Raw genomic sequence first — 57,671 nt, 5'->3', positions numbered from 1 at the left:
GCTGCCGTAATGTTGCAACCTCGTAACTTGATTGTTGTAAATGAAAATTCGCATGTTCAGATAATAGAACGTCACCAGAGTTTAACGGATAACCCTGTTTTAACGAATAGTGTGACAGAAATTTTCGCGAACAAACGTGCGATTGTTGACTATTATAAAATTCAAAATGATAGACAAACTGCGTCATTAATAGATAACACTTTTATTAATCAAAAGCAGGAAAGTTTAGCCAAAGTGCATACCTTTTCTTTCGGTGGAAAATTAATTAGAAACAACCTTGAGTTCTACCAAAACGGAGAGCGTATAGATTCCACCATGAAAGGTATTACCATTATTGGTGATAAGCAACACGTAGATCACAACACATTAGTACATCATATTGAACCAAATTGTGAAAGCCACCAAGATTACAAAGGTATTTTTGACGATAGTTCAACAGGAGTGTTTAATGGTAAAGTTGTTGTTGAAAAATTAGCGCAGAAAACCAATGCATTTCAAGCAAATAATAACATTTTAATTAGCGATAAAGCCAGCATAAACACCAAACCTCAACTTGAAATTTTTGCAGATGATGTAAAGTGTTCTCATGGTTGTACTATTGGTCAGTTAGATGAAAGTGCAATGTTTTATTTACGTTCTAGAGGAATTCCTGAAAAAGAAGCACGCGCTTTATTAATGTTTGCCTTTAGTAATAACGTTTTAGATTCTGTGAAAATCCCTGAGATTAAAAATAGAATTACAAAGATTATTGCGAATAAGTTGGGTGTAAATATTGGGTTTGATTTATAATTCTCAAGAATTCAAATCGCTATCGGAAATGAATCTCAGAGTTTTGATTTAAAAACTTTTAAGGTATAAAAACGGACAATTATAATAATCTAAAGCCAATCGTTTTAATAAATTATATGAAGAAACTATTATTACTTCCCATAATTTTTTTAGCTACATTATCATCTCAATCTCAAGAGTTAACTTATGGATTTGTTACAGGAGTTAATTTATACGACATTGAAACACAAGGTGGAAGTTTTGTAAATAATGAATCTGCTATTAGTTATAATTTTGGTGGTTTTTTAGATTATCAATTAAATGATAGCTTCGGACTTAAGGGTAATTTGATTTATAGCGCTGCGAATGAAATGTCTTATGTTACAAGAGCAGGGTATGTTTATTCTGAACCTTTTGATATAAAAGTAAAGTCACTTCAATTTATTCCACATCTTAAGTTTGATTTTAATAAGGAATACAATAAAGGCTTTTACCTGTTTATTGGGCCTAGGATATCATTTGTTTTAGGGTCTAAAGATGAAGATGGTAATAAAATTGAAAACTTCTATAAAGCAACAAATTTTGGTGCACAACTAGGATTTGGTTTTCATTTTTTAAAGCATTTTGCTTTAGAGATTGTAGGTGATTACGGGCTATCTGATACTTTAGATAATAATACAGAAACCCAAACTGGTGGTGGCTATATTAATTTAAATATTAATATTGAGTCCATACTAAATAATTGAAGTTGTTGCCATTGAATTAGACCTTAAATTCGCATGAAAGTAGGAATAATTAGAGTTTTAATGATGGCAAGGAATCTGCATTAAATAAATTTTTAATCTCTAAAGTCTTTACCAAATAGATATGTTAGACGTACAAAAAATAAGAAAAGACTTTCCAATACTTCAACGTGAAGTCAACGGGAAACCACTCATATATTTCGATAATGCTGCAACATCGCAAACACCTCAGCAAGTCATTGATGCTATTGTAGATTATTACAGTAATTACAATGCTAATATTCACAGAGGTGTACATAGCTTGAGCCAAGAAGCAACAGATGCTTATGAACAAGCACGACTAAAAATCCAGAAGCATTTTAATGCCAAGCAAAGTCATGAAATAATTTTCACTTCTGGTACAACACATAGTATTAACTTAGTTGCTAATGGTTTTTCTTCACTCTTAAAAAAAGGAGATGAAATTATTGTTTCAGCTTTAGAGCATCATAGTAATATTGTGCCATGGCAAATGCTTTGTGAACGTACAGGAGCTAGTTTGAAAGTCATTCCCATGAATGAAAATGGAGACTTAATACTTTCAGAATACGAGGCACTTTTAAATAAAAATACAAAACTGGTTTTTGTAAATCATATTTCAAATGCTTTGGGAACTATAAACCCAATTGAATATATTATAGAAAAAGCACATGCCATTGGTGCAGCTGTTTTGGTTGATGGAGCACAATCTTGCCCGCATTTAAAACCAGACGTTCAAGCTTTAGATGTGGATTTCTATGTGTGTTCTGCCCACAAAATTTGCGGACCAACAGGTGTTGGAATGCTTTACGGAAAAGAAGAATGGCTGAATAAATTGCCACCTTACCAAGGAGGAGGAGAAATGATTGCAGAAGTGTCGTTTGAAAAAACGACTTATGCTGGCCTACCACATAAATTTGAAGCAGGTACACCAAACATCTGTGGAGGCATTGCCTTCGGAGCGGCTTTAGACTATATGAATGCTATTGGTTTCGAAAATATCGCTGAATACGAAAATGAATTGTTAGAATACGGAACAGCAGAATTACAAAAAATTGAAGGTTTAAAAATTTACGGCACAGCAAAAGAGAAAACCTCTGTTATTTCATTTAACGTTGGATCTATTCACCCGTATGATATTGGGACTATATTAGACAAAATGGGCATCGCTGTACGAACAGGTCATCATTGCGCACAACCTATTATGGACTTTTACAAGATTCCAGGAACCATTAGAGCGTCTTTTATGTTTTATAATACAAAAGAAGAAATTGATGCTTTTATTACGGCTTTAAAGAAAGCAATTATGATGCTCTCGTAGACTTTGGCATTAAAAGTGTATTTACCTATTTAAAAACTATAAATGATGAAATTTATACTCAGTTTAGTCGCGCTTTTATTCACTGTAAGCTCATGTAAATCAAATACAGAAGTTGTTGAAAACAGCAAAACCATGCAAGAACATCTTTCAGGAACGTATTATATAACGCAATTAGAAGGTAATGATATTGCTTTAAACAAACTCGAAATAACTTTTGATGAAAATTCAAATAAAGTTAATGGAACAGCTGGCTGCAATAGTTTCTTCGGGAATTATTCAACAGAAAATAATACTATTACATTTGGAGATATTGGAGCGACCAAAAAATTATGTTCTAAAAACATTATGGCCATTGAAGCGTATTTTTTAAAATCTTTGAGTTTAGTAGATTCGTTTTTCGTAGATGCTAATGGTGGGATTTCACTTCTAGCAAACGATAAGATTTTAATTACAGCGACTCGTACTGCTCAGACAACTAAAAAAAGTGATGAGATTAACGATAATTATATAACGGCTGTTAAATATCAAACTTCCACAAGAGGTTTTTTTAATTTCATTCTTATTTCGAAAAATAAAATCGCTATTTCTGAAGATCGAAGTCTTCAAAATATTAAAAATTATAACATTGACGCCACTCAGTGGAATGAGCTTAAAAGTTTAATCGATGCTACAGATTTAGAAGGCCTATTTAAACTAACACCACCGTCTCAAAACCATCAGCACGATGGAGCTGCACACGCCACTTTAGCGTTACAAATAGGTGATATAGAATATATGACACCGACATTTGACCATGGCAATCCTCCAAAGGCCATTGAAGCTTTAGTTAATAAAGTGTTATCCATTAAAGAAAACACGGTAAAACAGTAGCGATTTTGTAATTTTGCACAAAAGGATGAGACTATGACTATTGAAGACGTACAAAACGAAATTATTGATGAGTTCGCTATGTTTGAAGATTGGGAGGAACGCTACCAATACATGATAGATTTAGGTAAGGACTTACCAATAATAGACGAAAAATATAAGACCGAGGATAATATTATAAAAGGTTGCCAAAGTAAAGTTTGGGTTCATGCCATTATGGAAGATGACAAAGTGAACTTTACTGCAGATAGCGATGCCATTATAACTAAAGGTATTATAGCGATATTGATTAGAGTATTTTCTAATCAGCATCCTAAAGCCATTCTTGAAGCTAACACAGATTTTATTGATAAAATCGGACTAAAAGAACACTTATCACCAACTAGAGCAAACGGCTTGGTTAGTATGATAAAGCAATTAAAAATGTATGCCATAGCATACCAAACACAATTAAACTAGTTTATCTTTTTTGTTTAAAAGTTAAAAACGAACTCAGAGCAATTAAAATTATAAACGCACAAATTTAAAGACATGAGCAAACCAACTATAGATACAGCAGCATTAGGAGAAAAAATCTTAAGAGTTATAAAAACTATTTACGATCCAGAAATCCCTGTAGACATCTACGAATTAGGATTAATCTATGATGTTTTTGTAAACGAAGATTTTGAAGTTAAAATCTTAATGACCTTAACGACGCCAAATTGTCCGGTAGCTGAAACGTTACCTTTAGAGGTTGAAGAAAAAGTAAAATCTATTAATGAAGTTAAAGATGCTGAAGTAGAGATCACTTTCGATCCACCTTGGTCACAAGAACTTATGAGCGAAGAAGCTAAGTTAGAGCTTGGGATGCTTTAATTAAAATGAATACATGCCAAGACGCAGTCCAAACTCTTTAAAAGACGATAAAAAAACCAGTATAAAATCGTCATTTAATGCTTTAGTTTATATCCCTAGATTTTTTAAAGAAATTTGGAGAGTTAACAAAAGTCTTTTCATATTATCTGCATTCTGTAGACTCATTGGGGCTTTACTTCCTGTTATCATTTTATGGATAGGGAAACTAATTATAGATGAAATTATACTACAGATTTCATTAGATATACCCGATTATACTTCGCTGTGGACCTATGTTGCAGTTGAGTTTGCATTAATTATCCTTTCTGATTTAGTAAGTAGAGCCATTTCCTTAACTGATGGCTTGCTTGGCGATGAATATAGTATTGCGACATCAATAACTATAATTAAGAAAACCAATCAGATTAATATTAGTTTATTAGAAGATTCTGAATTTTACGATAAACTAGAACGCGCCAGAACACAAACTAATGGCCGTGTTGGCTTAATGTCTAATGTTCTTGGGCAAGCACAAAGTGCCATTTCTATTGCAACACTTGTTGCTGGTTTAATCTACTTTGAGCCTTATTTAATTATTCTGTTGGTACTAAGTATTATTCCTTCATTTATAAACGAAGTACGTTTTAGCCAACAACAATATTCTTTAGCAAGAAGCTGGACTTCAGAACGCCGCGAGTTAGATTATTTAAGATTTATAGGTGCAAACGATAAAACAGCGAAAGAAATTAAACTTTTTGGCTTAACCGATTTTGTGGTAAATCGTTTTAAAAACCTATCCGAAGAATATTACCAACTCAATAAATCATTAGCGATAAAGCGTTCTGCTTTAGGTTTTTTATTTAATGTTTTAGGCTCATTAAGTTATTACGGAGCTTATGTATTTATTATTTACCGCGTACTTTCAGGTGCTATTACATTGGGTGAATTAACCTTTTTATCCGGTTCCTTTAATCGCTTAATGCGAAACCTTCAAGATTTCTTTTCAAAATTCACACGTATTTCTGAAAGTGCTTTATACCTAAAAGATTATTTCGATTTTATAGATATTTCAATTGTTTCAAAAGTAAAAGAAGACATTCCGCTACCGAAGAAAATCACTAAAGGTTTTGAGTTTAAAGATGTTCATTTTGCCTATCCAAATTCCGAAGTCGACATTTTAAAAGGCATTACCTTTAATCTGAAAGCCGGTGAAAAACTAGCATTTGTAGGACAGAATGGAGCCGGAAAAACCACTTTAATAAAATTACTATTACGTTTTTACGAGCCTACTTCTGGCGAAATACTATTAGATGGCATAAATATTAACCGTTTCAATATTGCGGAATACCAAGAATACTTCGGAGTCATTTTTCAGGATTTCTTTAGATATGAATTTACCGTTAAAGAAAATATAGCGATTGGAAATATCGATGAGCTACATAATCAAAACAAAATTGAAAATGCCGCGGAATTAAGTTTAGCAAACGAAGTGGTGTCTGAATTAAAACACGGCTACAACCAGCAATTAGGAAAACGTTTTGCTAACGGACAAGAATTATCTGGTGGGCAATGGCAAAAAGTAGCTTTGGCAAGAGCCTACATGAAAAATGCTGAAGTGATGATTTTAGATGAACCAACATCAGCCCTAGATGCCAGAGCAGAAAGCGAAGTATTTGAACGATTTATAGGTCTAACCGAAGGCAAGACCAGTATTATTATTTCGCACCGATTTAGTACGGTTCGCCAAGCAGACAGAATTCTAGTGTTAGAACATGGAAGCGCCTTAGAAATTGGCACACATGACGAACTTATGAAAAACCAAGCCTTGTATTCTGAATTGTTTACACTACAAGCTGAAGGCTATCAGTAAATCATTTACCTTTGTATTATGGCAGAAGAAATTATTAATAGAATTGCAAACAGCAAACTAAAAGTTATAGATTTAGAAGACTATTACCCAAAGGGAGAACGTGTTCTTTTTGATATAAAAAATTGGTTAATGGAAGGCTTAGTACTTCGAGAAAAAGACTTCAGAGCTTTTGTAGCAGAGCACAATTGGTCGCAATACCAAGAGTGCTATGTGGCTTTACATTGTTCTACCGATGCTATAGTGCCAGATTGGGCTTATATGCTAATTTCTATAGAACTTCAACCCTATGCTAAACTTTCTGTAATAGGTTCATTAAGTGATTTAGAGTCTATTTTATATGCTGAAATTATTTCAAATTTAGATATTTCAATATACGAAGGTTTACCTGTAATTATTAAAGGATGTTCTCATAAGCCTGTACCTTCAAATGCCTTAACATTACTATCGCAAAAATTAAAACCTATAGCAAGATCTATTATGTTTGGTGAGGCTTGTTCTTCTGTTCCGCTCTTTAAAAGAAAATAATAACACAAAAGTGTGACTTTTTAGTGATTATAGGGTCTAAAAAGTGATTTCGTAACTATAAACAGAAATCATTTAATACTTATATTTGCAACTTAAAAATTTAACACAATTGATTATGAACAAAAAACTATTATTAATAGCTATTTTAATGCTATCTGTTACTTTTGGTTTTTCTCAAACTAAGGAAGAATTACAGGCTCAAAAAGCTGAAAAACAAGCAGAAGCCAACAAGTTTCAAGGTGAAGCGAATGCTATACAAAAACAAATTGATGCTTTACCAGGCTGGAGAAAAGGTGCTTTTGGTACTATTGGAGGAAGTTTATCTAACTTCAACGATTGGTATTCTCAAGGTGCACCAAACAATTCCTCAGGAAACTTAGGAGTTACTTTTAATGGTTTCGCAAATAAAATTGAAGACAAATATTTTTGGAGAAACTCATTAACTATGAACCTTAACTGGGTGAAGTTAGATAATAAAGACACTGAATTAGATAGTGAGAAATTTGAACCTACAACGGATGTATTCAATATTTCTTCACTTTATGGTCGTAATTTAAATGATAAATGGGCTATTTCAGGTTTAGCAGAGTACAGAACAACACTTTTAGACAACTTTAATGATCCTGGATTTTTAGATGTTGGTGTTGGTGCTACATGGACTCCACTTGAAAATCTTATCGTTGTAATTCACCCTTTAAACTACAACTTTGTGTTTGCTGATAATGATGCTGCTTTTGAATCTTCTGCGGGTGCTAAAATTGTTGCAGACTATACAAGACAAATCGGAGCAATTTCTTTTAAGTCTAATTTCTCAACATTCCAAAGCTATGAAGATAGTGATTTATCTAACTTTACTTGGACCAACTCATTTAGCTATACTTTATGGAAAATGATTGGTGTTGGTTTTGATTTTGCTTTAAGAAGTAACAAGCAAGAAGCTGCCAATTACCAAGAAGTTGATTTAGCTGATGCGGATAACAAATTACAATCATACTATACCGTTGGTTTAAGCTACGCTTTCTAACAACAACATTTTAAAAAAAAGAAACCTGTCTAGATTAAATTTAGACAGGTTTTTTTATACAATTATATTACTCTAATTAAACTTTTTCTTTTTCTCTTTTTTCTTGAAGAGTCGCTTAATAAACCCGTCGCGTTTTGTGGGCTCACAATCTAGATCGCTAAGAACTTGTTCTGAAGGTTTTTCAAATTGTGCTCTGGTTATTGATTTGTAATCACTGTCTTTATTCAATTTCTGATAGAACTTCGCAAAAATAGGTAAGGCTGAATTAGCTCCTTGTCCCATACCTGTAGATTTAAATCCGATGCTGTGATTATCATTACCAACCCAAGTTATAGTTACTAAATTAGGTGTTAAGCCAACAAACCAACCGTCTTTGTTATTTTGTGTAGTTCCTGTTTTACCTGCAATATCATTCTTTAATCCGTAGGTACTTCGCAATCGTGATGCCGTGCCTTTATTAACCGTAGATTTCATCATCTCTAGAAGTACTTGTCTTGTATAATCGCTATAGGCTTGTTCATTAGAAATTTCAGGCTTAAATGTTGCGATGACATTTCCAGATTTATCTTCTATTTTAGTAATATAATAGGGGGTTACAGCTTTGCTTTTATTTAGATAACTCGCATAAGCACCTGTTAAATCCTTCAAACTAATTTCTGCAACTCCCAAAGCTAATGAAGGCTCATTGGGTAGTTTTTTTAAAATTCCTAACTTTTCAACTTGCTCTAAAACTTTCGGAATACCTACCGTTTCCAAAACCTTAACAGAAATAGTATTTACAGAATTACTTAACGCATTTTCTAAAGTGTAGTTAGTATAAGGATCTTCTTCATCACTTCCAGAATTCGTAGGTGTCCAATCGTCATAATTGGTATACGTTACTTTATTTAAAGAAAAATAGGTGCATGGGTTTAAATCATTATTTATAGCAGCAGTATATACAAAGGGTTTAAAGGTAGATCCGACTTGGCGTTCACTTTGTGAAATATGATCGTATTTAAAATATCTGTAATCAATACCACCAACATAAGCTCTTACCGCTCCGGTGGTCGGCTCTACAGACAACATTCCTGTGTTTAAAAATTTAAGATAATGTTTTAAGCTATCTATAGTAGATATATTTTTAATGGTGTCGCCTTTCCAACTAAATACATCTGTAGGTCGCTTAATATTTAAAGAATCTTTAATTTGCTGTTCCGTTAATCCTTGGTCTTTATATCTTTTTACTTGGTCTAATTTAGAAACTGCGTTTTCTAATAGTTTAGAGTTGGTTTCCCAAGGGGAATTATTGCCATACGATGTTTCAAAATCGGCTTGAAGTTTACTCATGTGCTCCTTCATGGCGGCTTCCGCTAATTCCTGCATTTTGTAATCTAACGTAGTATGTACAATAAGTCCATCTTTATAAAGATCATAGTCTTCGCCTTCAGGATTTTTTAAAGTATCTAAAATAGACTCTAGTTGTTTCTTTACTTCAGCTCTAAAATAAGGAGCTAAACCTAAATCGTGATTAAAAGAGCGGTACTCTAATTCTAAATCTTGACTTGAATAATACGCTAACGAATCCTCTGAAAGGTAACCATAATTTTTCATCTGATTTAAAACCACATTTCTTCGATTTTTACTACGATCTAAATGCACTCTTGGGTTGTAATAGGTATTGGCTTTTAATGTACCGACTAAAGTTGCCGCTTCAATAATGGAAATATCTTGTACTGATTTATTGAAAAATTTAATGGACGCGCTTTCTATACCATAGGTATTATCTGAAAATGGGACGGTATTGAGATATAAGGTTAAAATTTCGTCTTTAGAATACACGTCCTCAATACGCTGCGCTACAATAGACTCTTTAAATTTATTAATTAGCATACTGAAAAACGCATAATTTTGCCTTCCATATAGATTTTTCGCCAATTGAAGGGTTATCGTACTTCCACCACCTGCAGATTTATCTTGAAGGATTAAATTCTTAACAAATACGCGCATTAAACTTATGTTGTCTATACCATCGTGCTCATAGAAACGAGAATCTTCTGTGGCTACTAACGCTTCAATAAGATGTTTAGGTAAATCTTTAAACGCTACAGGCTGCCTGTCATAGATATAATACTTTCCTATTAATTTTTCGTCTTTGTCTAAAAGCTGTGTCGCTTGCTCTTGCTTAATAGAACTGATATCTTCTATCGTTGGGACTTTTCCGAATAAGCCTACATATATACTAATATATAGACCAAATAGAAATAACAAAATGGCTGCTATGAGAATAACGAGCCATTTTATCCATTTATTTTTTAATATCTTTTTAATCGAAGTTGTAAAGCGTGATTGGGAAGCTTTCATATAAAAGAACTTTTTATTCTATATCTTCAACGTCGGGATATAGGAAATGATTGTATGGAAAACGCGTCACATGAATTTCTCGCACTTCTTTATAAACGCGCTTTCTAAATTCTTCCATATTCTCTTTATTTAGAGCAGAGATAAACAAAGCGTTATCACCAACTCTATTCATCCAAGTTTTTTTCCATTCTTCAATAGTATAATTGGCTTCTGTACGAACTTCTATTAAATCTTCTTCGTCAAACGGTTCGGCTTCATAAGCATCAATCTTATTAAATACCATTATCGTTGGTTTGTCCTTGCTTTCTATTTCGTCTAAAATCTGATTTACAGATTCAATATGTTCTTCAAAATTAGTATGTGAAATATCTACAATATGAAGTAATAAATCGGCCTCTCTTACTTCATCTAAAGTACTCTTAAACGATTCTACTAATTGTGTAGGGAGTTTTCTAATAAACCCAACCGTATCACTTACTAAAAAAGGTAAATTACCAATCACTACTTTTCTAACCGTAGTATCGAGTGTTGCAAATAATTTGTTTTCTGCAAATACGTCACTCTTACTAATAACATTCATTAATGTAGATTTCCCTACATTGGTATAACCTACTAGAGCTACGCGTACCATTTTTCCACGATTACCGCGTTGCACAGCTTGCTGCTTGTCTATCGTTTTTATCTTGGCTTTTAATAACGCAATCTTATCTCTTACAATACGTCTATCCGTTTCAATCTCGGTTTCACCAGGCCCACGCATTCCAATACCACCCTTTTGACGTTCGAGGTGTGTCCACATTCCTTTTAATCGGGGTAATAAATATTCACATTGCGCTAATTCTACTTGCGTTCTGGCATAACTTGTTTGTGCACGTTGCGCAAAAATATCTAAGATAAGATTCGTTCTATCGAGAATCTTACAGTTTAGAATCTTACTAATATTTCGTTCTTGAGCCGGAGTTAATTCGTCATCAAAGATTACAGTACCAATATCATTTTCTTGTACAAAGCTAGCAACCTCTTCCATTTTCCCTGTACCAATAAAAGTTTTAGGATTAGGTAGCGCCATTTTTTGAGTATATCTTTTTATGACTTCACCACCTGCTGTATAGGTTAAAAACTCTAATTCATCCAAGTACTCTTGTGACTTCTCTTCATCTTGATTTTGGGTAACAACACCAATGAGTACTACTTTTTCTAAATCTATATTTTTCTTTTCTATCATAATATATTAAAGTACAAAGTTAAGCAAATGGATTAGTCCTATTAATATTTTAAAAACCTATATTTAATCCTATGAATAATAATATTGACCCTTATACAATTGCATTTTATAATATCGAAAATTTATTCGACATAAAAAAAGACCCTTTAACAAATGATAGAGATTTTTTACCAACATCTCAAAAACGCTGGACTTTAAAACGCTATCAAAATAAATTATTGAAATTAGGAACTGTGATTCCTAAAATAGGTAATGAAGATAATCAATCAGCACCAGTAATAATTGGTTTAGCCGAAGTTGAAAACCAAAACGTCCTCTCAGATTTAGTAAATAGTAAAAACCTTATTGATGAAAACTATAAATACATTCATTTTGATTCTTTAGATGAAAGAGGCATAGATGTAGCCCTATTATATAAACCTGATATTTTTAAAGTAACGCATTCTGAAACCTTTTCGGTATATCTTCAAAATGAAAAAGGAGAGCAAGATTATACTAGAGATATTCTTTTGGTACAAGGAGAACTAAATAATGAATCTATTAACGTAATTGTTAATCACTGGTCATCTCGTAGAGAAGGTGTACGAGAAACTGAATTTAAACGCATAGCATCGGCAGATGTTGTGAATTCTGTAATTAAGAAACTTAAACAGGAAAACTTAAACGCTAAAATTATAGTAATGGGTGACTTTAATGATAATCCTAATTGCAATAGTTTGTTGTTACTTGAAGAAGAAAGTGGTCTCTTTAATCCATTTAAAACCGTTTGGTCTCGAGATAACGGAAGTCTAAGTCATAATTTTCAATGGAACTTGTTTGACCAAATTTTAGTCTCTACTAACTTTTTTGATACTAGCAACTCTAACTTAGTATACAGCGATGCTAAAGTTTTTAATAGCAAATTTCTTACTCAATTTGATGGAAAATACAAAGGTCAGCCATTTAGAACCTTTGTAGGCAAAAAATATAAGGGAGGTTACAGCGATCATTTCCCTGTTTTTATCGAATTGAAGCCTTCATAAAAAATAGCCAACCCATTTATCGATTAATACGGTAGTTAATCTATTTTAGCAATGTTAACAACATGTTAATAGTCATTTTTTATATATTCGGGTTCGGATAGAAAAATCGTCTAACCAACGGTATCTATACGATTTGCAACTCTTTTTTTTTGCCAAACAAACAAATATCTTTGTAATCAGATGATTACAAAGGCAATGAACCATTTAACAAACCGATTAATAATGAAAAAAATTACTCTATTTTTAATCATGCTAAGTTTCTTCCTGACGGCTAGTGCACAATATGATTTCCCCGCACTTACAGGCACCACAAATGTGGAAAACTTATCACCAATTACTTTTAATCTGAATAACGCAGCCAATGTAGCTGGCGTACCAGCTTCATCTTCGGGAACGTATTATTCGTTTCTGTTAACTGCAGATTGGACTGCAGGCGGTGGAGGACCTTGGTCTTCCGAAGCAGGTCTCGTAATTACAACAGCTTCAGGGTCTATTACAATGATTGAGCCACCAACCACTTATGGCGCAGCCGGGCAAGATACCGAGATTACATTTTCAGGTCTTCTTCCTGGTTCATATGACCCTACTTCAAATGGTTTTTTAGACATTGAAATAAGTCAGAGTTATCCAAATTCTGATGCTAACTGGTCTAATATTGTTCTTACAATATATGAAAGCCCAACTTGTTTTGAGCCATCAGAAATGGCTACGACGACGTTAACAACTACGACTGTAGATTTAATCTGGAATGCAGGAGACGCAGAAACAGCATGGAATTTAGAATATAATACTACTGATTTTACACCTGGAAATGGTGAAGCATCAGGAACAGAGACAGCTACTGGTACACCTGCAACTTCAATTACAGGTTTAACAGAATCTACATCATATTTTGTTTATTACCAATCTGATTGTGGTACGGCTGATGGTGTTAGCGAATGGGTAGGACCATTTACTTTTTTTACTGGTTATTGTGAATCTTTACCGACAGCCCTAGAGGGTAGTGGTATCTCACAAATAGTATTAGGAGAAGAGACCTTAATCTCAGGAGGAGATCTTAATAATGAAGATTTTACAGCAACAACTGTTGATTTAGCCTCTAGTATAAATACTAATATGCAAATTACATTTGTTACTGGTTATGCATACTATGCTTATGTTTGGATTGATTTTAATGAAGATTTAGTATATGATGCGACTGAACTCGTTTTTTCAGGACAAGCACCAGTAGGAAACCCTACAACATTAGATGCATCATTTGTAATGCCAGATGTACCATTAGGAGTTTATAATATGAGAATGACTAGTTCTTATGGCGCTCAAGCACCTCCTAACCCGTGTTATTCAGGAATCTGGGGTGTTACCGCAGATATGAGTATTAACGTAACACCTGCTCCAAGTTGTATTCCACCTACTGCATTAGCAGCAAATGGAATTGGTGCAAATAGCGCAGAACTTAGTTGGTCTCAAGTAGGAACAGTACCACAATGGAATATTGAAATTGTAACAAATGGCACTGAACCAACAGGATTAGCAACCGATACTGGTATTTCTAACCCCTATAATGCTACAGGATTAACTGGATTAACAAGTTATGACTACTACGTTCAAGCCGATTGTGGTGCAGGTGACCTAAGTGCATGGACTGGACCTTTTACGTTTACTACATTGTGTGACGTAATAACCCCAGATTATATTCAAAATTTCGCAGATGTTACTTTTACCGTAATCCCAGAATGTTGGAATGAGGCTGATAATGGTAATCCAACCACTGGACCTACAGATTTAGGAGCGAGCTCTTGGACTTCTGATGGATTTCTTAATAACGGTACCACAGGCGCATATAAGTTAAATCTTTACACTCCATTTTTTGGTGATCCTTTAAATGAATGGATATTATCACCGCAATTTGATTTAACTGGTGGTCCTTTTCAAGTAGAATTTGATTTTGGAATTATGGATTTCGCTAGTTCTACACAACCAGGTGTTTTAGGTTCTGATGATGTTGTACAATTTTTAATGTCTACTGATAATGGCCTAACATGGACGGCTTTAATTACTTATGATAATACATCTGCACTACCAATTACGGGCGTACACCCTGTAATAGACTTAACACCATATGGGGGTCAAATAGTACAGTTTGCATTCTACGGTACTAGCGGAACTGTTTCTGATAGTGAAGACAATGATATATTTGTAGATAACTTTAGAGTAAGAGGTATTCCAACCTGTCCTGAACCTACAGATTTATTAGGTACAAACCTAAGTCTAACTTCTACTGAATTAGCTTGGACAGAAAATGGAACTGCTACAACATGGAATATACAATATGGTGAAGCTGGTTTTGCTTTAGGTGACGGTACACTTATAAACGATGTTGCTTCAAACCCTTATATCTTAGAAGGTTTAACATCAGATACTAGTTATGAGTATTATGTACAAGCCATATGTGGTCCTGGTGATATAAGCTCATTTAATGGTCCATTCGAATTCTTTACAGGTTATTGTGCCTCTTTTCCAACATCTAATGATGGTGATGGTGTTAATAATGTTACAATTGGCGTTACAGATTTCCCTAGTGCCGGTGATGTAACTTACGAAAATAATACATCTCCTGCTGTTAATGTTTTTAGAGGACTTGATACTAATATTGAAATTGAGTTTGGACATAGCGCAACATACAATACTATTATGTGGGTTGATTTTAACGATGATTTAGTATTTGATGCTACTGAGATTGTATACCAAGGTGTATCATCTGGTGGTGGCAACCCTCATACACAAGATGCCTCATTTCTTATGCCTGTTACGGCTCCATTAGGTGAGCATAGAATGCGCATAGTCTCAACAGACTTTGCTCAAGCAACTCCAAACCCTTGTTACAATGGCAGTTGGGGTGTTACCTTAGATTTTACGCTTAATGTACAAGAATTAAATTGTACACTAGCAGAAGCAGAATATACAGTAGTCACAGATTGTACCACCGACTCATTTTCTATTGAAGTTAATATTACCGATGTAGGTGATGCAACATCTTTAGAAATTGCGAATAGTTTTAATACCGACACAACTCAGGCGTTTGATGCTGGTATCTATCCAATAGGTCCATTTGATTTTGGTACTGAGGTAAAAATATTTATTACTAACGAACAAGATAACAATTGTACAATTAGCAGTAATAATTATGTGGTTGTAGGTTGTCCTCCAGTCAATGATAATCCATGTAACGCTACAGTAGCAGTTGTTAATGACGACATACTCTGCGCAGTTAGAACCTCAGGGACAATATTAGCGGCAACTACGTCTGATATTCCAGACCCTTCATGTGGTGGATCTGCTGACGATGATGTTTGGTTCCAATTTGAAGCACAAAGTGAATCTCAATTAATTGCTTTAGCAAATATTGCAGGAAGTGATACTAACCTAGGACATGCGCTTTATGAAGGAACTTGTGACAGCTTAGTTGAAATAGCTTGCGCTGAAACTGGCTTTTTTAACGCTGAATTATCTACTGCTACACCGCAACTTACGATAGGAAACACATACTATATTAGAGTATTCTCTTTTGGTACTTCAAACGAAGACACCACATTTGATTTATGTATTACACCTTACGTTGCGCCTGTTAATTTAACGTGTGACTTAGCAGACAATTATTGTAGTGGTAGTGATGCAAGTGATATATTATATACTTACAACACTATAAATGAACTTCCTGGTGATGGCCAAATTGAATGTCTATTTACAACACCTAATCCTACTTACAGTGTTTTAGAAGTTGGAACCTCTGGTGATCTTTTCATTCAAATGGTTCAAAATACTGCTTTTGACGAAAATGACAATCCGATTGGAGATGAGCTAGATGTCGATTTTGTTCTTTGGGGCCCATTTGCACCAGGTGATAGTTTATGTGATTTATCATCAGAAGTAGATTGTAGTTATTCTGCAGCTCCGGTAGAAGATGTAACACTTACAGGTGCTGTTCAGGGTGAAATATACCTTTTACTAATTACTAATTATGCAGAAGGCGCTGGTGTTATTCAAGTGAGACAAACAAATGTTGGTCAACCTGGCTCTGGTAGTACAATAGCAGATATTAATGCCTCTATTGTTAGTAACGAAGTTCCTATTGATCCTACTAATGATCCAGATGAAACGGATGAAGTATCAGTTTGTGGTTTCGAATCTATAACTCTAGAAACGTACTCACCATTTGCAGATGATTTTGTATGGACAAAAGATGGAACTGTAATACCAGGTGAAAACTTAACCTCTCTTGTTGTTACTGAATCAGGTAGCTACCAAGTACAGGCGTTCGACTCACAGTGTAATGCTAATGCATTATCTCAAGTTGTTATTGCAAATCTTTATAAGGATCCAGAATCATTAGCTCCACAAACCATTACAGCATGTGATGGACCAGAAGCAGATGGATCAGAACAATTTGATTTAGACGCCCTATCAACATCTCTCGCTTTAGATGGCTTTACAATAACTTACTATACAAGTACTGCTAATGCTAACCAATTGATTGACGCTGTAGCATCACCATATACCTCAGTTGGAGAAACACTAATTATGAGAATAGAAGATACTGCTGCATATAACAATGGATTTATTGGATGTAGAGAATTATCTCAAGTAGAATTAATTGTAAATGCAAGACCAGTTATTAATCAGCCTGACGATTTTGTTGTCTGTGATGATTTAGATGGTGTTGTAGATGGTGAAACCGTATTTGATTTAGTCTCAATAAATGGTGATGTTACTGCAGATCCAAACATGATTATTTCATATCACACATCACTTGATGATGCAGAGGCAGGAACAGCTGCATTACCTAATTCATACGCTAGTGGAGGTAAAACAATCTATGTAAGAGCACAAGATCCTGTTACAGGTTGTTACGAAACAACATCATTTGCTTTAGAAATTAATTTAGTACCGTTGGCTGAATTTGATCTTCAGTATGATTATATCGTTTGTCCTCCTCCATCAACAGCAACTAAGACGATAGGTATCATACCTACTAACTTTACAGAAGCTGATGTAACTGTTACTTGGACTCTAGATGGTGTTGACTTTAATGGTAGTGGTTTAACATTAACTAATGTTGTGGTTGCAGGTGAATACGCGGCTACAATAACATTTAATGCGAGCGGTTGTTCTAATACAATTACTCAAACGGTTGAAGAAGCTGAAACATGTATTTTCCCAGAAGGTATTTCGCCAGGTGTTTCAATAGGTCAGAATGACAGTTTTGATTTAAGTAGCTTTAATGTTACTAAACTTGAAATATTTAATAGAAACGGAACCCTAGTATATTCAAAAAACAATTATAGAAATGAATGGGTTGGTCAAACTAACGATGGCAATGAGTTACCAGTAGGTACTTATTTCTATACCGTTGTATACGAAGGTGGTGCAAAAACAAAAAGTGCTTGGGTATACATAAACAGATAAATCAATTAACAGAATTAACTTAACTAACAGAATCAACTTATTATAATGAAAAAACTCTCTATTATAGCGGTTTTGCTTTTAGCATTTCAGATGCATGGGCAACAAGACCCTCAGTACACGCAGTACATGTATAATATGAATGTCATTAATCCTGCGTATGCAGGCTCAAAAGAAAATCTTTCTTTTGGACTATTATACAGAAATCAATGGACTAAGATTGATGGTGGACCAGAAACAGGAACGTTCTTTGGGCACACACCTATAGGTAATAACCTAGGTATAGGTCTATCTGTAATTTCTGACCGAATTGGTCCGGTTAAAGAAACAAATGCTTACGTAGATGTTTCTTATACGCTACAATTAGGTGGTGAACACCGTTTAGCATTCGGGGTAAAAGCTGGAGCTACATTTCACGACATTGGTTTAAATTCTGATGTAAGTGTTGTAGATAATACAGATCCATTTTTCGCACAAGATATTAGTAGTACAACACCTAATATTGGAGCAGGTTTCTTTTATTATACGGACAAGTACTATGTATCCTTATCAGTACCAAATTTATTATCATCGGTTCATTTAGATGCTGATGGTTATAAAATAGGATCAGAAACACAGCACTATTTCTTAACTGGTGGTTATGTGTTTGATCTTTCACCTAATACAGAACTTAAACCTTCTGTAATGGTAAAGTCTGCATTTGATGCACCAACATCGTTTGATGTTAACGTCAATGCAAGATTCTATAAGAAATTTGAAATTGGTGCGTCTTATAGATTAGACGACTCATTTTCAGGTTTAGTTAATTTTGCTGTTACACCTTCTTTGAGAATAGGTTATGCTTACGACGCTATATCGTCAGATATTAAAGCGTACGCACCAGCATCTCACGAGGTCATGCTATTGTTTGATCTTAATTTTTCGAAACGTGTTTCTCGTTCACCTAGATACTTTTAATCAGTTAAGCTAAAACAATTATGAAAAACTATAGAATATTATTATTAATTACTTTGATGAGCGGCTTTTACTTAACTGCTCAGAATAAAGATACTAAAAAAGCAGATAAGCAATTTGCTCAATACGAATTTGTAAAGGCCATAGAAAGCTATAATAAGCTCGTAGATAAAGGTGAAGCTGATGCTTATGTTTACGCACAACTTGCTGAAAGTTATTATAACATCTTTAATACTGAAGCTGCTGAACGCTGGTACGCTAAAGCATTGGAGACATCAGATAAACCAGAGATGGTATATAAGTATTCACAAATGCTAAAAGCAAATGGAAAGTACGAAGCTTCTAATGTACAAATGGAAAAGTTTGCATCTATGCGTCCTTCTGATCATCGTGCTGCTGCATTTAGAAAAAACCCTAATTACCTTCCTAAAATATTAGAACAAGGTAAAAAGTTTAATGTTCAGAATGCTGACTTTAACTCTGAGCAGTCAGATTTCGGTGGGATTATGAACGATGGTAAATTATACATTACATCGGGTCGTAACGATAGTCGTAAAACTTATGGATGGAACGATCAACCATTTTTAGATATTTATACAATTACTAAAAATACAGATGACACCTTCCAAGAAGCTGAGTTAGTGAATAACAAAATTAATACGAAATACCACGAAGGTTTAGTATCATTTTCACCAGATGGTAAAACCATGTATTTTTCTAGAGAAAGCTTTTATGAAAAAGATTTTCAAAAAGATTCTTTAAGTAACAGAAAATTTAGTCAACTTTATTTATTTAAAGCTACTAAATTAGGTACGGATTGGGATACTGTTGAAACGTTATCTGTTAATAGCGAAAACTACTCAGTTAAAAATCCAGCGGTAAGTGCAGATGGTAAAACTCTATATTTTGCTTCAGATATGCCAGGAGGTTTTGGTGGTTTTGATATTTACAAAGCACCAATAAATAACGACGGTACTTTAGGTGAAGCAGTAAATTTAGGTCAAAAAGTAAATACAGAAGGACAAGAAATGTTCCCTTATGTTAGTAGTAATAATACACTTTACTTTTCATCTACAGGTCATTTAGGTCTTGGTGGATTAGACGTTTTTTACACAAAAGAAATTGATGGAAAAATGGCACCTATCCGTAACCTAGGAATTCCTATCAACAGTAACGGAGATGATTTTGCATTCACTATTGACGAAGATAAGGATGAAGGATTTGTATCTTCTAACAGAGACGGCGGAAAAGGTAGTGATGATGTATATTCATTTAAAAAACTACAACCACTATGTGACGTATTAATCACTACAACAGTATTAGACGATAAAACTCGCGAACCTCTAAGTGGAGCATCTGTTTCTTTATTTGATGCTGAAGGAAATAAAGTAGTTTCAAAAACAACTAACGCAGAAGGTGTTGTAGAATTCATTGTAGAATGTGAAGAAGACACCGAGTTAGAAGTTGTAATGGACGGTTTTGACAGTAAAAAAGTACAAGTAAAAGGTACTAACGAAGAAGAAAATAATGTTCAGATTTCTTTAGATCCTATTGAGAAGTTAATTGCAGCTGAAACAATTGATTTAGCCCCAATTTTCTTCGAGTTTGATCAGTCTAACATCACAGCTCAAGCTGCTTTTGAATTAGATAAATTAGTTCAAATTATGACTAAGTATCCTGAAATGGTTATTAAAGCAACATCACATACAGATAATAGAGGTCCAGATTCTTATAATAACGCACTTTCTGAGCGTAGAGCAAAAACTACCGTTCAGTATGTAATATCTAAGGGAATCGATGAAGCTCGTATTTCTGGCGAAGGTAAAGGAGAAACAGAACCTAAAGTAAATTGCACAACAGGTTGTACTAAAGAACAACATGCAGAAAACAGACGTTCTGAGTTTATTATTGTTAGCGGAGCACTTGCTGCAGAATAAATACTATTATTATTGAATAAAAAAAAGCTCTGAATTATTTCAGAGCTTTTTTTATTAACGCAATTTATAACCTTTAGCTGCCCACCACGGATGCATTTCAATGATTAATCGACCTGCCTTAACCATTGGATCAGAATTAGCTAAACTATCCGCCATTTTTTGTGTTGGCACATTATAAATAGTAATGCCTCTTATATCACCATCATCACCAAAGGGTCCTGAAATATCTGCATAACCTAAATCGTACATTTTGCCCAAATGAGCCAAATGCTCTTCTTGAAGAATAACAACTTCTTCTTCATTTTGATTTCGGATTGGTCCATCTTTAAGAAAGGCCATAAAATATTGTTGCATTAATACAGTATCTTTTGTTTTCTCATTTACATAATCAAAAACTTTAAAGCCTCTTGTTGTTAATTCTTCTTTCAGAGCCGCGATAGATTGTTTTTCTAATTTAGGAGCTTCAGGTTCTTCAGTAACTTTGTCCATAGGTTCTACAACAATTGGTTCTTCCGTAATGATTTCTGATTTAACTTCCTCTTTACATGAGACAATGCCAAAAATAAAAACTAATAAGACTAGTACTCGTTTTAATGTTTCCATAGTTTATAAGGGGTTTTAATTAATAAAGAATTATAATATTTTAGATCTCCAGTGACTTCTTTACCAAGCCAATGTGGTTTTTTATACGATTCATTTTCAGCATTTAATTCAACTTCAGCCACAATTAAACCTTCATTATCACCATAAAACTCATCAATTTCAAAAACATGATTATTAGACTTTACTTCATATCGCGTTTTATTAATGATTCCAGGTTCGCATAGTTGCAATAAGGCTTCAGCTTCAGGTTTTGAAATTTCTTTTTCCCACTCAAAACGCGACAAACCATTCGCTGTAGACTTACCTTTAACCGTTAGATATCCTTTGTCATTTTTTAATCTTACTCTAACTGTTCGCGCTTTATCACTATTTAAAAAACCCTGTTTTATAACGTAGGAAGTATGTGCTTCTGTTTTAAAAGCATCAGAATTTACCAAAAATTTTCGTTCTATTTCAATCATTACAAGTCTTAATAATTACAATTTAAAAGGCATTTAATGCCTAAATTTACAGTATGATTAACGATTTACCAATAAGAAAGATAATTCATGTAGATATGGATGCATTTTATGCCTCTGTAGCGCAGATGGATAATCCCGAACTTAAAGGTAAACCTATTGCTGTTGGAGGTGGTGGAACACGAGGTGTTGTTAGTGCTGCGAGTTATGAAGCTCGTAAATTTGGAGTAAAAAGTGCGATGTCTGGTCGGTTGGCTATAAAACTATGCCCCGAACTTATTTTTGTAAAAACAGACTTTGAACGTTACACTGAAATTTCTAAGCGTATTAGAAAGATTTTTTTAGAATACACAGATTTGGTAGAGCCTTTATCGCTAGATGAAGCTTATTTAGACGTCACAGAAAATAAAATAGGATTCCCTAGTGCATCATTAATTGCAGAAGAGATACGACAACGGATTTTTAATGAAGTAGGCTTAACGGCTTCCGCAGGTATCTCTATTAATAAATTTATTGCTAAAGTAGCTAGCGACTATAATAAACCCAACGGACAGAAAACAGTAAATCCAGAAGATGTCTTTCAATTTTTAGAAGATTTAGACATTCGCAAATTTTATGGTGTAGGCAAAGTCACAGCCGAAAAAATGTATCAAAAAGGCATTTTTACGGGTAAAGATTTAAAAGCAAAATCCTTAGAGTATTTAGATAAAAACTTTGGTAAATCTGGACGCTACTACTATGATGTTGTACGCGGTATTCATTTCAGTGAAGTTAAACCCAACCGGATTAGAAAATCATTAGCAGCAGAACGTACGTTTAGCAAAAATCTATCATCAGAAATTTTTATGCTCGAAAAATTAGAGCATATATCAGAAGAGGTTTCAAAACGACTTACTAAAAGTAAAGTCTCGGGTAAAACCATAACTTTAAAAATAAAATATAGCGACTTTACGTTGCAAACACGAAGTAAAACGTTACCCTATTATATAAGTGATCAATCGATTATACTCGAAACCGCTAAAGATTTACTTTATCAAAATAAGTTGAATAATTCTGTTCGGCTTTTAGGCATCTCTTTATCTAATCTAAATACCGAAAAGCCTAAAAAACCCAAGTCATCAGATCAAGAAAAAAAAACCGTTAGTGTTCAGTTAAAATTTAGCTTTTAACTTTTATATGATTTTATACAACCGAAATTAAGATTAAACCATACATTTTTCAACATAAAAAATGCAGTATCGTTTAACAACAATACTGCATTTCTTTTATCTTAATTATTAAGGCTAGTCTCTAAAAACTACAACTTTCAATTTCTGAAACTCGTAATGTATTTACCATTCCTTTATCTTGTATTGGCATTGCTGCTAAACTAATTAACATATCACCAACTTCTAAATATCCTTTTTTACAAGCAATTGCGTTTACATCTTCAATCGTTTCATCTGTACTTACAAATTTGTCATAATAGAACGCTGTAACACCCCAAAGTAAACTTAGTTGCGTTAAAATACGTCTGTTTGATGTAAATACTAAAATATGAGCAGATGGTCTCCATGCCGAAATCTGAAAGGCTGTATAACCACTATTTGTTAATGTAGAAATTGCTTTTGCATTTATCTCATTTGCCATATTAGCCGCGTGATAACAAATTGCTTTAGTAATATAACGCTTTGTACGAATATGCGGTGGAGATTGTGGCACTTCAATAAGTGGTGAATCTTCTACACTTCGTATGATATTTGACATTTGACGAATAACCTGAACCGGATACTGTCCAACAGATGTTTCGCCAGATAACATTACAGCATCTGCACCATCCATAACAGAATTGGCAACATCATTAACCTCTGCACGTGTTGGTGTTAAGCTTGTAATCATGGTTTCCATCATTTGGGTCGCAATAATTACAGGAATTCTAGCACGTTTAGCTCTTAGCACTAACTGCTTTTGAATTAACGGCACTTCTTCCGCAGGAATTTCAACACCTAAATCACCACGAGCTACCATTAAACCATCACAATACGCAACAATTTTATCGATATTCTCAACAGCTTCTGGCTTTTCAATCTTAGCTATAATTGGAATTTTATGATCACTATGTTGAGAAATCAACTGTTCTAATTCCATTAAATCTTCTGCATGACGCACAAATGATAAAGCAATCCAATCCACTTTTTGCCCAATGGCGAAAATAGCATCTTCAATATCTTTTTCTGTTAAAGCAGGTTGCGAAATATTTGTATTTGGAAGGTTAACTCCTTTTTTAGATTTTAAAGGACCTCCTTGTATAACTCTTGCTTTTACTTCAGAAATTTTATCTGTAGAAACAACTTCAAAAATTAATTTTCCATCATCTAATAAAATACGTTCACCTGGTTTTGCATCTTGTGGAAACTTATCATACGTCATGTAGACGCGTTCTTTAGTTCCTTCAAAACGTTCGCCTGTAGCAAAAATAATTTCGTCGCCAGGATTTACAAATACTTCACCTTTCATGGTTCCGACACGTAATTTAGGACCTTGAAGATCTCCTAAAATTGAAGCATTGTACCCAAACTCTTCATTGAGTTCTCTAATCATTTTTATACGTTCTTCAACGTCTTTATAATCTGCATGAGAGAAGTTAATTCTAAATACGTTACACCCTTCATCTAGCATTGCTTTCAATACTTCTTTGGTGCTCGTTGCAGGACCTAATGTGGCTACTATTTTTGTTTTCTTGTTTGACATCAATTCAAAAAATTAGATGGTCTTTCGACCTTATTTTTAACGGATCTACCGTATAACTTGTTATAATTTGCGGAATGGCTTTTAACTTATTTAGAATAAGATTTTCGTCTACATTCTGTATTTCGTCTGAAATTTTAATGAAATAGTCTACCTTCTTAAATTCAGGAATTAGGTGAAACGTTTTAAGTACTTTTTCAGTATCGCTAAACAATGTTCCTGTGCTGTGCAAACTATCTTCCTCCTTCTTACAGACGTTAGAAATTAAATTCCACATCACGTATTCTGTCTCATTATCCCATTCAAAAATACTGTATGAGGACTCTAAATATTTAAAATCTATATCTGCATCCTTACGTTCTAACTTAAGCTCTAAATGCTTGTTCAGCAAATAGGCCAATCGATAATCTTCTACCCTACAATGAATCGCAATTAGTTTATAGGAATCATCGTAGAAATCATCTACCTGAAGTTTGTGTAAAGCCATACAATTATAACTTTGAAGTGTAAATATAGTATAATAATAACTTAAGTTTATTAAGAAAATGCTAAGATTAGCTCTTAAAATCTACGAAAACGTTATAGTTCTATTGATTTAATTTTGTTGAGAGATTAAATACTATTGAAGCTTGGTTATTTGATTTTGTAAAGCAAAAAATGCGCGTTTAGAGGCTTTTTCTTCTGCTTTTTTCTTAGATGTTGCTCGTGCCTTAGAAACCACTTTATTATTTATGGTAAGTTTTACAGAAAAATGCTTTAACTCATCCTTACCTGTATCTTCATACACATCGTAATCGAAAGTATTTTTCTCTTTTTGGCACCACTCTATTAGTAAACTTTTATAGCTAATAACTTTTCCTTCTAAAGATTCAATATCTACATGTGGATTAATAACTCGCTTATAAATGAATTTTTCGCAAAAGCGATAGCCTTTATCTAAGTAAATAGCCCCAACTAAAGCTTCAAAAAGATTACCATGAATATTATTTCCAAAATTAGATGTTGGTATTTTACTTTCAACAAGATTGATAAGTCCTAACTCTTCACCCAACTTATTAAGATGTTCTCTACTAACAACCTTAGAACGCATTTTTGTGAGATAGCCTTCATCTCCATGTGGTACTTTTTCAAATAGATATGCAGCAATTACAGATCCTAGTATGGCATCCCCAACAAATTCTAAGCGCTCATAATTAATGGTATTACCTTTATCGTCCTTTAAATTCATAGAACGATGGGTAAAAGCAGTGATGTAGAGTGCTTTAGTCTTAGGTTTAAACCCAAGGATCTCCTTAATTTTTAAAAAAAAATTCCCGTCTTCTTGAGAGCGGGAATTTAATATGTTACGAATGAAACTCATTCAGGATTAATCTAGTTTTTTAAATAATACACAGGCGTTGTGTCCGCCAAATCCGAAGGTATTACTCATCGCGACTTTAATATCTCGTTTCTGAGCTTTATTGAGCGTTAAGTTTAATTCTGGATCGATGTTTTCGTCAACCGTTTCATGATTGATTGTTGGTGGTACAATACCATGTTGCATAGCTAATATAGAGGCAATAGACTCAATAGCACCAGCAGCACCCAACAAGTGACCTGTCATCGATTTTGTTGAATTAATATTAATATTTTTAGCATGACTGCCAAATACTTCAGATATAGCTTTTAACTCGGCAACATCACCTAAAGGTGTTGAAGTTCCGTGTGTATTAATATGATCTACATCTTCAGGATTTAAACCAGCATTTTCTAAACAATTTTTCATTACCGCAACAACACCAATTCCGTCAGGATGTGGAGCTGTCATATGATAAGCATCTGAAGATAAACCTCCACCTACAACTTCTGCGTAGATTTTAGCTCCTCTTGCTTTTGCATGCTCGTACTCTTCTAAGATAATCGCACCAGCACCTTCACCTAATACAAAACCGTCTCGGTTAGCATCAAATGGTCTAGAAGCTGTTTGTGGATCATCATTTCGCGTACTCATGGCATGCATAGCATTAAACCCTCCCATACCAGCGATAGTAACTGCAGCTTCACTTCCTCCTGTAATAATCACGTCACAAGTACCTAAACGAATTGTGTTTAAGGCATCGATCATTGAATTTGCAGAAGATGCACATGCAGAGACTGTAGTATAGTTAGGCCCCATAAAACCATATTTTATAGATATGTTTCCTGGTGCTATATCAGCAATCATTTTTGGAATGAAGAATGGGTTAAATCGAGGTGTTCCGTCACCAGCAGCAAAGTTTAACACTTCGTCTTGAAATGTTTCTAAACCACCAATACCAGCTCCCCAAATGACTCCGACTCTTAATTTGTTTACAGCGTCTAAATCTAGTTTTGAGTCTGCAATTGCTTCATCCGAAGCGACCATTGCATACTGTGAAAACTTATCCATTCGCTTTGCTAACTTTCTATCAATAAAGTCAGTAACCTCAAAGTTTTTTATTTCACAAGCGAACTTTGTCTTGAACTTTTCAGGGTCAAAATGTGTCACAGGAGCAGCACCACTCTTTCCACTTATAAGAGCTTCCCAATATTCGTCTTTGGTATTTCCTATTGGCGTAAGTGCACCTAAACCCGTTACTACGACTCGCTTTAATTCCATAAAATTTGAGTTATTATTTTGCTCCTTCTATATAAGAAACCGCTTGACCAACTGTAGCAATGTTCTCAGCTTGATCGTCTGGTATTTGAATATCGAATTCTTTTTCGAATTCCATTATTAATTCTACAGTATCTAATGAATCCGCTCCTAAATCGTTTGTGAAGCTTGCTTCAGTTACAACTTCGTTTTCATCAACACCTAATTTATCTACGATAATCGCTTTTACTCGTGATGCAATGTCTGACATAATTTTTTAATTTTAAGTTTTAATTAGACGGCAAAAATAAAAAACTTTATTTGAATATTCATCTTTACCGATAAAATGTGTTTTTAATTTAGTAAAAATAAACAGAAGTATTTTAAGTTATACCTTAATTGTTAATTATTATTCTTTTTTTTGTTTGAATAATTTGAAGAAATATACCTGTAAATGAAACGTGTTGTAATTTTTGCGTCCGGAAGTGGCTCTAATGCTGAAAATTTAATTAAGTTTTTTCACAACAGCGATAATGCGTCTGTTATCCAAGTACTAACTAACAATCCTCATGCCAAAGTTTTGGATCGCTGTAAAAAACTAAATATTAGCGCCTTATCCTTCAATAGGATTGCGTTTTCTAAGTCTGAAGATGTCTTAAACATCCTAAAAACGTCTCAACCAGATCTTATTGTATTGGCTGGTTTTCTCTGGAAATTTCCAGAGTTCATACTTAAAGCATATCCTAATAAAGTGATAAATATACACCCTGCATTACTCCCAAAATATGGAGGAAAAGGCATGTATGGTATGAATGTTCATAACGCTGTTGTAGAAAATAAAGAGACCGAAACTGGCATTACAATACATTATGTAAACGAAAATTATGACGAAGGAGCCATTATTTTTCAGGCAAAATGCACTGTTTTGTCTTCCGATTCAGCAGAAGATGTCGCTGAAAAGATTCATTTATTGGAAATGGAGCACTTTCCTAAGGTGGTTGAGAAAATATTAAATCAATAATTCAGATGTCGTACTAAGCGAGTTGAAGCATCCTTTCTAGATGCTTCATTTCATTCAGAATAACATAAAGAGACTCCCGTTTTCACGGGTGGTAAAAATGAGTAAAAAGAAAAAAAAATACTATACTGTTTGGCAAGGCCATAAAAAAGGAGTCTATAATACTTGGAATGCCTGTAAGGCCCAAATTAAAGATTACCAAGGCGCACAATACAAATCATTCGCTACGCGTGATGAAGCCGAAAAAGCATTAGAAGGGAATTACTTTGATTATATAGGAAAGAATAAATCGTTTTCGAGTGGACTTTCCGAAGCTGAGCTAAAAAAAATAGGACAACCTAATTACAATTCCATATCAGTAGATGCCGCATCAAGCGGAAATCCTGGTATTATGGAATATAGAGGTGTAGATACAAAGACAAAAAAACAACTCTTTATTCAAGGCCCTTTTGAACAAGGCACTAATAATATTGGTGAGTTTTTAGCTTTAGTTCATGGCTTAGCTTTTTTAAAACAACACAATAGCGAGCGTATTATGTATACGGATTCTAGAACGGCTATGAGTTGGGTACGTAAAAAAACCTGTAATTCGAAGTTAAAACGTAGCGCCAAAAACAAACCGGTTTACGACTTGGTAGATCGTGCTGTAGAATGGCTAAAGACTAATGAATATTCTACAACTATAGTGAAATGGGAAACTAAGGCTTGGGGAGAAATTCCTGCGGATTTCGGTAGGAAATAAATCTATTTTGTATTGCATTAATTGATGTTTCACAAGGAATAAATTTTACGTAAATTTGCACTTTAATCCAAACTACTTTTATGAGTAAATTAGTAATTGTTGGCACTGTAGCCTTTGACGCCATTGAAACACCTTTTGGTAAAACCGATAAAATCCTTGGTGGTGCAGCAACATACATAGGTTTATCTGCTTCAAATTTTAATGTAGATTCTGCAGCAGTTTCTGTTGTTGGTGGAGATTTTCCTCAAGAATATTTAGATCTATTAAAAAACAAAAATGTAAATATTGAAGGTATCGAAATTGTAAAAGAAGGCAAAACCTTCTTTTGGAGTGGCAAGTATCATAACGATATGAACTCTCGTGACACGTTAGCAACTGAGTTAAATGTCTTAGAGCATTTTAATCCTATTGTTCCAGAAAACTATAAAGACTCAGAAGTTGTGATGTTGGGTAATTTACACCCACTTGTACAGCAAGGTGTATTAGACCAAATGTCTAAGAAGCCGAAGTTAGCCATTTTAGACACTATGAATTTCTGGATGGACATCGCTTTAGATGATTTACTTTCTGTGATTAAAAACGTCGATGTTATTACCATTAATGATGAAGAAGCAAGACAATTAACTGGAGAATATTCTTTAGTAGTTGCAGCAAGAAAAATTCATGAAATGGGTCCGAAATATGTAGTTATTAAAAAAGGAGAACACGGAGCATTATTGTTTCATGATGATAATGTATTCTATGCTCCTGCTTTACCTTTAGAAGAAGTATTTGACCCAACAGGTGCTGGTGATACATTTGCTGGTGGTTTTGCTGGTTATTTAGCTAAAACAGGTGATTTCTCTTTTGAGAATATGAAAACAGCAGTCATCTACGGCTCAACTCTAGCCTCCTTTTGTGTCGAAAAATTTGGCACCGAGCGCATGCAAAATTTAACAGATAAAGAAATTTACAAACGTCTAGACCAATTTAAGAGTCTGACTCAATTTGATATAGAATTAACATAAACTAACGCGCTCAGAAATTGAGCGCGTTTTTTATTTCACATAAAATAAATAGCGGAAAAAATTAATCATGAGCGATGCGTTAAAACATGAGTGCGGAATTGCACTTATTAGACTTTTAAAACCATTAGAATACTATAAAGAAAAGTATGGAAGTGCTTTTTATGGTGTTAACAAAATGTATTTAATGATGGAAAAACAGCACAACCGTGGACAAGACGGAGCTGGTTTTGCAAGTATTAAATTAGACGTAAAACCAGGTGAACGTTACATCAGTCGTGTGCGATCTATTGCTCAGCAACCGATACAGGATATTTTTGCTCAAATTAACGAACGTATTAACCACGAGCTCACTACTCACCCGGAATACCAAGACGATGTTGATTTACAGAAAAAACACATTCCGTACATTGGCGAAGTATTATTGGGGCATGTGAGGTATGGTACATTTGGTAAAAATAGTGTAGAAAGTGTTCATCCGTTTTTAAGACAAAACAATTGGATGCATAGAAACCTTATTGTTGCTGGTAACTTTAACATGACTAATGTTAATGAACTTTTCGATAATCTTATTGAAATCGGCCAGCATCCAAAAGAGAAAGCAGACACCATTACAGTAATGGAAAAAATAGGTCATTTTTTAGATGATGCTGTTTCAAAAATTTACAAAGACCTTAAAAAAGAAGGCTACAATAAAAATGAATGTTCCCCCTTAATTGCTGAACGTTTAAAAGTTGGTAAAATATTAAAGCATGCAGCCAAAAATTGGGATGGTGGTTATGCTATGGCAGGTTTATTAGGCCATGGTGACTCTTTTGTATTAAGAGATCCGTCTGGAATTAGACCAGCTTACTATTATAAAGATGATGAGATTGTTGTCGTAGCATCAGAACGTCCTGTAATTCAAACCGTTTTTAATGTTCCTTTTGAAGCGGTGAAGGAATTGGATCCAGGCCATGCTATTATCACCAAAAAATCTGGTGAAACAAAAATTAAGAAGATATTAGAGCCTTTAGAACGTAAAGCTTGTTCTTTTGAACGTGTTTATTTTTCTCGTGGTAGTGATGCTGAAATTTACCAAGAACGTAAAATGCTTGGTCGTTTATTAATGCCTAAAGTACTTGAAGCGATTAATAATGACACCAAAAATAGTGTGTTTTCATATATTCCTAATACGGCGGAAACTTCATTTTATGGTATGATTGAAACCGTTGAAGATCACCTCAACGAAAAGAAAACAAAATCTATACTTGATGGGAATGGAAAACTATCTTCGGATCGTGTTACCGAAATTTTATCTGAACGGCCAAGAATTGAAAAAATAGCCATTAAAGATGTGAAGCTAAGAACCTTTATTACCGAAGATAGTAGTAGAGATGATTTGGTTGCACACGTCTATGATGTTACATATGGTGTTATAAAGCCTACAGATAACTTAGTGATCATTGATGATAGTATTGTAAGAGGTACAACGCTTAAAAAGAGTATCATTAAAATGATGGACCGATTAAACCCTAAGAAAATTGTTGTGGTTTCTTCTGCTCCTCAAATTCGTTATATTGATTGTTATGGTATAGACATGGCAAACCTTGAAACACTAATCGCTTTTAAAGCTGCTTTAGAGCTATTAAAAGACAATAACCAATACCATATTGTCGAAGAGATTTATAAGAAATGTGTAGCGCAAGTCCAAATGAAGGACAAGAATATTGTAAATTATGTAAAAGAGATCTATGCTAATTTTACAGATGAACAAATTTCTGATAAGATTTCGGAATTATTAGGTGGTGAAGATATAAAAGCAGAAGTTAAAATTATTTTCCAACCTGTTGAAAACCTGCACAAAGCATGTCCTAAGAATTTAGGAGATTGGTATTTTACAGGAGATTATCCTACACCAGGTGGAAATAGAGTTGTAAATAGAGCTTTTATTAATTTTTACGAAGGAAATAAAGAACGCGCATACTAAAACCGAGCACAAAAGGCCTTTTATCCGATAAAATATGTATTTTATCGGATAAAAACGCACTTAATCCGATTGTTGATTCGTTTTAACAAATTAAATATACATTGCTATCACCATAACATAAGTAGGTTAAGTTCATGGTAGATTTGGGGCAAAAAAAGGTGAACTTCGTTCACCTTTTTTTATGCCCTTTACTGAAATAACACTTTAAGACCTATATTTATACATAATGTGTATTTATACAGTTATTTTCTTATAAACACTGCACTTTCCACGCTTAGACTAATATATAGGTCGTTTATCCAAAAAATGCAATACTTACAATATTGTCCGCTTATATTTGACTCACCATAACATAAGTAGGTTAAGTTTATGGTAGATTTGGGGCAAAAAGGATGAACAACTGTTCATCCTTTTTCATTTTTAATAATCTCATAATCAGCAACTTTTATAACGATCTCTCCTTTTTATTAAAAAAAAGCAGACCAACCGAAGTCAGCCTACTTTTTATCCCTTTCTACGGTTTACTTTCTATTTCGTTTTTTCTTCTCTCGTCTTACCTTCCAAGGAGCATTCTTTTGCCAATCACCAGCCATAATACAACCATAAGGCATCACTTCGTCAATAACTTTACCTAAACCGTATTCTTCCATTTGATTTCTTACGTTTTGTGCATTTTTATAAGCAGATGGCAACTCGGTAATATCAATTTCCTTTGAGAAAAATCGGATATCTAATCCAGGCGTTTCCTCTTTAAAGATTTGCATTGTAGTTCCCGTTTTACTTTTTCTATGTTGTGTTCTACTCACGTTTCTACCTGCACCATGTGGTGCAAAACCTAAATTGGTATTTGTGGTATTACCTTCAACAATAAGTACAGGTTCAGACATATTCAACGGAATCAATCGTGGTCCTGTAATATCTGGCATAAACTTCGCATCTAGTGGTGTTGCGCCTTTGGCGTGGTAAAATAAATCACCATCTTTAAAGACAAAATTATGCTCGTTCCAGTAGCGGTTTTCAATAGCTATTTCTAAAGATTCTGCAACTGAATTATGCAACACTTCGTGATTTGTTTTTGTCCAGTCTCTTATAATTTGAAGCGCCTCCCAATACGATTGTCCTTCTTCCGTTTTAAAAGGAATCCACGCATTTTGTTTCTTAGTATCTGGCGACAATTCTTTTCTAAAACGTTCAGCGATTTTCATACCTTTTGTGTACAAACGTGCTCCAGGACCTCTAGATCCATGATGTGTTACCATCATAGTATTTCCTGTTTTTTTAGAGGTTCCAACAAACAAGAAATGATTACCATCACCTTGTGTTCCTAAATGCGATCTTGCAATAGAAAGCATGTTACCATCATTTAAAAAATAGTTAGATTCAAAAGATTCTAATAGTTCCTTCGGAAATCGAAACTGCGAATCTCTATCGCGTCCACCAGGACCAAAATGTGTGCTCGCATGTGCTGCATCTAAAATAGCTTTTGGATCTGCTTGTCCGAAATCGGTTAGCATCACCGAACAACAAATATCTGCACTATGTAGTCCTGGATGAATGGCATTTTTGGCGACTGCTACGCCCCCAACAGGGATTGTTCCGTCTGGACCAGCAGGACAAGCATCTGGCATAATGGCTCCACCAACTAATGTTGGTGTTTTCATTAAGGTTTGCATTGAATTAATAACTTTATCAACGTTGTCTTTTTCTTCTTCGTTTTCTGCTTTGATGTTTATAGAAAAATCAATTGACGTTTTATGTAATCCTATGGGATCTGGTGATTTAAATTGCTCTAAATACGTTTCCATTTCTTCTCCTTCTAATTTGTTGTCATTAATATAAGCAATGGCTTCTTTCATCCATTTCCCTTGTGTAAAACCTAAGGCTTTTAAATCGTGACCTGTTATTCTAGTTTTCATGTTTTCTTTCTTTTGTGAGATTCTTAGCTTTGCACTTCGACTGCGCTCAGTGTGACACCCTGAATGACATTTAAATCACACTACAAATATTATAGTGTGTTGCGCAATATTTTTGCGTACTTGAATTCTATTTATCCTGCAAGGTCTTTTTTTTGACCTTGTAGGTTTGGCTACTTATAATACCTACAAGGTTTTTGAAACCTTGCAGGATTATAAAACTTACTTATTCACAGAGAAAATATCTTTTAATTGTTCAATAACATTGCCGTTACCAGCAACTGTGATTTCGCCAATTTTATCAGCAATTTTCTCAACATATTCCATCTCTTTTAATTTAAACAACATGCTGTTGTCTTCCATTAATTTAGCGGTGTTTAACAAACTACGAGTAGAAGCTGTTTCTTCTCGCCTTGTCACTACATTGGCTTGTGCTTTTTTATGCGCCATTAAAACTTGGTTCATGATCTCTTTCATATCACCTGGTAAAATGACGTCTCTAACACCCGCATGCAATACATTGACACCTAACTTGGTGGCTTGTGTTTTTACGTTTTTCAAAACCGCTTCGGCAATCGTTTCCTTTTGCTCTAACAATTCGTCTAAAGTATAAGCGCCAACAAACGCTCTTAATGCCAATTGCAAAATAGTGTACAATTGCTTTTCGTAATCTTTGTTTTGCATTAACGCCGTTTCAATATCTGTAACCTTGTATTGTGCATAAAAGTTAATACGAACGGTCGCTTTGTCTTTGGTTAATAATTCTTGACCAGCAACTTCTAATTGCAATTGACGCATATCGGCTTTTGCGATTTTAATGGTTTGCTCGTTTTTCCAGAAATGGTAAGTACCATGTTCAAGGATTTTAACAAACGTATCATTAACAATCATAATAGCTTTCTCAAAAGCGGCAACTTCAAAAGTTCTAATGTATTGACGCAATTGCATGTTGCTATACAAGGCTTTACTGATGTCTTCTGTAATTTCGATTTTACTTAAATCGGCAGTTACAAATTTGTAGTCAATTAAGCTGTTCCAAAATGTATAACGACCAGCAGTTAAGATGCGTTTAAAGTTTTTGTTTTCGTAAACCAAAACAATCTCATTATCCTTTACATCAATTAGAGTTAACATTGCTGCTAAAACCTCATCTTTAAGCAAGATTTCTAATGCTTTTGGCGCACTGAAAGCTTGTGACAAATCGCATCTTAAGACTTGCTCGCTAAATTTTATCCAATGTTTTCCTTCCGTAATAACACGCGTGTAATTACCATTTTTAAACACCAAACCTACTGTACCTGCATGAATTCTTTCTCTATTCATTTGTTCTGCTTTATTGTTATTTAATTATCAAATGGTGCATCCATTTAATCACCTGAACCAGACGACTAACTTATAGTTATGGATGGTTCATGATTTCTAATTTTTTGTCCTTTAGTTTTCTTTTTTTTTACTTCAGAACGGTTATACATTTATAATAGAATTCCGTTTTCCAGAATGACTATTCAATTAAAACAAAGCGAAAGAAAACCATCTTTCTAACTACGGAAATACAATAGATTTTAAGTGTTTTAAGACTTGTTTTGCAGATGATTTATCAAAACAGAAACGACTATTGCCGAAACGTTTATTGAAAAATGAATCTTTAAAAGAATACCTAAAGCGACCTATAATACATTTTATATGTCAAGGTGTTTTCTAGACTGCGCTAACAACAAGTTGCTATTGCGAGTTTTAGTTCACTTTGTTTTTGCCATTTAAAGTGTGACGCACTTGGTGGTCCTTTTTGTGAGTTAACCAGCTCTGGGATATGGACTATGAGTCCATTTCAAAACAACATCCAAAGTGTTGAGCGTTTACCAGTTCCGCCACAAGACCGTTTGATCTTGGTAGGATTCGAACCTACATATTGAATCTACTGCTTAACCGGACTTAGCTACTTCCCGTTAGAGAAGACAGGATTCGAACCTGTGTACATAGATGGTGGTTATTATTTGGCTAATAACCGAAGCCTTCAAGTCAAGTTGCATATAAAAACCTCATACTAAACAGTAAGGATTTATACAATAGTGCTATACAGAAACACTTAACAAGACTTGCTTGATGTGGAAGCAGTAGGACTCGAACCTACACGTTCATTATGAAATCAGATTTTAACTCAACAATTTTTATTTTTATAAATAAGATTCGTTGAATGCGTAAAAACGCATTTCAGTCAGGCGAGCCAACCAATTGCTCTATGCTTCCGTTTTTTGTTATGTTAAAGAACTTTTATTAAGCTCTGCTAGACTCCTTTTTCTAGCAGAGCGCTACCTTTAAAAATCTGATTCCAAAAAGACTTCTAATTAATTACTCTGCAAATATTCTGAGCTATTGCGCAATCTTTTTGCGTAGTTAAATTATTTTTTGTTTTTCTTCTTTTTTTTCTTCTTGCTCTTAGTTTTTTTAGTCTTTTCAGGTTTCATTTTATTCTTGATTCTTTTCATTTCAGAATCTATAAAGCTGATGTAACTGTTATTGTAACCTAATCGCTTTGCGAGCTTTAAAGCCTTTAATGCTTTCTTATATTTCTGAAGACATTCAAAAACGCAGCCTTGAAATAGTTGGATTTCACTTTTATAGACTCCTTTTACAGTCAATGCGAAATCAATTAATTTCTGAGCTTCGTCGTAATCTTCATTCCATATTAAAACTAAAATGTAGTGCGCATACACTTTGTGAAAATCCAGTTTGCTTGCCAAAGCCTCTGCATAATAGTGCTTGGCTTTTTCGTAATCGCCAAATTGTTCGGCTTGTAAACGTCCCATTAAATACAAAGCATAAGCATTGTTAGATTCATAGGATAAGGCGTAGTTTAGATTTTCTACAGTTTCTTCTAGTTCGTATGGATAAGCATCTATGGCTTTAAGCACGTAGTTGTTTAACAAATTCGTGTCCATGGTTTTCATTGTCCTGAACTTGATTCAGGATCTCTTTTTTAAATATTTATAGTTTCATTTGAACTGTAGATGAGATTCTTCGTTGTGCTCAGAATGACATAAAGTTCGTTTTATAATTACTGTTTGTGGAAATATGCTTAGCAGAATCGCTAATAGTGGAAAACAAAAAATCCGAAACAGTATTTAACTGGCTTCGGATTTTTCATTTATAAATTTGAAAAGTTTATCTAACGATAATCACGAAGCATCACAAAAGGCAGAATTCCTTTTGGATCGTTTTGATATGTTATAAATAAACTCATAGTTTCTAATTATTAATTTGATTTTGGTTGCAATTTAGCTCACTTCGACTTCGCTCAGTGGCCAGAATATTAATTTATTGCGTTGCAAATATTTAGCTTTTTTTTCGACTTTACAAAATTTATTTTTCAAATCACTTAAAATTGAGCTCCATAATACGAAGTATTATATTTTTTTGAGAAATGCAAATAATTTTTGAACTAAGGTTAATTTTTTATTGCTTTGTAAACTTTTAAACTCTAAAACATTGATATTTTCCTCGTCATTTTCGGGTTCTTTTTTAAGCTTAAGCGTTTTAATTTTTTCCTCAATACTATTACAATTTTTCAAGCTTTTTAATAGTGAATTTGCTAAATGTTTGGTTTTTGAATTTAGATTATTGGATGATATGTTTTGATATTGATTATAATCATAACCATCAAAAGAGTAGTAGATATAGTAAAACTCCCCAAAGCCTTCAAAGTCATTGTCAAATTCAAAATCCTGAATTATGTTTAGAACATATTTTTTATAGTTTTTAGTATCTTCCGAGTTAACTATCTTGTAACAATTATATTCTAATTTAAAAATTAAAAGTTCTTCTTCTGAAAAATTTTTTAAGCTCAAATTTTTTAGGATTTTCAAAGAATTTTCGAGTCTATAATTAATATTTATGACATCAAATAATAATGAATCTGCTTTGATTTCAGTTTTCATATATTCAGAATTATATAACCAATTTTCAAATTCTGAAATGGTTATTTCTTCTTTTAATACATCGTATATTTTAAGTTTTAAAGTTTCCATTGATTTAGTATTTGAGACAAATATTTGATTGATATGCGCAATGTTTTTGCGTAGTGAATATTTTCTTTTAAATTTAAGAATTGAAACCCTACAGGAACTTTAGCTCAAATTAATAAAATGGCAGTAAACAAAAACGCATTAATACGCTATAAAACCATTGATAAATGTCTTCAAAACCAGTTTAGACAATGGACGCTTAATGACTTAATTGAAGCGGTTTCGGATGCTTTATACGAATACGAAGGCAAAGCTGTTGATGTCAGCAAAAGAACTGTTCAGTTAGATTTACAAATGATGCGAAGCGACAAGCTGGGTTATAATGCACCCATTGTGGTTTATGATCGTAAGTTTTATAAATATGAGGATGCTGATTATAGCATTATTAATATTCCTGTAACCGATAAGGATATAACAGTGATGAATGAGGCGATTCAGTTACTGAGACAGTTTAAAGATTTTTCGTTATTTAAAGAAATGGATGGTGTTTTACAACGTTTGGAAGATTCGGTAAATTCATCACAGAAAGACAAACGTGCTATTATTCATTTAGATAAAAACGAACAGCTAAAAGGGCTTGAATTTATCGATGTTTTATACGATGCTATTCAAACTAAAAAGGTGATTGAAGTAACTTATCAATCTTTTAAAGCACGAAAAGCAAGTGTGATGATTGTACATCCACAATTACTAAAAGAATTTAATAACAGGTGGTTTTTATTAGCAAGTCAAAAAGGAAAATTTATCACTTTGGCTTTAGACAGAATGACTGAAATTGTATCGCTTGATGATGAAATTTATGAAGATTTCAAAATTGATGGTGACGTCTATTATAGAGATGTTGTTGGTGTTACCGTATCAAATTCTAGAGCTGAACGGATTCAATTTAAAATAGATCATAAAAACGCTCCTTATGTCATTACAAAACCTTTTCATCCGTCGCAGCGTATTATTGAAGAAAAAGAGGACGGTGTGATTTTCAATATTTTTGTGCAAATTAATTTTGAATTGGAACGTCTTATTTTAGGCTTTGGTGATACTATTGAAGTTTTAAAACCACTAAAATTGAGGAACAGAATGCTTAAAAAACTAAAAACTTCATTAAGAAATTATGAAGAGATTGAAAATTGAATTTCGGCATCTTTTTTTAACTCCAAATTATGCTCAATAAATATTGATTCAGATTTATAATCCGCTTCAATCAACCACGAACTTCCATTAAAATAAGACGTTTCCACAACAGCTTTTAAATCTGAGTCGTCTACAATTTGAATCTGATTAGCATACACAATTCCGTAGGGTTCTATGACATTAAATTCGCCAAAAAATGAAGCGATTAATGGTTGCTTAGGATTTTTATATAAATTTTGAGGTGTGTCTTTAGCTATGATTTCAGCCTCGCTAAGCACTATCATTTCGTCTGCAAAGCCAAGCACATCATTTCTGTCGTGAGTCGCAACAATACACGCTATATGTTTTGATTTTAAGTAATTAAAAACATTACGTCGCAAGCCTTGTTTTTGAAAATTATCAATATGACTAAACGGTTCGTCTAGTAATAAGATTTCGGGTTCTTTTGCTAATGCTCTAGCAATCGCTACACGTTGTTTTTGTCCGCCACTTAAGAATTTCACCTTGGTATTTGCAAAGGCTTCAAGTTCTACCACTTTTATTAATTCCTCAGTGCGTTTTTGTTTTTCTTCAGGGTAAAAGCGTGATAAGTGTTTACCTATATTTTCTTCAACTGTAATCACCGGCATTAAGTCGAATTCTTGGGTCACGTATTTCATAAAATCGTAACCCACAACCAAATTATATTTTGGACCAAGAATCTCTTCATCTTTCCAAAAAATCAGACCCTGTTTTAAATCGTACTCGCCGTATATAAGTTTTAATAGCGTGCTTTTACCAGAGCCACTTTCGCCAATAATAGCAAGGTTTTCTCCGGCTTCAACATTAAAATCAATAGCTTTTAAAACCTTAGTTTTAGAATACCCGAAAGTGACATTTTTTACTTGAAGCATATTACAAAAATACTACATCGTTAAAGAATTGTCATAAAAAAAACCGCTTGATTTCTCAAACGGCTTCAAACCATTTATAGTCTAAAATTATTTTTTTATAAACTTTCGTTTTATAATTTTCCCTTCAGATTCTAATCTTAAAAAGTAAATTCCACTAGTTAGATTTGAAACGTTAATAGTATTTGAATCTAGTTTTTGGCTAAGAATACGTTTCCCATTAATATCAAAAACTGTTGCGATTTTATTAATAACGTTTGCAGAAGTTTTGATTGTAAGTTCTGCTTCCACCGGATTAGGGTAAATAGAAACATCTACTAAAGTTTCATCTATAACGCTCAAGGCAGAACCTTCAACAATAGTATGTGCTGTATTTATAGCCGGATTTGAAATAAAATCTACAGTACCAGACGGCCAGTAAATAGTGATGCTATTAATACTTGTTGAATTACCAATTCCGAAATGTGTGTTTAACGAACTCATATACTCAAAACCTTCTCCACTCCTCACATCTCTTATTTGTGTGCCGTTAGATGTTTGTATTTCTACTCTAGCACCAATACCATTGATATTACTTATTGTTCCTACGGTATTTATCTTTATCCAGTTATTGGCATTTGTATTGTTTAAATAAATATTTCCATTCCGAAAAACATCTAAAAAGCCATCATTATTTACATCTCCGATAGCACCACTTGGGGGCATATTAGAGGAGTGATTAGTAAATGTGAAATCCCCGTTATTAAATAATATGTCTCCATTACTTAAAATATCTACGTAACCATCATTGTCAAAATCCGCCGGCGCATTTTCTATTCCCATTGTTGCCGATAGAACCCCAGAGCCAGCAGTTACATCTGTAAAAGTGCCATCTCCATTATTCTGCATCAACTTAGAATACCCGTCAGAAGTACTACTCGCCCCAACATAAACATCCATATCTCCATCGTTATCAAAATCTGCCCAAGCAGAAGACCATGTTTGTACTAAGTCTCCTAAATTAGAAGAATTATCGTGACCTACACTTGGATAATTTGTGTCGTACCAACCATTACTATCTGCAATATTTACAAAGACACCATTACCGTCATTTCTCCATAGTTCATTGATACTAATTGAAGACCCCCCTCTACACTTTGCAATAAATAAATCCATATCTCTATCATTATCAAAATCGATCCAAACAGTACCATAATTACCACCACCTGGCACTAAACCTATTCCATTTGGTAATACGGCACTTTGACCTTGATGGAATGTTAAATTTCCAGATCCGTCATTAATATAATAGACATTGGGATCTACATCATGACAAACAAAGGCATCTAAGTGACCATCGTTATTAATATCCACAAAATTAGAACGTTGAGAGAACACATACTCTGATCCTGATATTGGACTATAGCCTGTACCTGTATTATTGGCTTGTAAAAAAGTAACACGCGCACCACCTCCGTATAAAAGGTCATTATAGCCATTACGATCAAAATCACCTGCAGCCAAACTCCAATTTGGTCCACTAGTAACACCTGGCGTTGGTATATTTGTCATATTAAAACCACCAGAAGCCACTTGATAATGTATATTTAAACTATTAGTACTTACAGAAACAACATCGTCTAAAAAATCCCCATTTAAATCTACAAGTGCAATATCATATACACCTATTGTATTTATCGGGTTGGTAGTGAATGATACTGGATCTCCCGTATTATTTGTTCCAGTCGTAAAACTTACGGTTTCCCAATAACTATAACCATCAGCAACACAATTTGCTCTAATATAAATCCTATAAGCTGTTCCTGGCGAAAGGTTGGTAAAGCTATAATTAGTAATTGCCGATGTCGTACCAGATGTTGGCACTCCATCTGTAGCTAATTGAATTACTACTTCCCATGACGTTTCTGACCCACCAGCAGTCCAACTAGCCATAGCACTAACCGTATTGATATTGCTTAGAGAAATCGATGAAACATTTGGACAAGGCAACAATGCAGAAGAACTTATCGTAGGAGAATCAATACAAAAGCCCCATCCGAAAGAATCATTATCGTCATATAACATGCGGTACTTAAACCCTGTTAATTGCGTGTTTGAAAACCCAGAAATATCTAATAATTCGCTAGAATAGTTTGTAGAACTAGCATTGCAAAAATTGCCTTGAGTTGATGAATTAGGCAAAATTTCGGCCCCCCAATTAACCCACTGACTAGTACTATTATCCCAGTATTGTAAAAATAAAGATTGATCATTTTGATATATATTATAAACATATGCAAACTCCACTTTTATTTCAATTTCATTGGCATTAAAAGCGTTAGTTAAGTCTATAATAGGAGATTCAGCAGCAATGGTATTATCAGAAGCTCCTCCTGCTTCATCATCATTAAATGAAAATGATGCGCTCGTTGTTGTTGGATCTGCATCTAAATATGCTGCATCATAAGTGCCAGACAGCACCCACTGATTGTTAGGCCAATTCGCAAATTTGTTTAATTCCTGGCCATAACTGTGAGCGCAAAACAACGTTAGAACCAATGTAATAAGTAGTGTTTTTTTCATATCAATTTTATTAATTACAGTTTATGTTTAATGTGTTTATCCATTCTTCTATTAATTGAACACCTTCTTTATGCACAATTGTACGCGACAACAGTGGCATTCTGTTTGAAACTTCAGTAGAATTCACCCTAAAGTACAGGACAGAATTTCTAGCGTTTCCAGGCTCTACAATGTGACCAAGACCAAATCCTAGATCGGTTTCTGCATCTACACATACTCCCATATTTGTTGCGTCTTCTGTAGACAAATAATCTAGTCGCATTGGTCTATATGAGCAATGTGTACTTTCTGAATGGCAATGCGCACAATTTATTTCTAAATAACCTCTTACTCGTTGATTCAATGACGCATTAGAATCATTATAATCTGGGAGTTTTGCTATTGTTTCAGGAAGTGTATTTTCTAAATATCCTAAACTAACCCATTTTTCTAATTGATTAGACGCTCCATCATTGTAAATATAAGGTAAATTTAAATTTCTAACCTTAGGCCCAATAGGTTGCGCAATTTCGTTCACTTTATGGCAGGTGTGACACTCGGGACCTGATGGAATTCTATATTCTACAGATTTAGTTATGCCCTCTTGTTGCCATTGTAAATCTATATAACTTCCATTCATATCTAAAGCAGCTTCAGACTGCTCAGTATTCCATGCATAATTTGCAAAAACCCAACCTTCTTGTTTTTTAATTATAAGTCGTGTTTCTATAATTTGCGTTGTGTTTTCTGGTAGTACATTATCGTAGTAAAAATTCTTTATCAAAATTGTTCCAACAGGAAAATCTAAAAGTTCATTTTCATTTACAAACAACGCTTTATTATTATTTGGCATCCAAATAAAACGCTTCTTCTTTGCGTAATCACTAAACAAAGTGGAGTTTAAGGTATAAGGTATAACACCATTAGTCGGCTCTAAATTTTTTAAATCACCATCAAAAAATTGATAGTCGGACAGCGCTTGAAACGGCATATTCTCTAAATCATAAAGCACATTAGAGCTCGTTGTAATGGTAATTGATACTGTTTCTGTTTTGCAATCACCCGAGACACTACAAATAGTATATTCAAAATTATCTAAACCTACTTCATTTGGGTTTGCCGTATATTTTAAATGGTCATCACTCGGGTTATTGGGAGTATTATTACTATCAATTACAACCACATTACCTTTGGTGGGGTGGCTTAATGATAATTCCCCATTTGAAGGAATGTTGGAATCGTTTAGGAATATAAAAATTTCAATTTCTGAATTTTGTGCTATGGTTAAAGTATCAGGATGTGTTTCAATAGCCAAAGGGATTAAGCCATCATCATTGCCACATGAAAACAGAAATAAAGTTAGGAGAAAAAATAAAAAGTATTTTTTTTTCATTTGCAATAATTACACACTAATAACAAGACAGTTAAAGATTTAAAAGTCCTACAAAAAATATCAAATATTTAATATGTTCAAGTTCTTTTACTCCCTAAATTACAGTATGACACCTGAAGGCAACTCAACTAACTAGGTTAATAGGTTCTAATTACTAGCCCTTTACTTTTTCCTCTGTTTTAGTTGGTAATACTTCAAATCCCATATTATATAAGGTAAACCCAAAAATATCTGTATACTCTTCAATCGTTTTGCTTACAGGTGTCCCCGCTCCATGGCCAGCATCTGTTTCAATTCTAATAAGTGTTGGGTTAGTACCAGTTTGCTTACGTTGCAATTCTGCAGCAAATTTAAAACTATGTGCTGGTACCACGCGATCATCATGATCTCCTGTAGTAACTAATGTTGCTGGATATTTTACTCCTTCTTTTACATTATGAACAGGAGAATAGCCTTTTAAATACTCAAACATTTCCTTATTATCTTCAGCAGTTCCATAATCGTAAGCCCAACCAGCTCCAGCTGTAAACGTATGGTAACGTAACATGTCTAAAACACCAACAGCAGGCAAAGCCACTTTCATTAAATCTGGACGTTGTGTCATTGTTGCTCCAACTAACAAACCTCCATTAGAGCCACCTCTTACGGCTAAGAAATCTGATGAGGTATACTTTTCTGATATAAGGTATTCTGCTGCCGCAATAAAATCATCAAAAACGTTTTGTTTTTTAAGCTGTGTCCCTGCATCGTGCCATGCTTTTCCATATTCACCACCACCTCTAAGGTTTGGTACTGCATAGACACCTCCTTGCTCCATCCAAACCGCATTTGCGATACTAAAACTTGGAGTTAAGCTGATATTAAATCCACCGTAGCCATAAAGAATCGTTGGATTTTTACCATTGAGCTTTATACCTTTTTTGTGCGTAATAATCATGGGTACTTTTGTACCATCCTTAGACTTGTAAAACACCTGTTTGCTTTCGTAGTCTTCTGGATTGAAATCAATACTCGGCTTTCTATATAATTCTGAAGTCCCGTTTTCTATATTGTATTTATAAATACTTCCTGGCGTTACATAATTAGCGAATGAATAATATAGCTCTGTTTCGTCCTTCTTTGCACCAAAACCAGCAACCGTACCTATTCCTGGTAATTCAACCTCTCTTATTAGTTTTCCGTTATAATCGTACTGCGATACTTTTGAAACCGCATCTACCATATAGTTGGCAAAAAAGTAACCTCCAGCAGTTGAAGGGCTTAAAACATTTTCTGTTTCAGGAATAAAATCCACCCAATTTTCTGGAGTTGGATTTGAAGCATCTACGGTTATAATTTTTTGATTTGGAGCATCCAAATTGGTCATAATGTAAAGCTTTGAACCTACATTTTCGATAATGTGAGAATCACTATTTGTGTGATCTAAAATAGTTACAAGTTTACTATTTGGTTGTGATAAATCTTTGATAAACAACTTATTTCCAGAAGTTGAAACACTTGCGACAATAACTAAGTACTTATCATCTTCCGTAACACCACCACCAATATATCGGTGCTTTTCTTCAGGGGTACTACCAAAGACTAATCTATCTTCGGATTGTTTTGTTCCTAATTTGTGATAATACACTTTATGCTGATCCGTTTTAGCAGATAACTCGCTTCCTTTTGGCTTATCGTAACTAGAGTAATAGAAACCTTCATTTTTATACCAAGACATACCGCTGAATTTTATATCAACCAATGTGTCTTCAATAATCTCATTAGTTTCAGCATTTAATACCAAAACTTTTCGCCAGTCACTTCCACCTTCAGAAATCGCATAAGCTAATGTCTTTCCGTTTTTAGAAAAGCTCATACCTCCTAACGAAATTGTTCCGTCTTCTTTAAACGTATTTGGATCTAAGAAAACCTCAGCTGTTTTAGGATCCCCTCCTGTTTTGTATCTATAAATTACGGATTGGTTTTGCAAACCATCATTTTTAGAGAAATACGTATAATCTCCTTCTACAAATGGTGCACCGATTTTTTCGTAGTTCCAAAGTTTTGTAAGACGTTCTTTTAATTCTTCGCGATAAGGAATCTGCTCTAAATAACCAAAAGTAACGTCGTTTTGATTCTTAACCCAAGCTTCAGTTTCTTTACTTCTATCGTCCTCTAACCATCGGTAGGGATCTGCTACAGACTCACCAAAATAAGTATCTACAGTATCTATTTTATTCGTTTCAGGGTAATCTATCGTAGTCATTTTCACAGTTTCGCTTTCATTTTTACAAGACCCAAAAATTGTTAGCACTAAAGCAGAAAGAAGTATTTTTTTCATAACTAGATTTTTTTTAATAAGGACTCCACTTCAAATGTAAGGTTTTAGTTGCTTGTTAATAACAAACCACTAAGAGTAAATTTGGAATGACAATATATGCAGAATTTCAACTAATTACACAAATAATCGGTTGAAATCCTTGAATGTACGCTATTTTAAAATAATCTAATCTGCTTTAAAAGAAACTATACTAAAGCATTTTTAATAAGATATTCTGCTATCTGAACGGTGTTTGTCGCCGCTCCTTTTCTAAGATTATCACTAACCACCCACAAATTTAAAGTGTTAGGTTGAGAGCCATCTCGTCTAATACGACCAACAAAAACATCATCCTTACCATTAGCATACATAGGCATAGGATATACGTTAACATCTAAATTGTCTTGTATTGTAATGCCATCTGTATCGTTAAGTAATTGTCTTACCTCACTAACATCAAAATCATTATGAAACTCTACATTGATTGCTTCACTATGACCACCAGCGGTAGGAATTCTAACTGCAGTTGCTGTTACTGCAATCGATTTATCATTAAGAATCTTTTGAGTTTCATTTACCAATTTCATCTCCTCTTTGGTATAACCATTCTCCTCAAAAACATCACAATGTGGAATTGCATTTTTATGAATTGGATACGGATATGCCATTTCACCTTTTATACCTGCAATTTCATTTTCCATTTGCTCAACAGCTTTTACACCTGTACCAGATACAGATTGATATGTTGAAACAACAATACGTTTAATTTTATACTTCTTATGAAGTGGTGCTAATGCCATTACCATTTGAATCGTAGAACAGTTAGGATTAGCTATAATTTTATCTGTTTTTTCTAACTCACCAGCATTAATTTCTGGAACTACCAATTTTTTTGATAAGTCCATTCTCCATGCTGAAGAATTATCAATGACTGTTGTACCAACTTCTGCGAATTTTGGTGCCCATTCTAAAGACGTGTTACCACCTGCTGAAAATAACGCAATATCTGGACGTTTTTCGATAGCAGTAGGAATACTAATCACTTCAATATCCTTACCCTTAAATTTTAATTTACTACCTACAGAACGTTCTGAAGCTACTAGTAATAACTCATCTAAAGGAAAATTACGTTCCTCTAATACTTTAAGCATTACGTTACCAACCATGCCTGTTGCACCTACAATTGCTACTTTCATAAAACATATTTTTAGAACTCTCAAAATTATAATATTTCTTTAAGTAAAGCCTTCAATTAGTCTTAAAATTCTAATAAAAATAAAGGGTATAAATTATTGATTTTGTAATTACAAAAAGAAACCCAGACTGTTACAGTCTGGGTTTAGTTAAAAATAGTAGTGTAGCGATGACGCTATACGTGATTTATTTTTTTAATGAATCTCTGATTTCGATTAATAACTCAACTTCAGATGGTCCTGCAGGCGCAGCTGGTGCAGGCTCTTCTTTCTTTTTCATATTATTAACACCTTTTACCACAAGGAACATTACAAATGCTACAATGATAAAATCTATTACATTAGTTAAAAATGTACCGTATTCTAAGAAAACATCACCAACCATTTCGCCAGCATCATTTAACGTTCCCTCTTTTAACTGGTATCTCAACGCTTTAAAGTCTGAGTCGAAAATCATCCCAATTAATGGAGATACAATACCTCCTGTAAATGCGGTAACTACTTCTTTAAAAGCGGCACCCATTACAAAACCAACAGCAATGTCTATAAGGTTGCCCTTCATTGCAAATTCTTTAAATTCTTTTAACATAGTCTCGTGTTTTTAATAGTTAGTTATTAAGTTAATCAGACACAAGGTAATTAAAAAAGTCACATTTTAAAAAAACCAATAGCTTATGAACGCTTAAAAACGCGATTAACACGTTGCGATATTGCGGTTAGAATTTCGTAAGAAATTGTATGTGCAGATTCAGCTAAGTTACTTGCTGTATAAGTAGAATCGAAAACAATAACCTCATCTCCTTCTTTACAATTGATATCTGTAACGTTTACCATTATCATATCCATACAGACATTACCAATTATTGGTGCCTTTTCCCCATTGATCATTACATAACCATTTCCATTTCCATAAATACGGTTAATACCATCAGCATGCCCAATTGGTATGGTTGCTGTTCTTTCCAATCCTTTAGAAATGTAAGCTCTGTTGTAACCTACGGTTTCTCCTTTTTCAATCTCGTGAATTTGAGAAATCACAGATTTTAAACTTGCTATAGGTTTGAGGTTTTTATCTTCCTCATCAGAATTTCCAAATCCATAAAGTCCAATACCACTGCGCACCATATTAAAATGCGCTTCAGGATAGTTGAGAATACCAGAAGTGTTACACATATGTAACCAAGGTCTATCACCTATGCCTTCTTCAAAATTTTCTGCGATTGTTTTAAACCGTTCAATTTGAAGATTGGAAAACTCTAATTCGTTGGGATCTTCACTAGCCACTAAATGTGAAAACAGAGATTTCACTTTAACTGATGACGTGTTTTTAAGCGAAGTAACAATGGTTTCAATATCGTTATTTTTAAAACCGAGTCTATTTAATCCTGTATTAAATTTTATATGAACCGGATAATTTTTTTGAGATTGCGCTTCAGCAGTTTTAATAAATTCACTTAAAACATGCGCACTATAAATGCTAGGCTCTAAACATCTATCGATAAGTATATTTGCATTTACAGACTGTGGATGAAGTACAATAATGGGAGTTGTAATTCCTGCATCTCTTAAAACTACTCCTTCTTGCGTGTAAGCAACAGCAAAATAATCTACGTTTAATTTCTGAAGATGTTTTGCAATTTCTACAGAATCGCTACCATAAGCGAAGGCTTTCACTACGGCTAAAAATTTTGTTTCCGGCTGAAGTTTCGACTTTAAATAATTGAAATTATGCGTTAGCGCACTTAAATCAATTTCGAGAATAGTTTCTAGAGCGTTAGACATTACGATTTTCGTCTTTAGAATCTATTTCCTCTGCATCATTCACATTCATTTGTCTTACTTTATCTCTTTGCATACTTTTATAATAAGCAGCTCTACTTAAAGGTTCGTATTCGTCAACTTCTCCAAGTAAAACCAAATCATTACTCAATGCTTTTCTATAACTGTATTGTGCTAAATTTCCGGTTTTTGTACAAACGGCATGCACTTTAGTAACATACTCTGCTGTCGCCATAAGATTTGGCATAGGCCCAAAAGGATTGCCTTTAAAGTCCATATCTAATCCTGCAACAATAACACGCACACCTTTGTTGGCCAAATCATTACAAACGCGAACAATCTCATCATCAAAAAATTGGGCTTCATCAATACCAACAACATCACAGCCATCTGCTAAAATTGGGATATTGGCAGCTGCAGGCACTGGCGTAGAACGGATTTCATTCGCATCATGAGAAACAACCATCTCTTCATCGTAACGAACATCTACAGCAGGCTTAAAAATTTCAACTCTTTGTTTTGCAAATTGGGCACGTTTTAATCGGCGAATTAATTCTTCCGTTTTACCGGAAAACATAGATCCGCAGATGACTTCAATCCACCCAAATTGTTCTTTCTGATTTACTGTATTTTCGAGAAACATTTTGTAATTTTAGCACTAAATCAAAGTTGATCTTCGATTTTATAAAGGTGAGACAAATTTATTAAAAAATCAAAAGCAAAACTTACGAAAAGAGCATAAAGAAATTATATTCTTATTTTATAAGACATTCAAAATAATTTCGAAAACTCAAAAGCCTTAAAGTGCTTCAATATAAAAATTTAGAACTATGAAAAAGAAATTAGAATCAGAATTAGTTAGTATTGCCCATAGGATTCTAAAATTAACAGGCAGAGAAGACATTAATAAACTTCATGAAGAAGTCGCTGTACTCTATGAAAAACTAACTGTTTTAAAATTTGCGCAAGAAAATTTTGAAGACAGAATTCCTAAAATTGGTCACGACTCATCGTTTTTTGACATGCTAGATACTGCATTCAATAATAAATATAGTGACAACATAGAGATTGAAGATAAAACTTACGTTCATTTAGATGAAACTGAAGATGATGGTATAATGGAACCTGTAATGTCTAAAATTAAAGACTTAGTATCACATATGCCTGATGAAGACGTTGAAGAAAAACATGTAATAGAAAAAACAACTACATTAGAAAAAGTCTTACCTAAAGAAACTAACGTAGAACAATCTTCTATTGATTTTGAAGATATCACCTCTGGTTTTGATGAAATGCCAGAATTTGAACCTATAGAAGTTGCTCAAAAACGTGACGTAGAAATTGCAAATAAATCTTTAAATGATAAGTTAAAAAGTCAAAATCTAAAAATAGGACTAAACGATAAATTAGCTTTTATTAAACATTTATTTGAAGGAGAAAATGAAGATTATGATCGTGTTATTTCTCAAATTAACACCATTGGATCTTTGCCTGAAGCTAAATCATTAATTTTAGAAATGGTAAAACCTGATTATAACAATTGGGTCGGGAAAGAAGACTATGAAGAACGCTTTCTTCAATTAATCGAAAGGAAATTTAATTAATGAGAGTCAAACAAATTATTTATTGGTTCTGTACCATTGTGTTGTGCCTAATTTTTCTGTATTCAGCACAGATGTATCTGTTAAATACCGAAATGATTAAGGGCTATTTTGAAGGTCTTAATTACCCTAGCTATTTTGTAATACCACTCGCTATTTTAAAACTTCTTGGTATTGCCATGGTATTATGGAGAAAAAGTAAATGGCTAACAGAATGGGCTTATGCAGGTTTTTTCTTTGATTTAGTTTTAGCAACCGCAGCCCATCATTATGCTGGTCATGGTATTTTTGGCTTTTCTTTTTACGGATTAATAGTTCTTTTTCCGTCCTATTTTTTAGGTAAATATTTAAGAGACTAGATAATAATTTTAAAATATTCTCATTTTTTCGAGAAATAAATATGGGTAAACTTTACTTAGTACCAACACCAATTGGAAATTTAAAAGACATTACGTTTAGAGCTGTCGACGTTTTAAAGGAAGTTGATTTAATTTTAGCTGAAGATACCAGAACATCTGGAAAACTTTTAAAGCATTTTGAGATCACCACGCAAATGCAAAGTCACCATATGCACAACGAGCACAAAACGGTGAACCATTTAATCGAAAAATTAAAAGCAGGAATGACTATCGCTGTCATTAGTGATGCAGGAACTCCTGCAATTTCAGATCCTGGTTTTCTATTGGTACGAGCTTGTGTAGAACATGGCATTGAAGTCGATTGTTTACCTGGTGCTACTGCTTTTGTTCCTGCTTTAGTAAATAGTGGTTTGCCAAATGATAAATTTGTGTTTGAAGGCTTTTTGCCTGTAAAAAAAGGACGACAAACACGATTATTACTCTTAGCCGAAGAAACTAGAACTATCATTTTTTATGAAAGTCCACATAAGCTTATAAAAACACTCGGCCATTTCTGTGAATATTTTGGAGAAGATAGACTAATCTCTGTATCGAGAGAAATAACAAAATTGTACGAAGAAACTATTAGAGGAACAGCAAAAGAAGTTTTAGATCATTACACCAACAAACCACCAAAAGGCGAAATTGTAATTGTCGTAGACGGAAAACAGAAATAGCCTTATGATTTTAAAAGATTTTTTAGAGACACTTAAATCTACTCCTAAACAGATTGAATTTTCTGAAACCATGAACATCATAGAAGCCCATTACGAGTTTACTCCAACAGCTTTTAAAAATGGAACATTAAACAATGATAAAGATGAAAACTCAGGCTCTTGTAAACTATTCGCTTTTGCTGTAGATCAAAATTTAACAACAGAAGAAACCTTAGCTTGTTTTGGTAACTATTATTTTGAAGATGTTTTAATACATCCGGACGGAACAGGACATCAAAACATCCGAAATTTTGTTAAAACAGGCTTTGAAGGTCTCTACTTTGAAACCTTTCCGTTAAAGAAAAAATAAAAGCACGTTTCGTAATTGGGTTAACCTTTACAGCGACAGCATCAGTCATTATCATTTTCTTTCCTTAATTTTCTAATTCAAACTTAAATTATGGAGACTAAACATTATAATGTATTTGTTATTGGTAGCGGTATTGCAGGCCAAACAGCGGCAAAAGCTTGTATCGCAGCAGGATTAACAGTGGCTATTTCAGATAAACGTGAATATGGAGGCACCTGTTCAACACGAGGTTGCGATCCAAAAAAAATACTAATCCAATTTGCAGATTTAGTGCAACACTCCAATCAACTCAAAGGTTTTGGAATTAAAAAGTCACCTAAAATTAAATGGAAAGCTGTTCAGAAATTTAAAACGTCTTTCACTAAACCTGTACCATCTTCAACAGAAAATGACTTAATGGATTTAGGCATTGATTTATATCATCAATCCCCAAAATTTATCAGTAAAAATGAAATTACAATTGAAGGGAAAACCATTTCTGCAGATAAATTTGTAATCGCAACAGGTTATGTCCCAAGAACTTTAAAACTTGAAGGTTCGGACTTATTAAAGACCAGTGATGACATTCTTAATTTGAAAAAAATTCCGAAATCAGCCATATTTATTGGTTCGGGTTATGTTGGAATGGAGTTTTGTTATGTGCTTTCAACGTTGGGATGTGACGTTACTATGATTGAAGTTGGAGATAGTCCGTTAACACAATTTGATTCGTTTTTGGTTGATAAGTTAACCAAGGTTTTAGAAAAAAATGGGGTTAAGTTCATGTTTAACACAACACCGATCTCCATAGAAAAATTGAAGAAAAACTTAAAACTGACGTATGAAAAAGGCGGTAAAACAAAATCAATAAAAGCCAGAAAGATATTTAATACTGCAGGTCGTGTGCCAGCAGTAGAAAAATTAGATTTAGAAAATGCTGGTATAAAAGCTGATGAATCTGGGGTTTTGGTTAATGATTTTATGCAAAGTACGAGCAACGTAAATGTGTACGCTTGTGGAGACGTTTCGAGTAAATCTTTACCGTTAACACCCTTATCAGGATTACAAGGTTATATTGCAGGCCATAACATTATAAATGGTAATGCTAAGGCGTTTGAAAACCCATTAGTACCTTCCGTTGTTTTTACCAAACCGCAATTGGCCAGTGTAGGTTATTCTGAAGAAGAAGCTAAAAGCAGATACAAAAATGTAATCGTTTATAAAGGAGATACTTCTGATTGGTACAGTTCTAAAAAAGAAAATGCCGATGCTTACGCTTATAAAATTATTGTTAATGAGCGTACTCAAAAAATTGTGGGCGCCAATTTATTAAGTTCTCAAGCGAATGAAACGATTAATATCTTGACTCTAGCCATGAATGAAGGTTTAACAATTCGTGATTTTAAAAAGCAGATATTTACATATCCATCTTATACTAATGATCTAAAGAGTATGCTGAAGGATGAGGATTAAAAAATGAAAGAATTACTTCATAATATAAGTCAATGCACCATTTGTAAAACGCATTTACCTTTAGGACCAAGACCTGTAGCAACTGCAAACCTAAAATCTAAAATTGTAATTATTGGTCAGGCGCCAGGAACAAAAGTGCATCAATCTGGAATTCCGTGGGACGACCAAAGCGGAAAAAGACTCAGACAGTGGCTCAACGTAACTAACGAACAATTTTATAACACCGAAAATTTTGCGATTATACCAATGGGATTTTGTTATCCTGGAAAAGCAAAAACTGGCGATTTACCTCCAAGACCAGAATGTGCACCACAATGGCATCAGCAATTATTATATAAAATGCCGAATGTTAAGTTGATTATTTTAATTGGAGCTTACGCGCAGAAATATTATTTAAAAGAGAACGCTAAACGAACCTTGACAGAAACTGTTGGTGAATACAAGTCTTATTTACCAACCTATTTTCCAATTCCACATCCATCACCAACTAATCGGTTTTGGAGAAGTAAGAATCCTTGGTTTGAGGAATTGGTGGTGCCTGAACTAGAGAAACAAGTAAAGAACATACTCAAGGAATAGATGGAGCTAAAACCTAATTAAAATATGCAGCGTATTTCATACCTTCTTCAGGATTAGCCTTAACATTCACGCGTTTTACTTCTTTTCCGTTGTCATCTAATTCTATAATATACATCGTGTCATTTTCTTCTTCTCTTTGTAAATAAATTTTAGTACTTCCATCTTCATTATAAAATTTTATAGTTTCATAGCTATCGTAATTAGAGGATACCATTTCAGAATAAACTTTTCCTTTAACAATTCTTTGAGTTATTGTCCTACCATCTTTTATAAAACGTTGCGATACAATATTTCCTAATACATCAAAATGTTGTGTTTCTATAGATTTACCATCTTCAATTTTAGATTCTGATAACACTTTTCCACTATTAAAATACGTGTATTTACTCCCTACTAATATGTCATTATTATAAGTGCTTTTGCTGTTTAAAACACCATTAGGATAATACATTAGTTCATCACCATGTCTTTTCCCTTTAGAATATTTGGTATGAGAAAACATCTCACCGTTGGGATGAAACACAATATAATCGCCATTTAACAACCCACCATCAAACTCAAATTCCTCCCATTTAGCCATTTTATTTCCGACAACATAGTAGCCATCCATAAATTTCTTAGTCTTGTTAAGCCTATAATAATCTAGTCCATTATAATTATTAATAGTGTAAGCATGCCTTTCTATAAAAGTAAAAGAATCATCATTCTTATCCTTTTCAGAAGATTTACATCCAAATAATAACAAAACATTTATTAAGATTAGAAACGTGAATTTTGATAACTTCATAAAAAAAATTTTAATTAATACTGAGAACCATCATGCTTACCAACCTCATAACCATGTTTCCCTAAATACTTATTTCCACTTTCCACAGCTCCTTCTTCGATATTAGTGCCCATAGAATCATTCCAACGGTTTAAGTATCCAAAAAGAGAAATGACGCCTAACATTTCTACAATTTCTCCTTCATCCCAATGTTGATACAAGCGTTCTTTTATCTCCGCGTCAACCGCATTTGGCACTTGTGAAGCTGCTAAACTAAAGTCGAGAGCTGCACGTTCTGCATCAGAAAAAGCAGCATGCGTTCTGTATTCCCAAATATTATCTAATTGTTCTTGTTCTGCTCCATAGCGTTCTGCTGCTCTAATGGCGTGTGCTTGGCAATAACGACAACCTGTAGCATTACTACTCACCCAAGCAATCATACGTTTTAAAGCTGAGGTTACTTTGCCCTCATTGGCCATAACCGCTTTATTTAAATTGATGAACGCTTTGCTTATTGCTGGTCTGCGTTGCATGGTTAGAACCGAATTTGGACAAAATCCAAGCGTTTCATTAAAGAATTCTGCTAATGCCTTGGTTTCTAAATCATGGTCCGCAGACAATGGTGTTACTAATGCCATAGTTATTTTTTTAGTAGTATTTTTGAGCTAACAAGATAGTACTTATAACTTTTAAACTTAAAAAATGACAAATAAAATCACAACTCAATGGAAAGAGGGATTAACTTTTGAATCTGATAATCCAAGCGGAAAAACCGTAATAATGGACACCAACGTTGAAGGTACAGACAAACGCAATGGCTTATCACCAAAAGCCATGATGTTATCTTCTCTAGCTGGTTGTTCTGGTCTAGATGTTATTTCTACGTTAGATAAAATGAAAGTAGAAATAGATGATTTTAAAATGGATGTTACAGGGGAATTAACCGATGAGCACCCAAAATATTATCATTCTGTGGTAGTAGATTATCATTTTTATGGTGCGGATTTAAATCAAAAAAAATGCGAACGTGCTGTAAATTTATCGGTTGATAAATATTGTGGTGTAATGGAAATGTTTCGTCGTTTTGCAACTGTTGAAACTAATATTTATTTTCACGAAAGCACAAAGTAATAATCGCGATATAAGACATTATGCGTTGGACATTAAAACCAAGACCAGAAGCCACTCAAGTGGCATTAATGAAGAAAGCACTTCAAGTCGATGATATTGTTGCCACATTATTGTTGCAACGTGGCATTGACACTTATGATGCTGCTAAAACGTTTTTTAGACCTAGTTTTAAAGAACTTCACGATCCATACCTCATGAAAGATATGGATAAAGCGGTTGCGAGAATCGAAAAAGCGATTGAGCGAGGTGAAAACATTATGGTTTATGGCGATTATGATGTGGATGGTACAACCTCCGTAGCTTTAATGTCATCCTATTTAAAAACAAGAACCGATTCTGTTGCCACATACATTCCAGATCGTTATGATGAAGGTTATGGTGTGTCTTATAAAGGTATTGACTTTGCAGACGATAATGATATTTCATTAATTATTGCGCTCGATTGTGGTATAAAAGCCATTGATAAAGTCGCTTACGCTAAAGAAAAAGGCGTCGATTTTATAATCTGCGATCACCACAGACCTGGATCTAAAATTCCAGATGCGGTTGCGGTTTTAGATCCTAAACGCGACGATTGTGATTATCCGTTTAAAGAACTTTGTGGTTGTGGTGTGGGCTTTAAATTAATTACTGCTTTAGCATCCAACCAAGGGCAAACCGCAGAAGATTTAACAGAATACCTCGATTTAGTAGCGACTGCCATTGGTGCAGATATTGTACCCATTGTAGATGAAAATAGAGCCTTGGCTTATATGGGTTTAAACATTATAAATACCAACCCAAGACCTGGAATGAAAGCCATTATTGCTGAGGTTAAAAAGGACGTTCTTACCATAACAGATGTCGTTTTTATTATCGCACCTCGAATTAATGCCGCCGGAAGAATGAAACACGGTAACCACGCCGTAACGCTTTTAACAGAAACCGATTTTAACCTTGCTGCAAAATATGCCGTAGATATTGATGAGTTTAATACAGACCGTCGTGAAACCGATAAACGTATCACAGAAGAAGCTTTAGTTCAAATTGAAGAGAATAACGAGCAAGAAGGATTTACCACTGTTGTTTATGACGAATCATGGCACAAGGGAGTGATTGGTATTGTAGCATCACGTTTAATAGAAACCTATTACAGACCCACGCTTGTTTTTACAAAAAGTGGTGATAAATTAGCAGCATCTGCACGTTCTGTAAAAGGTTTTGATGTGTATAATGCATTGGAAGCTTGTTCAGAACATATTGAACAATTTGGAGGTCATAAATATGCCGCAGGCTTAACTTTAGATCCTAAAAATTACGAAGCCTTTAAAGCCAAATTTGAAAGTGTGGTTAAGGAAACCATTGATCCCAAACTTTTAACACGAGAACTTAAAATAGATTTAGACATAGAATTAGGAGTAATCAATGATAAGTTAATGCGAATTCTAAAACAATTTGCGCCATTCGGCCCTGGGAATATGTCACCAACATTTATGTCTCAAAACCTAAAAGACACAGGTTACGGTAAATGTGTAGGTGAAGATGAT

Annotated in this window: 50 protein-coding genes and 1 tRNA gene (2 of these 51 cut by a window edge); 27 read left to right on the top strand and 24 right to left on the bottom strand. The window is 34.0% G+C overall.

The features are described from left to right. From sufD to HM984_RS06340, 9 genes are all read left to right on the top strand, one after another. Positions 1 to 789, top strand: partial view of a Fe-S cluster assembly protein SufD gene (gene sufD / locus HM984_RS06380; protein WP_179348557.1) — the 3' portion only. The gene continues 525 nt to the left of window position 1, outside the view; the window shows 789 of its 1,314 coding nt (coding positions 526-1,314); the start codon falls outside the window, past its left edge; it ends in the stop codon at positions 787 to 789. Between the two features lie 116 nt (positions 790 to 905). Next, positions 906 to 1,514 (top strand): porin family protein, encoded by a 609-nt coding sequence (locus tag HM984_RS06375; RefSeq protein WP_179348556.1) that lies wholly within the window; start codon positions 906 to 908, stop codon positions 1,512 to 1,514. A 121-nt stretch (positions 1,515 to 1,635) separates the two neighbouring features. After that, positions 1,636 to 2,850 (top strand): aminotransferase class V-fold PLP-dependent enzyme, encoded by a 1,215-nt coding sequence (locus HM984_RS06370; RefSeq protein ID WP_179348555.1) that lies wholly within the window; start codon positions 1,636 to 1,638, stop codon positions 2,848 to 2,850. 45 nt (positions 2,851 to 2,895) lie between these two features. Next, positions 2,896 to 3,720 (top strand): META domain-containing protein, encoded by an 825-nt coding sequence (locus HM984_RS06365; protein WP_179348554.1) that lies wholly within the window; start codon positions 2,896 to 2,898, stop codon positions 3,718 to 3,720. A 33-nt stretch (positions 3,721 to 3,753) separates the two neighbouring features. Then, complete coding sequence (locus HM984_RS06360; RefSeq protein WP_179348553.1) at positions 3,754 to 4,176, top strand: SufE family protein; 423 nt, start codon at positions 3,754 to 3,756, stop codon at positions 4,174 to 4,176. Between the two features lie 72 nt (positions 4,177 to 4,248). Beyond that, entirely contained in the window at positions 4,249 to 4,575 is a 327-nt protein-coding gene (locus tag HM984_RS06355; protein ID WP_020897552.1) for a DUF59 domain-containing protein, read from the top strand. 13 nt (positions 4,576 to 4,588) lie between these two features. After that, a complete protein-coding gene (locus HM984_RS06350) occupies positions 4,589 to 6,424 on the top strand; it encodes an ABC transporter ATP-binding protein (RefSeq protein ID WP_179348552.1) in 1,836 nt (611 codons plus the stop codon). A gap of 18 nt (positions 6,425 to 6,442) precedes the next feature. Continuing rightward, complete coding sequence (locus tag HM984_RS06345) at positions 6,443 to 6,949, top strand: DUF2480 family protein (RefSeq protein WP_179348551.1); 507 nt, start codon at positions 6,443 to 6,445, stop codon at positions 6,947 to 6,949. Between the two features lie 115 nt (positions 6,950 to 7,064). Continuing rightward, a complete protein-coding gene (locus tag HM984_RS06340) occupies positions 7,065 to 7,973 on the top strand; it encodes a DUF3078 domain-containing protein (protein ID WP_179348550.1) in 909 nt (302 codons plus the stop codon). A gap of 72 nt (positions 7,974 to 8,045) precedes the next feature. On the opposite strand, the gene HM984_RS06335 is transcribed toward HM984_RS06340, so the two are convergent. Both HM984_RS06335 and hflX read right to left on the bottom strand, forming a co-directional pair. After that, positions 8,046 to 10,316: a transglycosylase domain-containing protein gene (locus HM984_RS06335; RefSeq protein WP_179348549.1), complete on the bottom strand. Its 2,271-nt coding sequence runs from the start codon at positions 10,314 to 10,316 to the stop codon at positions 8,046 to 8,048. A gap of 13 nt (positions 10,317 to 10,329) precedes the next feature. Further along, a complete protein-coding gene (hflX, locus tag HM984_RS06330; RefSeq protein ID WP_115808296.1) occupies positions 10,330 to 11,541 on the bottom strand; it encodes a GTPase HflX in 1,212 nt (403 codons plus the stop codon). A 71-nt stretch (positions 11,542 to 11,612) separates the two neighbouring features. Here hflX and HM984_RS06325 point away from each other — a divergent pair, with 71 nt between their 5' ends. The 4 genes from HM984_RS06325 (at position 11,613) to HM984_RS06310 (ending at position 20,917) form a co-directional block, all read left to right on the top strand. Continuing rightward, complete coding sequence (locus tag HM984_RS06325) at positions 11,613 to 12,563, top strand: endonuclease/exonuclease/phosphatase family protein (RefSeq protein ID WP_179348548.1); 951 nt, start codon at positions 11,613 to 11,615, stop codon at positions 12,561 to 12,563. Between the two features lie 222 nt (positions 12,564 to 12,785). Continuing rightward, positions 12,786 to 18,029: an FIDD domain-containing protein gene (locus HM984_RS06320; RefSeq protein WP_179348547.1), complete on the top strand. Its 5,244-nt coding sequence runs from the start codon at positions 12,786 to 12,788 to the stop codon at positions 18,027 to 18,029. 45 nt (positions 18,030 to 18,074) lie between these two features. Then, the gene (locus HM984_RS06315) at positions 18,075 to 18,983 is read left to right on the top strand and encodes a PorP/SprF family type IX secretion system membrane protein (protein WP_115808299.1); all 909 of its coding nucleotides are present in this window, start codon (positions 18,075 to 18,077) and stop codon (positions 18,981 to 18,983) included. Positions 18,984 to 19,003: 20 nt separating this feature from the next. Beyond that, the gene (locus tag HM984_RS06310) at positions 19,004 to 20,917 is read left to right on the top strand and encodes an OmpA family protein (protein ID WP_179348546.1); all 1,914 of its coding nucleotides are present in this window, start codon (positions 19,004 to 19,006) and stop codon (positions 20,915 to 20,917) included. A gap of 54 nt (positions 20,918 to 20,971) precedes the next feature. On the opposite strand, the gene HM984_RS06305 is transcribed toward HM984_RS06310, so the two are convergent. Further along, a complete protein-coding gene (locus HM984_RS06305; RefSeq protein ID WP_179348545.1) occupies positions 20,972 to 21,520 on the bottom strand; it encodes a YciI family protein in 549 nt (182 codons plus the stop codon). After that, complete coding sequence (locus HM984_RS06300; protein WP_179348544.1) at positions 21,508 to 21,981, bottom strand: CYTH domain-containing protein; 474 nt, start codon at positions 21,979 to 21,981, stop codon at positions 21,508 to 21,510. The genes HM984_RS06305 and HM984_RS06300 overlap by 13 nt, the downstream gene beginning before the upstream one ends. Before the next feature lie 53 nt (positions 21,982 to 22,034). Here HM984_RS06300 and dinB point away from each other — a divergent pair, with 53 nt between their 5' ends. Then, positions 22,035 to 23,147, top strand: coding sequence for a DNA polymerase IV (dinB, locus tag HM984_RS06295; protein WP_179348543.1), 1,113 nt, complete (start codon positions 22,035 to 22,037; stop codon positions 23,145 to 23,147). 121 nt (positions 23,148 to 23,268) lie between these two features. Here the strand turns inward: dinB and pyk are convergent, their stop codons facing one another. From pyk to HM984_RS06270, 5 genes are all read right to left on the bottom strand, one after another. Beyond that, complete coding sequence (gene pyk / locus HM984_RS06290) at positions 23,269 to 24,711, bottom strand: pyruvate kinase (protein ID WP_115808303.1); 1,443 nt, start codon at positions 24,709 to 24,711, stop codon at positions 23,269 to 23,271. Position 24,712: 1 nt separating this feature from the next. Beyond that, complete coding sequence (locus tag HM984_RS06285; RefSeq protein WP_115808304.1) at positions 24,713 to 25,192, bottom strand: IPExxxVDY family protein; 480 nt, start codon at positions 25,190 to 25,192, stop codon at positions 24,713 to 24,715. 132 nt (positions 25,193 to 25,324) lie between these two features. Beyond that, positions 25,325 to 26,065 (bottom strand): ribonuclease III, encoded by a 741-nt coding sequence (gene rnc / locus HM984_RS06280; RefSeq protein ID WP_115808305.1) that lies wholly within the window; start codon positions 26,063 to 26,065, stop codon positions 25,325 to 25,327. Positions 26,066 to 26,071: 6 nt separating this feature from the next. After that, positions 26,072 to 27,322: a beta-ketoacyl-ACP synthase II gene (gene fabF, locus HM984_RS06275; protein ID WP_115808306.1), complete on the bottom strand. Its 1,251-nt coding sequence runs from the start codon at positions 27,320 to 27,322 to the stop codon at positions 26,072 to 26,074. A gap of 13 nt (positions 27,323 to 27,335) precedes the next feature. Next, positions 27,336 to 27,569: an acyl carrier protein gene (locus tag HM984_RS06270; protein ID WP_020897533.1), complete on the bottom strand. Its 234-nt coding sequence runs from the start codon at positions 27,567 to 27,569 to the stop codon at positions 27,336 to 27,338. A 183-nt stretch (positions 27,570 to 27,752) separates the two neighbouring features. Here HM984_RS06270 and purN point away from each other — a divergent pair, with 183 nt between their 5' ends. From purN to HM984_RS06250, 4 genes are all read left to right on the top strand, one after another. Then, positions 27,753 to 28,319, top strand: a complete 567-nt coding sequence (gene purN, locus HM984_RS06265) for a phosphoribosylglycinamide formyltransferase (protein WP_115808307.1) — start codon at positions 27,753 to 27,755, stop codon at positions 28,317 to 28,319. Positions 28,320 to 28,416: 97 nt separating this feature from the next. Next, positions 28,417 to 29,058, top strand: a complete 642-nt coding sequence (locus HM984_RS06260; protein ID WP_115808308.1) for a ribonuclease H1 domain-containing protein — start codon at positions 28,417 to 28,419, stop codon at positions 29,056 to 29,058. Between the two features lie 80 nt (positions 29,059 to 29,138). Next, positions 29,139 to 30,065: a PfkB family carbohydrate kinase gene (locus HM984_RS06255; RefSeq protein WP_115808309.1), complete on the top strand. Its 927-nt coding sequence runs from the start codon at positions 29,139 to 29,141 to the stop codon at positions 30,063 to 30,065. Positions 30,066 to 30,132: 67 nt separating this feature from the next. Beyond that, positions 30,133 to 32,031, top strand: coding sequence for an amidophosphoribosyltransferase (locus HM984_RS06250; protein ID WP_115808310.1), 1,899 nt, complete (start codon positions 30,133 to 30,135; stop codon positions 32,029 to 32,031). A gap of 521 nt (positions 32,032 to 32,552) precedes the next feature. On the opposite strand, the gene HM984_RS06245 is transcribed toward HM984_RS06250, so the two are convergent. The 5 genes from HM984_RS06245 to HM984_RS06225 all read right to left on the bottom strand — a co-directional run bounded on the left by HM984_RS06245 (position 32,553) and on the right by HM984_RS06225 (position 37,969). Continuing rightward, complete coding sequence (locus HM984_RS06245) at positions 32,553 to 33,947, bottom strand: RtcB family protein (protein WP_179348542.1); 1,395 nt, start codon at positions 33,945 to 33,947, stop codon at positions 32,553 to 32,555. Positions 33,948 to 34,166: 219 nt separating this feature from the next. Continuing rightward, positions 34,167 to 35,267, bottom strand: a complete 1,101-nt coding sequence (locus HM984_RS06240) for a slipin family protein (RefSeq protein WP_179348541.1) — start codon at positions 35,265 to 35,267, stop codon at positions 34,167 to 34,169. Between the two features lie 783 nt (positions 35,268 to 36,050). Then, positions 36,051 to 36,191: transfer RNA gene (locus tag HM984_RS06235), tRNA-OTHER, on the bottom strand. A gap of 152 nt (positions 36,192 to 36,343) precedes the next feature. Next, positions 36,344 to 36,892, bottom strand: coding sequence for a tetratricopeptide repeat protein (locus HM984_RS06230; protein WP_257018454.1), 549 nt, complete (start codon positions 36,890 to 36,892; stop codon positions 36,344 to 36,346). 456 nt (positions 36,893 to 37,348) lie between these two features. After that, on the bottom strand, positions 37,349 to 37,969 hold the full coding sequence (locus HM984_RS06225) for a hypothetical protein (RefSeq protein ID WP_115808313.1): 621 nt from the start codon (positions 37,967 to 37,969) through the stop codon (positions 37,349 to 37,351). A gap of 117 nt (positions 37,970 to 38,086) precedes the next feature. Between HM984_RS06225 and HM984_RS06220 the strand changes: the two genes are divergently transcribed. Beyond that, positions 38,087 to 39,097 (top strand): helix-turn-helix transcriptional regulator, encoded by a 1,011-nt coding sequence (locus HM984_RS06220; RefSeq protein ID WP_179348540.1) that lies wholly within the window; start codon positions 38,087 to 38,089, stop codon positions 39,095 to 39,097. Here HM984_RS06220 and HM984_RS06215 read toward each other — a convergent pair. The 8 genes from HM984_RS06215 to HM984_RS06180 form a co-directional block, all read right to left on the bottom strand. Continuing rightward, entirely contained in the window at positions 39,076 to 39,990 is a 915-nt protein-coding gene (locus HM984_RS06215; RefSeq protein WP_179348539.1) for an ABC transporter ATP-binding protein, read from the bottom strand. The two genes, HM984_RS06220 and HM984_RS06215, sit on opposite strands and share 22 nt — an antisense overlap. An 87-nt stretch (positions 39,991 to 40,077) precedes the next feature. Continuing rightward, positions 40,078 to 42,549, bottom strand: a complete 2,472-nt coding sequence (locus HM984_RS06210) for an FG-GAP-like repeat-containing protein (protein WP_179348538.1) — start codon at positions 42,547 to 42,549, stop codon at positions 40,078 to 40,080. A gap of 10 nt (positions 42,550 to 42,559) precedes the next feature. Next, positions 42,560 to 43,921: an Ig-like domain-containing protein gene (locus HM984_RS06205; RefSeq protein ID WP_179348537.1), complete on the bottom strand. Its 1,362-nt coding sequence runs from the start codon at positions 43,919 to 43,921 to the stop codon at positions 42,560 to 42,562. A gap of 154 nt (positions 43,922 to 44,075) precedes the next feature. After that, entirely contained in the window at positions 44,076 to 46,241 is a 2,166-nt protein-coding gene (locus HM984_RS06200) for a prolyl oligopeptidase family serine peptidase (protein ID WP_179348536.1), read from the bottom strand. A 185-nt stretch (positions 46,242 to 46,426) separates the two neighbouring features. Continuing rightward, positions 46,427 to 47,416, bottom strand: coding sequence for an aspartate-semialdehyde dehydrogenase (locus HM984_RS06195; RefSeq protein WP_179348535.1), 990 nt, complete (start codon positions 47,414 to 47,416; stop codon positions 46,427 to 46,429). 184 nt (positions 47,417 to 47,600) lie between these two features. After that, on the bottom strand, positions 47,601 to 48,002 hold the full coding sequence (mscL, locus tag HM984_RS06190) for a large conductance mechanosensitive channel protein MscL (RefSeq protein WP_115808320.1): 402 nt from the start codon (positions 48,000 to 48,002) through the stop codon (positions 47,601 to 47,603). A gap of 83 nt (positions 48,003 to 48,085) precedes the next feature. Continuing rightward, entirely contained in the window at positions 48,086 to 49,195 is a 1,110-nt protein-coding gene (gene alr, locus HM984_RS06185) for an alanine racemase (protein WP_179348534.1), read from the bottom strand. Beyond that, the gene (locus tag HM984_RS06180) at positions 49,188 to 49,835 is read right to left on the bottom strand and encodes a thymidine kinase (protein WP_115808322.1); all 648 of its coding nucleotides are present in this window, start codon (positions 49,833 to 49,835) and stop codon (positions 49,188 to 49,190) included. The genes alr and HM984_RS06180 overlap by 8 nt, the downstream gene beginning before the upstream one ends. A 187-nt stretch (positions 49,836 to 50,022) precedes the next feature. On the opposite strand from HM984_RS06180, the gene HM984_RS06175 reads away from it, so the two are divergent. The 6 genes from HM984_RS06175 (at position 50,023) to HM984_RS06150 (ending at position 54,248) form a co-directional block, all read left to right on the top strand. Beyond that, positions 50,023 to 50,796 carry a DUF8457 domain-containing protein gene (locus HM984_RS06175; RefSeq protein WP_179348533.1) on the top strand — a complete coding sequence of 258 codons (774 nt, stop codon included), beginning with the start codon at positions 50,023 to 50,025 and terminating at the stop codon, positions 50,794 to 50,796. Next, positions 50,796 to 51,152, top strand: a complete 357-nt coding sequence (locus HM984_RS06170) for a DoxX family protein (RefSeq protein ID WP_115808324.1) — start codon at positions 50,796 to 50,798, stop codon at positions 51,150 to 51,152. Before HM984_RS06175 ends, HM984_RS06170 begins: the two co-directional genes overlap by 1 nt. Positions 51,153 to 51,193: 41 nt before the next feature. After that, a complete protein-coding gene (gene rsmI, locus HM984_RS06165; RefSeq protein WP_179348532.1) occupies positions 51,194 to 51,868 on the top strand; it encodes a 16S rRNA (cytidine(1402)-2'-O)-methyltransferase in 675 nt (224 codons plus the stop codon). Positions 51,869 to 51,872: 4 nt separating this feature from the next. Then, positions 51,873 to 52,217: a HopJ type III effector protein gene (locus HM984_RS06160; protein WP_115808326.1), complete on the top strand. Its 345-nt coding sequence runs from the start codon at positions 51,873 to 51,875 to the stop codon at positions 52,215 to 52,217. Positions 52,218 to 52,307: 90 nt separating this feature from the next. Next, positions 52,308 to 53,669, top strand: coding sequence for a dihydrolipoyl dehydrogenase family protein (locus tag HM984_RS06155; RefSeq protein WP_179348531.1), 1,362 nt, complete (start codon positions 52,308 to 52,310; stop codon positions 53,667 to 53,669). Positions 53,670 to 53,672: 3 nt separating this feature from the next. Further along, a complete protein-coding gene (locus tag HM984_RS06150) occupies positions 53,673 to 54,248 on the top strand; it encodes a uracil-DNA glycosylase family protein (protein ID WP_179348530.1) in 576 nt (191 codons plus the stop codon). A gap of 13 nt (positions 54,249 to 54,261) precedes the next feature. On the opposite strand, the gene HM984_RS06145 is transcribed toward HM984_RS06150, so the two are convergent. Next, on the bottom strand, positions 54,262 to 55,035 hold the full coding sequence (locus HM984_RS06145; protein WP_179348529.1) for a toxin-antitoxin system YwqK family antitoxin: 774 nt from the start codon (positions 55,033 to 55,035) through the stop codon (positions 54,262 to 54,264). A gap of 14 nt (positions 55,036 to 55,049) precedes the next feature. After that, positions 55,050 to 55,652, bottom strand: a complete 603-nt coding sequence (locus tag HM984_RS06140; RefSeq protein ID WP_179348528.1) for a carboxymuconolactone decarboxylase family protein — start codon at positions 55,650 to 55,652, stop codon at positions 55,050 to 55,052. 64 nt (positions 55,653 to 55,716) lie between these two features. Between HM984_RS06140 and HM984_RS06135 the strand changes: the two genes are divergently transcribed. Both HM984_RS06135 and recJ read left to right on the top strand, forming a co-directional pair. Then, positions 55,717 to 56,145: an OsmC family protein gene (locus HM984_RS06135; protein ID WP_179348527.1), complete on the top strand. Its 429-nt coding sequence runs from the start codon at positions 55,717 to 55,719 to the stop codon at positions 56,143 to 56,145. A 20-nt stretch (positions 56,146 to 56,165) separates the two neighbouring features. After that, on the top strand, positions 56,166 to 57,671 hold the 5' portion of the coding sequence (gene recJ, locus HM984_RS06130) for a single-stranded-DNA-specific exonuclease RecJ (RefSeq protein WP_179348526.1). The gene runs 186 nt beyond the window's last position; 1,506 of the gene's 1,692 nt are visible here — the first part of the coding sequence; it begins with the start codon at positions 56,166 to 56,168; its stop codon lies beyond the right edge, outside the window.

The sequence above is a fragment of the Winogradskyella pacifica genome, from assembly GCF_013403915.1.
GTDB lineage: Bacteria > Bacteroidota > Bacteroidia > Flavobacteriales > Flavobacteriaceae > Winogradskyella > Winogradskyella pacifica.
Note: the sequence above shows the minus strand (reverse complement) of the source record. Positions and strands in the feature narration are given on the sequence as shown.

Coding starts and splice junctions, on each gene's coding strand:
- HM984_RS06375 (WP_179348556.1), top strand. CDS start 906: ATGAAGAAACTATTATTACTTCCCATAATTTTTTTAGCTACATTATCA.
- HM984_RS06370 (WP_179348555.1), top strand. CDS start 1,636: ATGTTAGACGTACAAAAAATAAGAAAAGACTTTCCAATACTTCAACGT.
- HM984_RS06365 (WP_179348554.1), top strand. CDS start 2,896: ATGAAATTTATACTCAGTTTAGTCGCGCTTTTATTCACTGTAAGCTCA.
- HM984_RS06360 (WP_179348553.1), top strand. CDS start 3,754: ATGACTATTGAAGACGTACAAAACGAAATTATTGATGAGTTCGCTATG.
- HM984_RS06355 (WP_020897552.1), top strand. CDS start 4,249: ATGAGCAAACCAACTATAGATACAGCAGCATTAGGAGAAAAAATCTTA.
- HM984_RS06350 (WP_179348552.1), top strand. CDS start 4,589: ATGCCAAGACGCAGTCCAAACTCTTTAAAAGACGATAAAAAAACCAGT.
- HM984_RS06345 (WP_179348551.1), top strand. CDS start 6,443: ATGGCAGAAGAAATTATTAATAGAATTGCAAACAGCAAACTAAAAGTT.
- HM984_RS06340 (WP_179348550.1), top strand. CDS start 7,065: ATGAACAAAAAACTATTATTAATAGCTATTTTAATGCTATCTGTTACT.
- HM984_RS06335 (WP_179348549.1), bottom strand. CDS start 10,316: ATGAAAGCTTCCCAATCACGCTTTACAACTTCGATTAAAAAGATATTA.
- hflX (WP_115808296.1), bottom strand. CDS start 11,541: ATGATAGAAAAGAAAAATATAGATTTAGAAAAAGTAGTACTCATTGGT.
- HM984_RS06325 (WP_179348548.1), top strand. CDS start 11,613: ATGAATAATAATATTGACCCTTATACAATTGCATTTTATAATATCGAA.
- HM984_RS06320 (WP_179348547.1), top strand. CDS start 12,786: ATGAAAAAAATTACTCTATTTTTAATCATGCTAAGTTTCTTCCTGACG.
- HM984_RS06315 (WP_115808299.1), top strand. CDS start 18,075: ATGAAAAAACTCTCTATTATAGCGGTTTTGCTTTTAGCATTTCAGATG.
- HM984_RS06310 (WP_179348546.1), top strand. CDS start 19,004: ATGAAAAACTATAGAATATTATTATTAATTACTTTGATGAGCGGCTTT.
- HM984_RS06305 (WP_179348545.1), bottom strand. CDS start 21,520: ATGGAAACATTAAAACGAGTACTAGTCTTATTAGTTTTTATTTTTGGC.
- HM984_RS06300 (WP_179348544.1), bottom strand. CDS start 21,981: ATGATTGAAATAGAACGAAAATTTTTGGTAAATTCTGATGCTTTTAAA.
- dinB (WP_179348543.1), top strand. CDS start 22,035: ATGATTAACGATTTACCAATAAGAAAGATAATTCATGTAGATATGGAT.
- HM984_RS06285 (WP_115808304.1), bottom strand. CDS start 25,192: ATGGCTTTACACAAACTTCAGGTAGATGATTTCTACGATGATTCCTAT.
- rnc (WP_115808305.1), bottom strand. CDS start 26,065: ATGAGTTTCATTCGTAACATATTAAATTCCCGCTCTCAAGAAGACGGG.
- fabF (WP_115808306.1), bottom strand. CDS start 27,322: ATGGAATTAAAGCGAGTCGTAGTAACGGGTTTAGGTGCACTTACGCCA.
- HM984_RS06270 (WP_020897533.1), bottom strand. CDS start 27,569: ATGTCAGACATTGCATCACGAGTAAAAGCGATTATCGTAGATAAATTA.
- purN (WP_115808307.1), top strand. CDS start 27,753: ATGAAACGTGTTGTAATTTTTGCGTCCGGAAGTGGCTCTAATGCTGAA.
- HM984_RS06260 (WP_115808308.1), top strand. CDS start 28,417: ATGAGTAAAAAGAAAAAAAAATACTATACTGTTTGGCAAGGCCATAAA.
- HM984_RS06255 (WP_115808309.1), top strand. CDS start 29,139: ATGAGTAAATTAGTAATTGTTGGCACTGTAGCCTTTGACGCCATTGAA.
- HM984_RS06250 (WP_115808310.1), top strand. CDS start 30,133: ATGAGCGATGCGTTAAAACATGAGTGCGGAATTGCACTTATTAGACTT.
- HM984_RS06245 (WP_179348542.1), bottom strand. CDS start 33,947: ATGAAAACTAGAATAACAGGTCACGATTTAAAAGCCTTAGGTTTTACA.
- HM984_RS06240 (WP_179348541.1), bottom strand. CDS start 35,267: ATGAATAGAGAAAGAATTCATGCAGGTACAGTAGGTTTGGTGTTTAAA.
- HM984_RS06230 (WP_257018454.1), bottom strand. CDS start 36,892: ATGAAAACCATGGACACGAATTTGTTAAACAACTACGTGCTTAAAGCC.
- HM984_RS06225 (WP_115808313.1), bottom strand. CDS start 37,969: ATGGAAACTTTAAAACTTAAAATATACGATGTATTAAAAGAAGAAATA.
- HM984_RS06220 (WP_179348540.1), top strand. CDS start 38,087: ATGGCAGTAAACAAAAACGCATTAATACGCTATAAAACCATTGATAAA.
- HM984_RS06215 (WP_179348539.1), bottom strand. CDS start 39,990: ATGCTTCAAGTAAAAAATGTCACTTTCGGGTATTCTAAAACTAAGGTT.
- HM984_RS06210 (WP_179348538.1), bottom strand. CDS start 42,549: ATGAAAAAAACACTACTTATTACATTGGTTCTAACGTTGTTTTGCGCT.
- HM984_RS06205 (WP_179348537.1), bottom strand. CDS start 43,921: ATGAAAAAAAAATACTTTTTATTTTTTCTCCTAACTTTATTTCTGTTT.
- HM984_RS06200 (WP_179348536.1), bottom strand. CDS start 46,241: ATGAAAAAAATACTTCTTTCTGCTTTAGTGCTAACAATTTTTGGGTCT.
- HM984_RS06195 (WP_179348535.1), bottom strand. CDS start 47,416: ATGAAAGTAGCAATTGTAGGTGCAACAGGCATGGTTGGTAACGTAATG.
- mscL (WP_115808320.1), bottom strand. CDS start 48,002: ATGTTAAAAGAATTTAAAGAATTTGCAATGAAGGGCAACCTTATAGAC.
- alr (WP_179348534.1), bottom strand. CDS start 49,195: ATGTCTAACGCTCTAGAAACTATTCTCGAAATTGATTTAAGTGCGCTA.
- HM984_RS06180 (WP_115808322.1), bottom strand. CDS start 49,835: ATGTTTCTCGAAAATACAGTAAATCAGAAAGAACAATTTGGGTGGATT.
- HM984_RS06175 (WP_179348533.1), top strand. CDS start 50,023: ATGAAAAAGAAATTAGAATCAGAATTAGTTAGTATTGCCCATAGGATT.
- HM984_RS06170 (WP_115808324.1), top strand. CDS start 50,796: ATGAGAGTCAAACAAATTATTTATTGGTTCTGTACCATTGTGTTGTGC.
- rsmI (WP_179348532.1), top strand. CDS start 51,194: ATGGGTAAACTTTACTTAGTACCAACACCAATTGGAAATTTAAAAGAC.
- HM984_RS06160 (WP_115808326.1), top strand. CDS start 51,873: ATGATTTTAAAAGATTTTTTAGAGACACTTAAATCTACTCCTAAACAG.
- HM984_RS06155 (WP_179348531.1), top strand. CDS start 52,308: ATGGAGACTAAACATTATAATGTATTTGTTATTGGTAGCGGTATTGCA.
- HM984_RS06150 (WP_179348530.1), top strand. CDS start 53,673: ATGAAAGAATTACTTCATAATATAAGTCAATGCACCATTTGTAAAACG.
- HM984_RS06145 (WP_179348529.1), bottom strand. CDS start 55,035: ATGAAGTTATCAAAATTCACGTTTCTAATCTTAATAAATGTTTTGTTA.
- HM984_RS06140 (WP_179348528.1), bottom strand. CDS start 55,652: ATGGCATTAGTAACACCATTGTCTGCGGACCATGATTTAGAAACCAAG.
- HM984_RS06135 (WP_179348527.1), top strand. CDS start 55,717: ATGACAAATAAAATCACAACTCAATGGAAAGAGGGATTAACTTTTGAA.